General features: G+C 70.1%; 34 protein-coding genes. 15 read left to right on the top strand and 19 right to left on the bottom strand.

The window, feature by feature from the left end:
* Both KBI44_12420 and KBI44_12415 read left to right on the top strand, forming a co-directional pair.
* Positions 1–187, top strand: a 187-nt coding sequence (locus tag KBI44_12420) for a DUF190 domain-containing protein (GenBank protein MBP9145282.1), incomplete at its 5' end; no start/stop codon positions are given.
* The gene (locus KBI44_12415; GenBank protein MBP9145281.1) at positions 187–660 is read left to right on the top strand and encodes a hypothetical protein; all 474 of its coding nucleotides are present in this window, start codon (positions 187–189) and stop codon (positions 658–660) included. The genes KBI44_12420 and KBI44_12415, both read left to right, overlap by 1 nt.
* Positions 661–837: 177 nt before the next feature.
* On the opposite strand, the gene KBI44_12410 is transcribed toward KBI44_12415, so the two are convergent.
* Together KBI44_12410 and KBI44_12405 are read right to left on the bottom strand one after the other, a co-directional pair.
* Positions 838–1,854: a DUF362 domain-containing protein gene (locus tag KBI44_12410; protein MBP9145280.1), complete on the bottom strand. Its 1,017-nt coding sequence runs from the start codon at positions 1,852–1,854 to the stop codon at positions 838–840.
* A complete protein-coding gene (locus KBI44_12405; protein MBP9145279.1) occupies positions 1,851–2,798 on the bottom strand; it encodes a hypothetical protein in 948 nt (315 codons plus the stop codon). Before KBI44_12405 ends, KBI44_12410 begins: the two co-directional genes overlap by 4 nt.
* A gap of 63 nt (positions 2,799–2,861) precedes the next feature.
* Here KBI44_12405 and KBI44_12400 point away from each other — a divergent pair, with 63 nt between their 5' ends.
* The 3 genes from KBI44_12400 to ychF are packed head-to-tail and all read left to right on the top strand — an operon-like array spanning position 2,862 to position 6,688.
* Positions 2,862–4,256 (top strand): hypothetical protein, encoded by a 1,395-nt coding sequence (locus tag KBI44_12400; protein MBP9145278.1) that lies wholly within the window; start codon positions 2,862–2,864, stop codon positions 4,254–4,256.
* The gene (locus KBI44_12395) at positions 4,253–5,596 is read left to right on the top strand and encodes a hypothetical protein (GenBank protein MBP9145277.1); all 1,344 of its coding nucleotides are present in this window, start codon (positions 4,253–4,255) and stop codon (positions 5,594–5,596) included. The genes KBI44_12400 and KBI44_12395 overlap by 4 nt, the downstream gene beginning before the upstream one ends.
* Positions 5,597–5,620: 24 nt before the next feature.
* Positions 5,621–6,688: a redox-regulated ATPase YchF gene (gene ychF / locus KBI44_12390; GenBank protein MBP9145276.1), complete on the top strand. Its 1,068-nt coding sequence runs from the start codon at positions 5,621–5,623 to the stop codon at positions 6,686–6,688.
* Positions 6,689–6,694: 6 nt separating this feature from the next.
* Here the strand turns inward: ychF and KBI44_12385 are convergent, their stop codons facing one another.
* On the bottom strand, positions 6,695–7,756 hold the full coding sequence (locus tag KBI44_12385; GenBank protein ID MBP9145275.1) for a tetratricopeptide repeat protein: 1,062 nt from the start codon (positions 7,754–7,756) through the stop codon (positions 6,695–6,697).
* A gap of 44 nt (positions 7,757–7,800) precedes the next feature.
* The gene (locus tag KBI44_12380; GenBank protein MBP9145274.1) at positions 7,801–8,502 is read right to left on the bottom strand and encodes a hypothetical protein; all 702 of its coding nucleotides are present in this window, start codon (positions 8,500–8,502) and stop codon (positions 7,801–7,803) included.
* Between the two features lie 33 nt (positions 8,503–8,535).
* Between KBI44_12380 and selA the strand changes: the two genes are divergently transcribed.
* On the top strand, positions 8,536–9,942 hold the full coding sequence (selA, locus tag KBI44_12375; GenBank protein MBP9145273.1) for an L-seryl-tRNA(Sec) selenium transferase: 1,407 nt from the start codon (positions 8,536–8,538) through the stop codon (positions 9,940–9,942).
* An 8-nt stretch (positions 9,943–9,950) separates the two neighbouring features.
* Positions 9,951–11,318, top strand: coding sequence for a sigma-54-dependent Fis family transcriptional regulator (locus tag KBI44_12370; GenBank protein ID MBP9145272.1), 1,368 nt, complete (start codon positions 9,951–9,953; stop codon positions 11,316–11,318).
* A gap of 69 nt (positions 11,319–11,387) precedes the next feature.
* Here KBI44_12370 and KBI44_12365 read toward each other — a convergent pair whose 3' ends face one another.
* From KBI44_12365 to KBI44_12315, 11 genes are all read right to left on the bottom strand, one after another.
* On the bottom strand, positions 11,388–12,218 hold the full coding sequence (locus KBI44_12365) for an FxLYD domain-containing protein (protein MBP9145271.1): 831 nt from the start codon (positions 12,216–12,218) through the stop codon (positions 11,388–11,390).
* The gene (locus KBI44_12360; protein MBP9145270.1) at positions 12,218–16,600 is read right to left on the bottom strand and encodes a hypothetical protein; all 4,383 of its coding nucleotides are present in this window, start codon (positions 16,598–16,600) and stop codon (positions 12,218–12,220) included. Before KBI44_12360 ends, KBI44_12365 begins: the two co-directional genes overlap by 1 nt.
* Before the next feature lie 18 nt (positions 16,601–16,618).
* On the bottom strand, positions 16,619–17,233 hold the full coding sequence (locus KBI44_12355; protein ID MBP9145269.1) for a hypothetical protein: 615 nt from the start codon (positions 17,231–17,233) through the stop codon (positions 16,619–16,621).
* Positions 17,234–17,283: 50 nt separating this feature from the next.
* On the bottom strand, positions 17,284–18,585 hold the full coding sequence (locus KBI44_12350) for a prepilin-type N-terminal cleavage/methylation domain-containing protein (GenBank protein MBP9145268.1): 1,302 nt from the start codon (positions 18,583–18,585) through the stop codon (positions 17,284–17,286).
* 12 nt (positions 18,586–18,597) lie between these two features.
* Positions 18,598–19,176: a hypothetical protein gene (locus tag KBI44_12345; protein MBP9145267.1), complete on the bottom strand. Its 579-nt coding sequence runs from the start codon at positions 19,174–19,176 to the stop codon at positions 18,598–18,600.
* Positions 19,177–19,324: 148 nt separating this feature from the next.
* The gene (locus KBI44_12340) at positions 19,325–21,223 is read right to left on the bottom strand and encodes a hypothetical protein (GenBank protein MBP9145266.1); all 1,899 of its coding nucleotides are present in this window, start codon (positions 21,221–21,223) and stop codon (positions 19,325–19,327) included.
* Entirely contained in the window at positions 21,220–21,993 is a 774-nt protein-coding gene (locus KBI44_12335) for a prepilin peptidase (GenBank protein MBP9145265.1), read from the bottom strand. Before KBI44_12335 ends, KBI44_12340 begins: the two co-directional genes overlap by 4 nt.
* Positions 21,945–24,455, bottom strand: coding sequence for a hypothetical protein (locus tag KBI44_12330; GenBank protein MBP9145264.1), 2,511 nt, complete (start codon positions 24,453–24,455; stop codon positions 21,945–21,947). Before KBI44_12330 ends, KBI44_12335 begins: the two co-directional genes overlap by 49 nt.
* Positions 24,452–25,933, bottom strand: a complete 1,482-nt coding sequence (locus tag KBI44_12325) for a M20/M25/M40 family metallo-hydrolase (GenBank protein ID MBP9145263.1) — start codon at positions 25,931–25,933, stop codon at positions 24,452–24,454. Before KBI44_12325 ends, KBI44_12330 begins: the two co-directional genes overlap by 4 nt.
* Before the next feature lie 123 nt (positions 25,934–26,056).
* Complete coding sequence (locus tag KBI44_12320; protein MBP9145262.1) at positions 26,057–26,617, bottom strand: prepilin-type N-terminal cleavage/methylation domain-containing protein; 561 nt, start codon at positions 26,615–26,617, stop codon at positions 26,057–26,059.
* A gap of 180 nt (positions 26,618–26,797) precedes the next feature.
* Positions 26,798–28,258: a M20/M25/M40 family metallo-hydrolase gene (locus tag KBI44_12315; GenBank protein MBP9145261.1), complete on the bottom strand. Its 1,461-nt coding sequence runs from the start codon at positions 28,256–28,258 to the stop codon at positions 26,798–26,800.
* Between the two features lie 123 nt (positions 28,259–28,381).
* On the opposite strand from KBI44_12315, the gene KBI44_12310 reads away from it, so the two are divergent.
* Genes KBI44_12310 through KBI44_12300 form a run of 3 tightly spaced genes read left to right on the top strand, consistent with a single transcriptional unit; the run spans position 28,382 to position 32,957 of the window.
* Positions 28,382–30,142: a hypothetical protein gene (locus tag KBI44_12310; GenBank protein ID MBP9145260.1), complete on the top strand. Its 1,761-nt coding sequence runs from the start codon at positions 28,382–28,384 to the stop codon at positions 30,140–30,142.
* Positions 30,139–31,254: a DegT/DnrJ/EryC1/StrS family aminotransferase gene (locus KBI44_12305; GenBank protein ID MBP9145259.1), complete on the top strand. Its 1,116-nt coding sequence runs from the start codon at positions 30,139–30,141 to the stop codon at positions 31,252–31,254. The genes KBI44_12310 and KBI44_12305 overlap by 4 nt, the downstream gene beginning before the upstream one ends.
* Positions 31,254–32,957 carry a tetratricopeptide repeat protein gene (locus tag KBI44_12300; GenBank protein MBP9145258.1) on the top strand — a complete coding sequence of 568 codons (1,704 nt, stop codon included), beginning with the start codon at positions 31,254–31,256 and terminating at the stop codon, positions 32,955–32,957. Before KBI44_12305 ends, KBI44_12300 begins: the two co-directional genes overlap by 1 nt.
* A gap of 35 nt (positions 32,958–32,992) precedes the next feature.
* On the opposite strand, the gene KBI44_12295 is transcribed toward KBI44_12300, so the two are convergent.
* Both KBI44_12295 and KBI44_12290 read right to left on the bottom strand, forming a co-directional pair.
* The gene (locus KBI44_12295; GenBank protein MBP9145257.1) at positions 32,993–35,002 is read right to left on the bottom strand and encodes a sulfatase-like hydrolase/transferase; all 2,010 of its coding nucleotides are present in this window, start codon (positions 35,000–35,002) and stop codon (positions 32,993–32,995) included.
* A gap of 42 nt (positions 35,003–35,044) precedes the next feature.
* Positions 35,045–38,239 carry an inositol phosphorylceramide synthase gene (locus KBI44_12290; protein MBP9145256.1) on the bottom strand — a complete coding sequence of 1,065 codons (3,195 nt, stop codon included), beginning with the start codon at positions 38,237–38,239 and terminating at the stop codon, positions 35,045–35,047.
* 257 nt (positions 38,240–38,496) lie between these two features.
* Here KBI44_12290 and KBI44_12285 point away from each other — a divergent pair, with 257 nt between their 5' ends.
* From KBI44_12285 to KBI44_12275, 3 genes are read left to right on the top strand one after another with little or no spacing between them, the layout of a single operon-like run.
* Positions 38,497–39,966: a hypothetical protein gene (locus tag KBI44_12285; GenBank protein ID MBP9145255.1), complete on the top strand. Its 1,470-nt coding sequence runs from the start codon at positions 38,497–38,499 to the stop codon at positions 39,964–39,966.
* Positions 39,967–39,981: 15 nt separating this feature from the next.
* A complete protein-coding gene (locus KBI44_12280) occupies positions 39,982–40,773 on the top strand; it encodes an FkbM family methyltransferase (GenBank protein ID MBP9145254.1) in 792 nt (263 codons plus the stop codon).
* 40 nt (positions 40,774–40,813) lie between these two features.
* Positions 40,814–41,272 (top strand): VOC family protein, encoded by a 459-nt coding sequence (locus KBI44_12275; GenBank protein MBP9145253.1) that lies wholly within the window; start codon positions 40,814–40,816, stop codon positions 41,270–41,272.
* 48 nt (positions 41,273–41,320) lie between these two features.
* Here the strand turns inward: KBI44_12275 and KBI44_12270 are convergent, their stop codons facing one another.
* Entirely contained in the window at positions 41,321–42,238 is a 918-nt protein-coding gene (locus KBI44_12270; protein ID MBP9145252.1) for a class I SAM-dependent methyltransferase, read from the bottom strand.
* A 121-nt stretch (positions 42,239–42,359) separates the two neighbouring features.
* Between KBI44_12270 and KBI44_12265 the strand changes: the two genes are divergently transcribed.
* On the top strand, positions 42,360–42,590 hold the full coding sequence (locus KBI44_12265) for an acyl carrier protein (protein MBP9145251.1): 231 nt from the start codon (positions 42,360–42,362) through the stop codon (positions 42,588–42,590).
* 35 nt (positions 42,591–42,625) lie between these two features.
* Positions 42,626–44,485 (top strand): HAD-IIIC family phosphatase, encoded by a 1,860-nt coding sequence (locus KBI44_12260; GenBank protein ID MBP9145250.1) that lies wholly within the window; start codon positions 42,626–42,628, stop codon positions 44,483–44,485.
* Positions 44,486–44,628: 143 nt separating this feature from the next.
* Here KBI44_12260 and KBI44_12255 read toward each other — a convergent pair.
* On the bottom strand, positions 44,629–45,405 hold a 777-nt coding region (locus tag KBI44_12255), incomplete at its 5' end, for a phosphatase PAP2 family protein (protein MBP9145249.1).

Raw genomic sequence — 45,405 nt, 5'->3', positions numbered from 1 at the left:
TCACCGCGCCTCGATCCTGCGCCTTTCGGAGGACCTGCCGATCGTGGTCGAGATCGTGGATCGAAGGGAACGCATCGAACCGTTTCTCACCGAGCTCGACCCGATGATCGAGGACGGGATGGTGACGCTCGAAGAGGTGAAGGTGCTGGTGTACCGGTCGCGGCGGGAAGCGGAGTCGGCCGGCTGATGGCGGCGCGATGGGTCCGTCGGGTGGCTCGTGCAGCCGTCCTTTCGTCGGCTCTCCTGCTGGGTGCAGCCTGCTCTCCCGCTCCACCGCCCGCAGCCGAGAGGTCGCAGGAGCTCGCGACCGTCGAGGTCACCGCCGCGCCGGACGCCGCCCTCTCGACGGCGGAGGATCGGATCGAACGGCGCGCCGATCCGAACGCCATGGCCGGCGCGTTGCCCGACGGCTTTCCGCCCGACATTCCGGTCTACCGGCCCTCGAGTCTGGTCGATTTCACCGCGCGTCCGGAGGGCGGCTACCGGGTCGCCTTCGCTTCGCCGGCGGAGGTGTCGACGGTCCGCTCGGCGATGACCCGGAAGCTCGGCGCCGCCGGCTGGCAGGCGGGCGCGCCCGGCGACTGGACGAAGGCCGGCCGCAAGCTCCGTTTCACCGTCGAACCGGCCGCCGCCGGTTCGCGTTTCCACCTCGAGTTCTGATCGCGAGAGACCGGTGACGGTCGCTGATGGATTCGGCACGCGATCGATGCGGTGCGCTTCGCTTACCGCATCCTACGGGCTGGAGACTCTCACCCGTTTCTGAAAGGTAGGATGCGTCGAGCGCAGCGCACCGCATCGATCGCGTTCCAGCCTCAGCCTTCGTTGCAGCCTTGATCCCTAATACCCGGCGCCGGACTCTTTGTCGAGCAGATCCTTGTGCGCCGGGATCCTGTCGACGAGCTCGAACGGCGTGCGCACGCTGGCGAGGGTCTCGCCGACCTGGTGGATGGCCTCTTCGGCGATCGGGCCCAGCCAGCCGCCGGCTGCGGCGAGATAGCGGATGCGCGCCGGGTCGAGCCCCATCACCCGCGCCGCGGTGGCATCGACCGCGGGGAGGTTCGTGCCGACGACGAGGACGCCCGCGGTCTTCGCGGTGCCCAAGATCGGGCCGTCCCCCTCCATGCCGACGATGCCGTCGACGATGGCGAACTGCGGCCGCACGGTGGCGTTGATGTCGAGGATCGACTCCTGAAGACCGGCGTAATGCAGGACGTTCTTCGGCCAGCCGTAGAAGCTGCCGGGCATCAGGCCGAAGAGGTTCTTCATCGCGAGCGTCGCGCCCGCCCAGTGGTGAGTCTTCAGCTTGGCGAGCGAGACGATCCAGTCGATCTCTGCGAGGACCACCGGCAGCGTCAGCCGCACCAGGCCGGACTTTCCGCCGGCGTTCGCGACGGCGAAGCCGCGCTGACGGTTGAGATCCACGAAGCGCAGCTTCTCGTCGACGAGCACCTGCGCGAGCCCAGACTCCTCGAGCACCAGGATCGTGTCGCGGCGGTGCCCCGGACCCTCCCCGACCAGAACCTCGGCGGCGCCGAAGGCGGCGAGCGCCCGGGCCGTGGCGCGCACCACCTCGGGATGAGTGTTGATATGCCCGGCGCCGGTCGCGGTCTCGACCAGATTCGGCTTGAGCAGGATGCGCTTCCCGGCGACCGCGGCCGGTGTGATGCCGGTCGCGACCAGCGCCTCGCGCAGGATCGGCTCGAGGTCCACCGCGTACGAAGCGGCGCGCGCGACGCAGACGCGCGGCCGCAGATCGCGCCGGCAGCCGGCGAGGGTGCCGGTGGCGAAGATCGCGGAGGCGGCGAGCAGCTCGCGCCGCGACGGCTGCCGCGAAACCAGCCAGTCGCGGCTCAAGCCGACTCCCGGAGGGCGTCGAGGAGGCCGCGCGGCGACGCCGCGGCGACCGCGAGCAGCGCGAGGTCGGCGCTGTCGTAGCTGCCGTAACGGCTCTCGCGCGCCAGGGTCTCGTGGATCGCGGCGGCCTGGCCGGGATCCGTCTTCGGGTCGGACCGAAGCCGCGCCTCACCGCGCGCCGCACCCCAGGCGTTCGACGCCAGGCAGGCCCAGCCCAGGGCGAGCGGCGTGCGCACCGTCGCAGCAACCGTTTCGAGATAGGCGAGGCTCTTGGCGACCGAAGCCGCCGGAGTGTGTGCGGCCAGGGCGGCGAGCACCAGGCCGGTCGACTCCGGCGCCGGCCGCAGATCGGAGCCGAAGACGCGGGCGTTGCCGTAGTTCCAGCCGCCGGAAGCGATCTGGCGATCGAGCAGGAGCGCGCGCCCTTCGCGGGCCCGGGGATGGTCGCCCTCGCCAACCGATTCGAGTGCCAGGAGAGCGAGCGCCGTCGGTTCGGCCCACGAAAAGGTGCGGTCGATCCAGGGCCAACCTGCGAGATCGGTGTCCATGGAGAGCGCGCTCTCGGGCGAGCGCGGGAAGTGGTCGCCCCGATGCTCGAGCAGGAAGGCGACCGCGCGCTCGCGCGCGCCCGCGAACTCAGGCCGGCCGTGCCAGCCGAGAATCGCCACCGAAGTCGGACTGTAGGCGCCGGGATGGAGCGCCGAGAGGCTCACCCGCCCGTCGGGGCCCTGCAGACGGGCGACGGCTTCGGCGGCCGCCTGTGCGCTCGCCGCGGCGTCGGTTCGGGCCAGCCGCAGGGCGAGGGCACGCCAGACCGTCGCCTCGACGGAGCTCTCGCTCTCGCCTGGCTGGGCGCTGGCGCTGCCGTCGGCGAGCGCCCGCAGCGCGAGCTTCTCGTGCAGGGTCGAGAGCAGGGACGCGGACGGTTCGGCGGCGGCAGGCATAGCGGATTCCGTGTGCATTCTAGGCGGGAAGGCCCCGCCGCGCTGTGGGACAATCGCCGCGGAATGACCTGGGCGAAGCTCGACACAGCGGCAGTGGCGCGGGCGCTCGCCGCCGTTGCCACGGAACCGGGCGATCTCGCCGAGGTCTATTTCGAACGTCGCATCGACGCCGAGTGGCCGCCGGCCGAGGCGAATTGCGGCCTGCGGATCCGGCGGGAGGAGGGTCTCGCGGTGCGCCTGGTGCGCGGTCCCCGCGCCTGGCTCGCGAGCCGCGACGAGATCAGCGGGGCCGGTCTCGCGAGCGCCCTGCGCCAGGTGGCGCGCGCCCAGCCCGCGGCGATGGTCGAGCCGGAGCTCGCAGCCGGAGACCCGCTTGCCATCCCCGCCGTCCCGATCGCCACGCTGCGCAACTTCGCAGCCGAGCTCGAGCGCGCCATCCGCAGGCATCACGTTGCCTTCCCCTTCCGCCTGACTACGCGCTGGCATCGCCGCGATCTGCAGGTGGTCGGGCCGCGCTGGGTTCCCGACGGCGAACGCGAGGTCTTCTACAGCCTCGATGTCGAGATGCCCTGGGGCCGCTACGGAGCCCTGGCGACAGCGCTCCAGGCGGGCGAGGCCGAACGCGTGGCGCGGGCGCTGGTGACCCGCTTCCGGGCGCGCGAGGCGCCGCCGCCAGCCCCTGGCCGCTACCCGCTGCTGCTCTCGCCGGGGGCGACCGCCGTGATGCTGCACGAGGCCGTCGGCCATGCTCTCGAAGCCGACCTCCTCGCCGCCGGCGCCGCCGGCGAAGGCTACCGGAGCGCGGCCGGAGCGGCGGAGCTCCGGCAGGCGCCGGCCGCCGGCCGTCCGCTGCTCGACGTCCTCGACGATCCGCGCCGCGCGCCGCGCGGTGTCGACCGGACGACCGACGACGAGGGGCAGGCGGTCGTGCGCCGCTGGCTGATCCGCGGTGGCCGGGTCGACCAGCCGATCGCGGACGCCCTGCACGCGACGCGCTCCGAGCAGCTGATGCCGGGCTCGGGTTTTCGCGGCAGCCGCCACCAGACGCCGCTGCCACGCACCCATCACCTCGAGCTGCTGCCAGGCGGGGCCGACGCCTCGGCGATGTTCGCCGCCGCCGAGGGCGGACTCTTCGTGCCCGAGCTCGACCAGGGGTCGCTCGACCCTGAGTCCGGCGAGGTCGTGCTGCATGCCCCCTGCGGTCGCATCATCCGCGACGGCGCGCAGGCCGAGAGCTGCGGTCCGTTCCGCATCCGCAGCCGCGTGCCAGAGCTGCTCGCGGCGGTCGTCGCCGTCGGCGACGACGCGCAGGCCGCCGGAGCCGGCTGGTGCGCCAAGGGCGGGCAGCGCCGCGCGGTCTGGGCCACGGCGCCGTCGCTGGTCCTCGCCGGGATGGAGATCGCCAGTGGGCTCGTGAGGAGCGCCGGACGCGGCGAGAGCCGGGAAGGCGGGCGATGAAGCCCAGCCCGGGCGCCGAAGCGCTGCTCGCCGACCTCGGGCGGCGGGGACTTGCCGAGGCCGAGATTTTCGAGAAGAGCGGCCGCAGCCGGCGTTTTGTGCGCGAGGCCGGCGGGGTCGACCCGGAAGGCTCTGTGCGCATGACCCAGGCGATGGCTACCGAGGCGGGCTGGGCGCTGCGCGCCGGCGACCGGCGACGATCACTGTTCTGCGCCGCCACCGGTAGCGCCGACCCCGGCCTCGAGCTCCCGGAGCCCAGCCCGCATCCGCTGCGCCTGCCCGACCCGACGATGGCGGCCGGCGGGACGGTTCTCGACGCCGGCGGTGGGCCATGGAGCGCGCCGGCCGAGTTCGACACGCCGCTCGCCACGGAGTCGGTCGCCGCTACGCTCCTCTCCTCGATCGAGCGCGAGCTGCGGCGGGAGCTTCCCGGGAGCCGGCTCCGGCAGGCCTGGCTCGAGGACGGCGCCGCGGAGTGGACGCTGCTCTCGACCAGCGGCCTGCGCGCCGAGTCGCGGGCCCGCGCCGCCTACCTGCGGCTCGAAGTCGAGGATCGCGGGCGTCGGTGTCTCTTCGAAGGTGCCGAGCGCGAGGCCCGGCGCTTCGAGCCGCGCGCCCTCGCGCTGCGGCTGGCGGATCGGCTGAGCGCCCTGGCCGACAACGGCGAGCGGTCGGCGACCGGAGTCGTCGCCCCCGGGCTGCCGCTCCTTCTTGCGGCGCCGCTCGCGGCGCGCCTCGTGCAAGCGCTCGCGCCGCTCTTTCTCGGACCGGCGGCGAGCGACCGCCTGCTGGCGCTCGGTGCCTTTTCCGCGGCGCTCAGCCTGGTGGACGACGGGCGGCTCGCCGAGGGCGTCCTGGTCTCGCCGGTCGACGGCGAAGGACTGCCCAGCGGACGGGTCCGTCTCGTCGAGCAGGGCCGCTTCGTGCAGCCGCTCCTTGCGTGGTGGGAGGCCGGCCGCGCCGCCGTTCCCGGTTGCGCACGCCGGGCGAGCTGGCGCGACCTGCCGCGCCGCGCGCCGACCCACCTCTTCGTCGAGCCCGGCCCCACGCCGGTTGCCGATCTCGTCGAAGCGGGCGGTGCCGGCGCCTACCTGCTCGACGCCGAAGGCGCCGTGCGGATCGATCCGTCAAGCCTCGCCTTCGAGGTCGCGGTCTCGGGGCTCCACCTCGCGGCCGGCCGTGCGGTCTCTCCGCTCGGCCGCGTCCGCCTCTGCGGCGACGTCGCGGGCCTCCTCGCGGGGATCCGCGAGCTCGGGCGCGACCTCTCCTTCGTCCCCGGCGACGGAATGTTCGGCGCGCCGTCGATGCTGGTGAGCGGGCTCCGGGTGCTCGCGGGCTGAGGCGGGACTGGTATTCTGCCTGCCATGCAGCTCGGAATCCTCGGTCTCCAGAAAGTCGGCAAGACGACCCTCTTCAACACACTCACCGCCTCGCGCGAGGCGACGGGCAAGTTCCTCGCCTCGGACGCCACCCACATCGGCATCGCCAAGGTGCCCGACCCGCGGCTCGCGACGCTCCGTGACCTGTTCAATCCGAAGAAGTACACGCCAGCGACGGTCGAGTACGTCGACATCCCGGGCATCTCGAAGGGCGAGGGGGCGGAGAGCCTCGACCTCGCGAAGCTGAAGACGGTGGACGCGCTGATCCACGTCGTGCGCGCCTTCGAAGACCCGGAGATCGCGCACTCGGAAGGCAGCGTCGATCCACTGCGCGACGTGCACACGCTCGACCTCGAGCTCATCCTCTCGGACCATTCGCTGATCGAGCGCCGCCTCGACCGTCTCGAGAAGGCCGCCAAGCGCGGCGGCGCGCCCGAGGAGGAGCGCGAGAGGAAGCTCCTCAAGGAGATCGTCCTGCCGGCGCTCGAGGCGGAGCGCCCGGTGCGCACGCTCCGCCTCGACCCCGACGACGAGCGGCTGCTGCGCGGTTACCAGCTGCTCACGGCGAAGCCGATGCTGGTGGTGCTGAACGTCGGCGAGCCGCAAGTCGCGACGGCGGCGCCGAGCGATTTCGGCATCGACGTGGCGAAGCATCCGGCGATCGTCGTCTCGGCGCCGATCGAGGAGGAGATCTCGCGCCTCACCGCCGCCGAGCAGAAGGAGTTTCTCGGCGACCTCGGCCTCACCGAGCCGTCGCTCGACCGCGTCCTGCGCGCGAGCTTCGATCTCCTGGGAAGAATCGCCTTCTTCACCGTCGGCGAGGACGAGGTCCGCGCCTGGACGATCCGCCGCGGCACCCACGCCAAGGAGGCCGCCGGCACCATCCACTCCGACATCGAACGCGGCTTCATCCGCGCCGAAGTCGTCGCCTGCCAGGCCCTCCTCGAACACAAGACCCTCGCCCACTGCCGCGACAAAGGCCTGCTCCGCCTCGAAGGCAAGGAGTACATCGTCGCCGACGGCGACGTCATCAACTTCCGGTTCAACGTGTAGAAGTTCTCAGCTCCACTCGTCGATTTCGACCAGGCGGACTTCGATCATGCCGGTGCTGTCGCCGGTCGGCTGGAAGGTGGTGGGCGGCACGGGCGCGAGCGGCGCCGAGCCGCTGCCCGTCGGGCCGCGCAGGGTGGGGCGCAGGGGGGTCGGCTGGGCGTCGCGGGTGCGGCCGCGGTTGCCGGAGGTGATCTGGCCGCCGGTGGTGCGGCCGGCGGCGCCGGCTCGCGCCGGCACGCCGCCACCGACGATCTGGTTCGAGGCGCGGGACGGGTCGAGATCCTTGTTCGACAGCGTCCGCGACTCGGAGTCCGCGGTCGGATCGTCGTCCGGCGGCTCGACCTTCTCCGTCGGCAGGCCCTCGGCGACCGCCTCGCCGCTCGCGCCGGCGGTCTCGGGGCCGCGCACGAATCCGCCCGCAGCGCCGCTTGCGGCCTCGACGCCCGCCTCGCCCGCTTGGGTGCCGCCCGCGGGCCGATCGATCAGCACGCCGGCGATGCGCGCCGGCTCCTCGTACTCCTTCGCGGGCAGGAGCTCATCGCGATAGTGGTGGTAGGCGTAGAGCATCGCTGCCGTCGCGAGCTCGTTGTCGATCAGGTGCGGATTGACCCGCGGGTTGCCCAGGTCCGGATCGAGCGCGAGCGCCTTGGCGTAGGCCTTGCGCGCCGCGGATTCGCTACCCTGGGCGTGGAGGATCGTACCGATCTGGTACTGCGCCCAGGCGTGGCGCGGATCGAGCTCGAGGGTGCGCTCGAACTCCTTCAGCGCCTGCTTGCGCTCGCCCTGCTGTTGCAGGAGGAGGCCCAGGTTGAAGTGCGCCGAGGCGTTCGTCTCGTCGAGCTCGAGAGCCCGGCGGTAGGCCTGCTCGGCGCCCTCCATGTCGTCGGCCAGGACGAGGAGGTTCCCGAGGTCGTTCTCGGCCGAAGAGTCCGTCGGCCGCTCGGCGACGAGCGCGCGCTGCACCTCGATGGCGCGACCGAGGTTCCTGGGCGCCGCAGCGTACGAGAGAGCGGCGAAGAGCGCGGCGCCGGCGAGCATGGCGGCGACGGAACGGATGAGCTTGCGCAAGGGCGAGTCCTTTCAGGAAACGGTTGGCTCGGGCGTCGATTCGACTACTTGCTGACCGGCTTCGCCTTCAGCTTGAGCTTGCCATCCTCGGTGGCGATGCGGAACTGCACCGCCTCGCAGCCGGTCTTGAGCCGGATCGACTCGATCTGTTGCGAGAGATAGCCGCGGAAGGCGGCGAGCTCCATCGCCGGGGGGCCGCTCGTGCCCGAGGCCCCGTCGGGGCGGCGGGTCAGGGTCTGGTAGAGCGCATCGACCGCCGCCGGCTCGAGACGGTCGCTGACCACCACGCCGGCCGCCGCGTCGAGGCGGCGCTCGGCCGGCGGAACGCTCACGCGCTGCGGGCGAACGCCGCGGCCCTCCTCGCGATCGCGGAGCCGACGGTTGAAGAGCTCGGAGTAACTGTTGAAGCGGGCTTCCATCGAGGCCAGGCGGAACTGGTCGGCGGAGGTCCGGAGATTCGCGCTCCGCAGCTCACGCAGCTCACGGACCAGACGCAACCGGCGCTCTTCCGGAGGCACCATCGTCGCCCCGGCGAGGAAGCGCTCGAACTCGATCTTGTACTTCTCGATGCTGTCGGCGACCAGGTCGAGCTGCAGAGTCGCCGACGGACTGCCCGCTGCCGGCGCCGCCCCCGTCCGGTCGCCGCGCACGCCACGGCCCGCGGAGCTTCCGAAGGGAGCGGCGGGCCCGGAGGACCCCGAGGGTCCGGGGCGGGCGGGGCTGGCGGTGGGCTTTCTGGGATTCACGGGCCGGATCTCCTAGAATCGGCGGAACGACCGATGTCTTCCGTGGATTCCGATCGCCGCCGGCAGCTTCCTGCGGTCGATCGCGTGCTGGCGGATCCACGAGTCAAGTCGCTCCAGACATTATACGGAACGGACTCGCTCGCCACCCAAGTGCGGGAAGCGCTCGCGGAGCTCCGGCAGGCGCTCGCGGCCGGCCGCCTCGGCGAGGCGGAGCTCGACGAGCGCCTGGAGAGGCTCCCGGAGGACCTCCGGCAACGTCTCGAGGGCCGGTTCGGGATGCCACTGCGACGGGTGTTGAACGCCACCGGGATCTTCCTGCACACCAACCTCGGTCGCGCCCCCCTGCCCGCCGAGGTCGCGGCGCAACTCGTCGGGCTGCAGACCGCCGCCTGCGACCTCGAGCTCGATCTTGCGACCGGCCGCCGGGGCGAGCGCTCCGGCCGGCTCGAGGGGCTGCTCACCGCGCTCACCGGGGCCGAGGCGGCGCGGGTCACCAACAACAGTGCCGCGGCCCTGCTGCTCGCGCTGTCGGCGGTGGCGCAGGGGCGCGAGGTCGTCGTCTCGCGCGGCGAGCTGGTCGAGATCGGCGGTTCGTTCCGCATTCCGGAGATCCTTCAGGCGTCGGGAGCGAAGATCGTCGAGGTCGGGACGACGAACCGGACCCGCCTCGCCGACTACGAACGCGCCATCGGTCCGGCGACCGCGCTGCTGCTCAAGGTGCACGCCAGCAACTTCCGCATCGCCGGATTCGTCGCCGCGGTCGAGGCGCCGGCGCTCGCCGCGCTGGCGCGCGCCCGCGGCATCGCGCTGCTCGTCGACGAAGGGGCGGGCCTGCTGCGGCCGCCGGCGCCCGCGGCAGGTTCGGCCGAGGCCGCCGCCCTCGCAGGGCATCCGAGCCTGGCCGAGCTCCTCGCGGCCGGCGCCGACCTCGTCGTCGGCAGCGGCGACAAGCTCCTGGGCGGGCCCCAGGCAGGGCTCCTCCTGGGCCGGCGCGACCTGGTCGAAACCTGCGCCCGGCATCCGATCTACCGCGCGGTGCGTCCGGGCCGCCTCGTGACCGCGGCTCTCGACGGGGTCCTGCGCCTCCACCTGGCTCGCCGGCCGCTGCCGATCGACCGGCTCTGGGAGTCTCCGGAGAACCTCGAACGCCGCCTGCGGCCGCTCGCCGCCCGTCTCGGCGCCGAGATCCTCCAGGCCCCGGCTTTCGTCGGTGGCGGGGCGGCACCCGAGATCCCGATTTCCGGCCCGGCTCTCGCCCTGCCGGGAGCCGTCTCGACGCCGGAGCTCGCCGCGCGCCTCCGGCGGGGCAGCGGCGAGGCGCCGCCGGTGCTCGGTGCCCTGCGCGAGGGCCGCTTCTGGCTCGATCTGCGGACGCTCGACCCGGCCGACGACGAAACCCTGGCGAGCGCCGTCGAGCGCGCGCTGGCGGCGGGAGGCTAGCAGCCGTCATGGCGCTCCGGCTGCTGGTCGTCGAAGACCGCGAATCGTTGCGCCGGATGCTGGTGCGGGCACTCGGCGGCGAAGGTTACGCCGTCGCCGCGGCCGGCGACCTCACGGAGGCGCGGACCCATCTGGCCTCGGCCGAGCCGATCGACCTCGTCCTCACCGACCTGATGCTGCCCGACGGCAGCGGTCTGGATGTGCTGGCCCTGGCACGCGAGCGCACGCCGCCGCCGCCGGTTCTGGTGCTCACCGGTTTCGGATCGGTGGCGGCCGCCGTCGCCGCGATGAAGCTCGGCGCCGCCGACTTCCTCGAGAAGCCGGTCGACATCGATCGCCTCTTCGCGCTCGTCGCGGGCCTCGTCGAAGAGCCGGCGGCGCCGCCGATCTTCGCCCCCCCCGGTGCGCCGCCAATCGTCGGCTCGCATCCGCTGCTGCGTGCCGCGATCCGCGCCCTCGAACGGGTCGCGCCGACCGAGAGCACGGTGCTGCTGACCGGCGAGAGCGGCACCGGCAAGGAGCTCTTCGCGCGCGCCTTGCACGCCCTGTCGCCGCGGCGTGAGGGGCCGTTCGTGGCGGTCAACTGCGCGGCAATCCCCGAAACGCTGGTCGAAGCCGAACTCTTCGGACACGAAAAGGGCGCTTTCACCGGCGCCGACCGCCGCCGCGCGGGGCGGTTCGAGCTCGCGAGCCGCGGGACGCTGCTGCTCGACGAGGTCGGCGAGTTGCCGCTCGGCGTGCAGGCGAAGGTCCTCCGGGTCCTCGACGACGGACGCTTCGAGCGCGTCGGCGGCAGCACGACCCTGACCGCCGACGTCCGGCTGGTCGCGGCGACGAACCGCAAGCTCGGCGAGATGGTCGCGGCCGGGGAGTTCCGGCCCGACCTTCTCTACCGTCTGGAGATCTTCCCGATCGAGCTACCGGCGCTGCGCGAACGGGCGAGCGACATTGCAGCGATCGCCCGCCACCTCGCCGGTGAGCTCTCCGCGCGTCTCAAACTCGCACCCTTCGAGCTCGCGCCGGATGCCCTGGCGCTCCTCGCCGCCGAGCCCTGGCCCGGCAACGTCCGGCAGCTCGCGAACGTCCTCGAACGCGCCGCCATCCTCGCCCCGGGAGAACGCCTGTCGGCGGAGAAGATCGCGCGGCTCCTGGGTCGGAAGGGCGGCGGAGCGGGCGCGACGGGGGGGAGCGTTGCGGCGCCGGGCGAGGCCGGCGAGGGTTCTCCCGAGGACGAACGCGAGCGCCTGCGACGGGCGCTGCGCGAGTCCGGGGGGGACAAGCGGATCGCCGCCACGGCCCTCGGGATGAGCTACCGCACCCTGCTGCGGCGGGTGGAGGAGTACGACCTCAAGGGCTACCCGCGCTATCGCGAGTGAGGGCGAGCGGAGGGAAAAGAAAAGGGCCGGCGATCGCCGGCCCTTCGCGGTTGCTGCGGCAGGAAGACCTTACTCGGACGGCGGCTCTTCGGTCTCGAAGTCGGTGGCGGATTCGTCGCCGGTCGGCATCTCGGCGGGATCTTCGTACTCCGCCGGCTCCGTCTCGTCGACGCCGGCATTCTCGACCCGCGGCTTGTATCCCCGCCCCTGGGCATCGAACTTCACCGAGGCGAAGTCGGGGACGCCCGGGAAGGCGACCCGGAAGTTGGCGGTCTTGCCGGGCTGGATCTGCGGCGAGTTGACCTCGCCGTTGTTCGTCGCGAGGAGACCCCCGTCGGCGTCGTAGATCGCCACCATCAGGGTCGGCGTCGTGACGATATTCGGGCTGCCGTTCTTCATCGTACCGAAGATCTCGAGGCCGTCGCCGGTGGCGTTCTCGGTCTTCTCCCACGAGATCACCTCGAGCGGCGACGTCGCCGCCTCCTGGGCCGAGTCGACGTCGCCCTCCTTGCCAGGTATACCGGCGGCCCTGGCAGCTTCGTCGTCCGCGAGCGCCGCCGCGCTGACCGGTGGAATGTCCTTTTCGGTCAGGCGCAGGACCGGCTCCTTCTTCTCCTTCACGACCGGCACCGGAGCCACCGGCGCCTCCCTGGCCTGGGTGGTCACGAGGGCGCTCTGGTCGAGATCGACCTCGTCGGTGCGGATCATCGACAGCGTGCCGTTCGGCACGGTGAAGAGGACCCGCCGGCCGTCCACCTTCCAGGCGCCCTTGGTCTCGATGCGGGCGCCGTCTCGGGTTACCAGCCAGTCGGCCTGCAACGGGCCAGCCGTCGAGAGAACGGCCAGTCCGAAAGCGAGGTTCGTCGCCGTCAACAGCGCGGTGCGAAGAGTCTTCGGCATCAGAACTCCTTCCAACTCGTCGGGTCGATGCACAGCGGCACCGGGGCGATGAAGACCAGGCCGGTGTCCGAGCGGATCGTCTTGATGTTCTGAGTGTAATTCGCATACCGGCATCGTGTCGACTGCAGCGACTTGAGCTCGTCCCGGATGAGGCCCAGGGACTCGGTGATGTAGTCGGCGTGGTCGTCCGAACCGCCGCCGGCCTCGGGATTCTTGGTGGCGCTCTGCTCGACGAAGGGCGGCGTGGTGAACTGCTGAACCTCGGTGTAGCGCTGCCGGTCGGAGAGGTCACCGCTGGTCGGAATGCTGTAGCCGAGTGCCGTTACCGTCCCGACGATGAAGATGTGGCTTCTGCCGGCCCGGCTGCAGGTGCCGTCGTCGTTCGCCACTTCGGTCGGCTGGAACGAGGTGAAGATGCTGATGCCGGCGAGCGAGAACGTCTCCGTGATGACCTTCTCGTCCGCCGCGAGGGTGAGAATCCAGCCCGGAAGACTCCCGCTGCCGTTACCGTCGTACAGGAGGTTGACCGCGGTCGCTGCATCGTTGGGATCGTCCGGCGCGATCGTCTCGTACTTCGATTCGGTCAGGGGCTGGGTGCAACCGCTGCAGGTGATGTTGAGCACGCCGTCGTGGTCGGTGTCGACGAACGCGCCGGTGGAGTTCGAGGTGTCGTTGTCGAGCAGCATGTAGAAGCGGCCGGTCTGGCCGTCGAACTGCCACAGATTCCACCGGTTGCCGGTGCCGACTGCGAGCGCCACGCGATTGCGATGGGCGACGTAGATGGCTGCAATCTCCTGGTAGATCGGCCGTCCGCCGGTCGAGAAGATCTGGAACGGATCGTAGCGCTTGACCTCCGTCAACGGCCCGCGCAGGCGCTCGGCGGTGAAGTTGTAGTTGACTCCTGCGCTGCGCGTCTGGAAGACCTGACTCGCGAGGTGCATCGGCGATCCCGCCGAGGTCTCGAGCTGCACCTTGTAGATGAAGCCTGCGGTGGTGCCGAAATAGAGGCGGTCGATGTAGGAGTCGCCGTTGACGTCGACAGCCGCGATGTCGGCCGGGATCGAGCCGATCACCCGCTTCTTGTAGATCGTCTTGCCGGTCTCGATGTCGACCATGTAGATGAAGTTGCCGCGCGGGTAGAACGGATCGTCGCCGAGTCCGCCGCCGAAGATGGCGACGAAGCGGTCCTCGGTCTCGTTGGCTCCGCAGGCGCCGGTGCAGACGCGGATCCTGCCGGTCGTCGCCTTGCTCCAGGAGTCGCCGAGATCACGCTCGTTGTTCAGATCCTCGTCGAGCTCGAGGTCGATCCAGATGCCGGCGCTCACCTGAACGCTCTGCTTGTCCTGGAACTCCCAGAGCACCGACGGATAGGGCACGTTGCCGCAGTCGGCGCCGCCGTCGAAGCAGGAAGGCGTGTAGCCGGCGGTGGGCTGGGGCACGTTCTCGTCGTCGAGCGTGTCGGGCTGCGTGACGTCGAGGGCGTAGTATCCCGGTCCGCCTTCGCGATAGCCGCCGATGAGCACGGTCCGCCATTCGCGGTCGGCGCAGGTCGTCGAGCCGTTCTCGGCGGCCTGCGGGTCGATGAAGAAGTCATCGACGCGGGGGCTGCCGTCGATCCCCCAGGGTCCCTTGTTGCGATCCTGCTCTTCCACCAGGGTTCGAACCGGCTCGAGCATCGCCCGCGGAATGAACGAGAAGATCTCGCGCCCGGTGCCGTTGTCGTAGGCGCCGTCGAGGACGTGCTCTGTCGCCGATTCGACGGCGTCGTCTTCGTCGTAGTCCACGATGCCGTCGCTGAACTCGTCGGTCTCGGCGGTGCCATCGCCGTCGAGGTCCTTCGCCGGCAGGAGGCACTCGGCACTGCCGGACGGCGGATCGCGGAAGATCCCGGCATCGAAGGCGTGCAACTGGCCGTCGTTCGATGCCGTGAGCAGCAGAGTGCGGCGGCAGACGTTGCGGTCGGCGAACCACTTGTACGAGGTCGGGGGCGAGCGGTTCGGATCCGTAGCCACGCCGCAGAGCGCCTTGTTCTGGTAGGGATCGCTCGTGTAGTAGGTGAAGTTCGAAGGCTTGTTGATCACCAGTGGATCGGCGTGGAAGATGTCACCGAGCAGGTAGGTGACCGGCGTGGTGACAGTGCCGACCTCGACCGACCCTTCCTTCTCGAGCAGCACCTGGGTGATGACGGTATTCGCGCGTTCGTCCGCCGCCGTCTCCGAGGCGGAGTTGCCGACGACGTAACCGATCTCGAAGCCGTCCCAAAGGTCGTACTTCTCGGCGGCCGTCGTGGGGTAGGTGAACAGCTTGCGGTTGCCCGGCGCGGAGTACTGCGTGTAAACGACGCGGCGTTCGTCGGCGCCCGTTCCGAGCTGGAGCTCGCCGGCGTCGAACGGCGGGACGGCGTCGACATCGTCCGGATGCGGCGCCTGGAGCAGGAGTCCCTGGGGGGCGTACGTCCCGGCACCACCCTGGTGGCCCTCCTGCACATCGCCGGCATCCCAGAGGAAGCAGCTCGCCTTGGTGTCGGAGTCGCAGAGGATCGAGCGATCGGGACGCCCCAGATCGTCGAGCGGCAGCGGCTTGAGGAAGGAGTCCATACGGCCGGCCCAGAAGCCGGCATCGCCCAGTGGCGTGAAGCTCGACAGGAAGATCTTGTCGGTGGCGTTGGCCTGCACCTGCGGCACGGCTGCGGAGGCGAAGGCGGAGGCCTCCTCGCGGATCTGACTCAAAATGCCCTTCAGGGCCTCCACGAGCTGCTCCTTGTTTTGCGGCAGGATCGGCGCGGTGGTTCCGCCATCGGCCGCCATGCAGTTGAGGGTATTCGTTCCGGTCGGCACGCCGAAGGCGACGACATAGGTCGAGACGCCGTCGCCATTGCCGTCTTCTGTGTCATCGAGGATGTCGGCATAGGCACAGGGAGCGCCGCCGCAGGTCTCGTCTCCGTCCGTCAGGAGGAGAATGAACTTCCGTCGACAGCCCCACGAAGGGTCGTTGGCCGCCGCGAAGTCGTCCCATCCGGTGGAGGTGTTGCAGGCGCTGTTGCTGACGTCGCAGCCCTTGAACCAGTTGCGGAAGCTCCTCAGCGAGTTCCCCAGGGGCGTCGAGCCGCTCGGAATCAGCGGCTTGTAGGAGAGGTCCTTGACGCGAAGGAACGCCTCTGCGCCGTCCCGAAGATCTTTCAGATAGGTGGCGTTTCCGAAGGCTTCCGGGTCGGTCGCCGGATCGCCGCCGTTCAGCCGCGGCGCCAGGCGATTCAGGAGCTGGTCCTTGTTGCTCAGCGTCCACGACAGCGGCACGAAGTCGCCGTACTCGAAGCGCCAGTCGTTCGCCGTACCCGTGGGGTTGTAGTAGGCGGCCGGATTGCTCGGCGGGCCGGTGAGCTGCTTCAAGTTCCCTCCGAGGTAATCGTCGGAGCCGGTGTCCGAATTGGGGTCGAGGCCGGTGCAAGTGTTGCCCGAAGTCGAAAACGTCGCGTTGAAATAGCCGTTGCCAGAGGATCCGACGACCGGGGTTCGCCGGACGTTGAAGTCCCACATGATGAAGTCGCCGACCAGGGAGTACCGGATGTCCAGTTGGCCCTGCAGGGTGCGCTCGCTGGCGGCGTTGCAGCCGTTCGAAGGATCGTTCGTCGGGGTGCCGGTGCAGCGGTCCACGCGCACGTGCACCAGGATCTCGCTGTCGTAGGCCTGGGTCGCGCCGCTGTAGGTGACGTAGTAGACCTGATTGGCGTTGCGAATGTAGAAGCTCACCGGAGTGGTCGCGGCCGAGGGATTGACCCCGAACTTCGGCAGCCGCCGGACCTTGGTCATCTCCCAGATGTCTGTGGTATCTGCGGCGCGATCGCTGGTCGCGAAGCAACCCATCTCATTGTCGTCGCCATCGCCGCGGTCGCACGCAATCGCCGGTCCGAAGACCTCGTCCGTGCCGTGCAGGGGGTATCCCGCCCCGGACTCGAGAGTGATCTGAGGCTCCCCGGTGATGACCTTATAGAGCCAGTGCTTGTTGGTCACTCCGAGATCGTCGGAGTTGTAGGTGGCGAAGCCGAGGTCGATGTCGTCGACCTCCTTCAACACCTCGTAGAGCGCTTCCTTGGACTGGCGGAACTTCGACGCCGGGTCGTCGCCGTCGCGAGGCACCGCACAGTCGCCGGTCGGGCAGAGATAGGTGCAGTCGCCGTCCGCGACATCCGCCGCGGTGCACCTCGGCGCCCAGTTCATCGAGCCCGAGGTGTCGAGGATGACGAAGAGGTAGGGCTTGGTCGTCGACTCGCGAAGGATGTCGCGATCGTCGGCGGACAGCGGCATGCCGGTCACCGTCAAGGTCGCAGCGAGCGTTCCCGCGAGGGCGAGCGAGAATCGGAGCTTCGAGGTTCGGATCTTCATGGTCGGTTCTCCGGAACGCTAGATCTTGAGGTAGAGACCCTCGCAGGGGTCGACTTCGGTCGTCGTATCGACATCGATCGTCAGGTCGTCGGGGGTCTGGAGCGGCGCGTCACCGCCGAACTGGAAACCGGCGAAGCTGCGCTGCCAGGGTTCCAGGGCGATGACCGCGCCCACCGACTTCTTCGCCCCGAGGGTGGCGTCGCCGCGGCGCAGGGCGTTGACGGTGACGCCGTACTGCACGGCGGCGTACTCGGTGTCCTGATTCATCGCGCAGAGGTTGCAGACGCCGGTGGCGATCTGGATGTACGGCGAGGAACAGATGTCATCGCCGATCACCGTGTCCTGCCCCAGAACGTCCTCGGTGCGCTGCCCGAGCCGCATCCGGTGGCTCGCCGAGTCGCGGCTCACCAGTTCGTGGGCCGCGGCGAGCTCGACACCCGAACCGGCGGCGAAGAGCTGGCGGGTCGCCTGCTTCTCGCTGCCGCCGATCAGCACCTCGGTCTGGGTGACCACCGCGAGCGAGAGCCCGAGGATGGTGAGCACCACCAACACGAGGAGGGTGGCGAGATAGGCGCTGCCGGCTTCAGAGCGGCGGTCGGCGCGGGCGTCGGGAGAAGCGGATGTTCTATTCATAAGGGGCCTCGATCGTCTCGGTGGCTCGAATGGATCAGTGGCTCACTGGCTCAAATGTTGCGCAGGTCGACCACGGTCCGCAGGAGCCGATGTCGGAACTGGCGGTTCTCCGGGGTCTTGAAGTAGCTCGCCGGATCAACGTCGTAGTTGTTGTTCTCGATGAAGTCCTCGCCGGCCACGGGATCGAAGTCCGGGGCGGCATACTTCGCATCGCGCCGCGCCGTTCGGCCGAGGGTGGAGATGCGGACGTAGTAGAGCCGCACCGGGCGCGCCGCGATCGCGGCGTTCACCCGGTACTGCGTCGCAGCCGGGTTGTCCGAGCTCGAGTTGCCGAGCCAGTCGTCGGTAGAGCGGGCATCGTCGTCGACACCCTCGTAGAAGACGTCGTCGACGCCCAGGGAATCGACGTCGTCGTCGAACGAGCCGACGCCGCTGCCGGCGGAGTCGTAATCAGTGTCGAAGCCGAGCGCGACCTGGAGGTCGAAGATCTCGTCGGCCAAGTCGAGCGAGAGATTGGCGTCGTCCTCGTCATGGGGGAGCTCCGTGCCCGGGATCATCCGCGCCCGGGCGAGCTTCGGGCTGAGCTGGATATCGCCGTTCGCGTCGGCGATATTCGTCGGCCGCACGTAGTAGCGGTACTCCTCGAGCGCGCAGGCGAAGCCGGGAACGAATCCCGCCGGGAGGGCGACGACGAGCGGATTGGGCGGCGAGAGCGTCGACGCGAAGGTGATGGTCAAGACCACGCTCGTCGCGTTTCCTGCGACGCTCGCGACCTCGGCGACCACGTACTGGCCGCGGCTCACCGAGCTTTGGAGCAGCATCGGGCTCGAGAAACCCGGCTCGAGGAGCTGCGCGAGATCCTGCGAACGGCCGTTGGGGAGATCCCGGTTGATGGTGAGGGTCGTGGCGGTGAAGTCGGTCGGATCGGTCGGGTCCATCTGGAACAGGAGACCCGAGAGGCAGCCGCGTACGGTGAGGATGTCGGTGCCGGGCTGGGCCACCGGTTCGTCGATGCCGAGCGCGACCTGATCGTCACCGCCTTCGAGGACGTTATCGCGCACCTCGACCGCGAGTCCGCGCAGCCAGGGCACGGAGATGTCGTCGTTGTCGACGCGAAATTCGGCAGGCAGCCCGCCACGCCCGGCCATGCGGGTAGTGCGCACCATGTCGTATTGCGCGACGCGGAGCGACTGTTGCATGTCGGTGATCTGCAGCTGGACCCGCGCCATTCGGTTGTGGACGTCGAAAATGGTGAGCGCGGCGACGAGAATCTCGACCGCGATCAGCATGCCGATCAGGAGCTCGATGAGGGAGAAACCGGCCTGCCGGGAGTTCTGCGGATTCGAGGGCATTCGGGGCTCTCCTCAGTACGCCTGGATGACGCGCAGCTGGTAAGGAATGGCCCCGGCGTCGGAGGCGTCCTGCATCGTGACGTCGACGACTTTGAAATGAATCAGCCGTGGTTCGACGTCACCGTCGAGCGGGTTGTCAAAGGTCTGGTTGTCGACGAAGTCGTCGAAACTGAACTGGCGCACGGTGCGTTGACGATTCATGATCTGGAGATCGTCGGTGCCGAGGTCGGCCGGCAGTTCCCAGAGGTTCGAGATCGCCTGGTCGGGTCCGCCGGTGGGCGAAGCGATCTTCTTGAGCGCGAGCGTCTCGTTCACCACGACGGAGGTACTGCCGCCGGCCACGAACAGGGCGCCACTGTTGAACGGCAGGGCCTCCGCCGACTCCAGCGAGTCGGTCGCGCCGTTCGACTGCCGCGTCGAGTCGTTGCCCTTGACGTTGTTGTTCATGGCGCGCGAGAAGAGCGGCAGGATGCCGAGGGTGACGACGAGCAACAGCAGCGCCGCGATCAGCCCCTCGATGACCGAGAAGCCGGCCTCGCTCGAGCGGGGAGGGGGGCACGGGGCTGTCGAGCCGTTCCGGACAGGTTGCATGAAGTTCTCCTTCGGAGGTCAGGGAGAAGTAGAGCAACTCCGATACCAACTGCGGGGGCGCCTGCGGAGCGTGCTAAGGCTCGTGTTTCCAACAGTTCTGCCTGGCACTCCGGCAGGGGGGGCGGAACGCGGGGAGAGGTCTGCTACCTTAGGTAGCCGAATTGCCAAGCGGCAACCGGATCTCGGCGCGCACCCCGTGCGGCTCGCGCGGCAGCAGCGCGAGGCTGCCGCCGTGCATGACAACGATGCGGCGCGCCAGCGCGAGGCCGAGTCCGGCCCCGCCCGCCCGCCCCGAGGCGAACGGCTCGAACAGGCGGTCGCGAATCTCGGCAGAGATTCCGCCGCCGCTGTCGTCGATGGTGATCACGGCCGCGGCGCCGTCGCGGCGGAGCGCAACGACGATCGGAGCCCTGCCGGCAGCCGGGACGCCGGCTTGCGCGTCGTCCGCATGGGCAAGCGTCGCCTGGGCGGCGTTGAGCAGGAGATTGCGCAAGGCACGCTGCAGCAGATGCGGATCGCCGGCAATCGCCGGCACGGAAGGGTCCGCCGGCGCGAGCTCGACCGCGACGCCGGCGAGCGCCGGATCGCTCGCCGCCCGCGCCAGCAGGGCGGCGAGCCCGACCGGTTCGAGGACGCCCGAGCCGGGCCGCGCGAAGGTCAGGAAATCGTCCACGATGCGGGCGAGCTCGGCCGCCTCGCGGCGCGCCTCGGCGATCTCCTCGGCGGCCTGCGGCGGCAGGGTCCGCCGGGCCGCGAGGCCGAGGTAGCCCTGCACGGTCGCGAGACTGTTGCGCAGCTCGTGCGCGACACCTGCGGAGAGCTCGCCGAGTTGGGCGAGACCGGCCGCGAAGCGCTCCTCCGCTTCGCGGCGCGAGAGGTCGGTGACGTCCGCGAAGAGCACCAGGAAGCCGGCGCCAGCGACGGTCCGGTCGCTCCGGACGGCAGCGTCCGTCGCGCTCGAAGCGCTCGCCCCGGGCGCCGGTGTGCCTTCGCGGCGCAGGGCCTGCAGGGTCAGTCCGAGCTCCACCCTGTGCCCGGCCCGTTCGATCGCGACCGAGGCGCGCGGAATCGAGCGCCGCTCGGCGATCGCCGAGGAGAGGACGGCGGCGAGCCCGGCGTGCGCGGCGAGCGCGGCTTCGGCGCGGGCCGCGGTCGACGGCCCGCCCGCCGCGGGGGCGGCGCCGAGCAGCTCGAGCGCGGCAGGATTGGCGGCGAGCAGGCGGCCGTCGCGATCGAACATCAGGAGGCCGCTCTCGAGCTGCGGCCCGAGCGTGCGCTCGACGGCGGAAAGGTCGTCACTGGTGGCCCCCTGCCCGCTCTCGGTGCGCAGCGCGGCGAGGGCGCGATCGAAGGTCGCGAGCAGGAACTCGACATCGTCGCCGCGGCCGGTGGCGGGCTCGCGAGTCGCCGCCGGAGCTCCGGCGGGCGAGATCGCACGGGCCTTCTCGAGCAGCTCCTCGTAAGGGCGCACCAGGGCGCGCAGGAAGAGGATGGCGAGGAGCGCCACGGCCGCCGAGAGGCCGAAGACCACCGGCGTGAGAACGCGGAGGCTGCGCTGCTGGGCGAAGAGGGCGGGCTCGGGAACCTCGAGGCGCAGAAGGAGGCGCTGCCCACCGCGCTCGAACGGCACGAAGGCGCGCATGCGTTCCGCCGCCGGGCCGCCGGCGCGATCCTCTCCGGCGCGCTGCCCGAAGCCCTCGACGTGGGGCGTCGCGAGACCGGCGGAGCGCGGCGCGGGCGAGGCGGCGATCTCGGCGCCGGCGGATCCGGCCGTGGAACGCACTCCCCCACGCACGTCGGAGATCGCCACCCCGGCGCCCGGCGGCAGCCACCGCGCCAGGACGCCGATCTCGTCGCTCTTCGACAGCCGGACCGCCTCCGAGAGTCCGATCGCCAGCCGGAGCGCTGCCTGCTCGCGCTCGGCCGCGAAGCGGGCGATGGCAGCGCGGTACGACATCAGGGTGACCGACGCCAGCATCGCGAGCAGGAGGAGCGACGCCGGCAGCAGGATCGGCGCGTCCCGCCGCAGGCCACGACCGCGGGTCATAGCAGGGCGAGGTAGGCCCGCGTCAGCGGCTCGCCGGCGAAGAGCGCGATGGCACCGCCGAGCGCCAGGAAGAGACCGAACGGGAGCTTGCCCTGGAGCTCGATCGAGCCGCGGGCGAGGAGCGTGATGCCGACGACCGAGCCTGCGAACGAGGCGAAGACGAGGGTCACGACGACGCCGTGCACGCCGAGGAAGGCGCCGATCATGGCGAGCATCTTGACGTCGCCCAATCCCATCCCCTCGACCCCGCGCAGGAGCTCCCAGAGACCCGCCATGACGAGCAGGATGCCGGCGCCGACGAGGGCGCCCTGGAGGGCTCCGGCGAGAGATCCCCAGACGAGGAGCGGCTGCGCGGCCAGGGCGAGCCCGATGCCGGGGAGGGTGATCCGATCGGGCAGCAGGAAGTGCTCGACGTCGATCGCCGCGAGCGCCAGAAGCGCCGCAGAGAAGAGCGCGCCCGCGGCGGCGGTCGGCGTGACGCCGAAGCGCAGCACCGCACCGGCGAAGAGCGCCGCGGTCAGGAGCTCGATCAGCGGATAGCGCACGGAGATCCGCGCGCCGCAGTCCCGGCAGCGCCCGCGCAGCAGGAGCCAGCTCAGCACGGGCAGGTTGTCGCGCACCCGGATCGCCGCGCCGCACTGCGGACAGCGCGACCGCGGCACCACCGTCGACTGCTGATGCGGCAACCGGTGAACGACGACGTTCAGATAACTGCCGACGATCAGGCCGACGAGGGCGGCGTAGACGACGAAGAACTCGATCGGCGGCACGGTGGCGCGATTGTATGGCAGCGCCGTCGCGAGCGCGCCGCGAACCAGAACGCCACGAGGATCGTCGTGGCGGTGATCGCCGCGCCGAGGCTCACCCAGGGATCGCGGAAGCGCATCCGAACCTCGCCCTCGCCGGCCGGCACCAGCACCGCCATGTAACCGGCCGCGGTTTCGTAGACCGGCAGCTTCTGCTCTCCCGACGCCGCATCCCAGCGGGTGTCGTAGGTGGCGGCGACCACCAGCAGTGCCGCATGGCGCGCCGCATAGGTCAGCCGGAGCTCGCTGCCGCGATCCACGACCTTCACCATGCGGGCGTCGTCGAGCCGGCCGGAGGGCAGGACGGGCAGCGGCGGCAGCGGCGAGTCGGCGATCAGGAACTCGCGGGCGTTCAACGGCAGATGGGCGCGCGCCGCCGCGCGCTCGGCGATCGCGGCGTCCGGAAAGACCAGGCCGCCTGCGACGAAGCGGTACGGCGGCAGCGCGAACGGGTTGGCGCGCAGGCGCACGGGGGAGATCGACGGCGCGAGGGTCGGCCCGAGCCGCTTCGCCTCCTCGAGGAGCTCCTCGGCGGACTTGCGCTCGACGATGTGCGAGACGCTCCAGGCGCCGAGCAGATGGAGCTCGAGCTCGGGGAACCGCCGCACCTGTTCGTAGAAGCGCACCGCCCGCGCCGCCGACCGGGTCAGCGAGAGATCGTAGTCCTTGTCCAGCGCGTAGGAGTAGCCGAGGAGATTCGCGGCCCGCGAGTCGAGGCGTTCGAGCGGGGCACGCGCCCAGCGCAGGCGGGGATTTCCGGCGGTGACGACGAGCTCGGTCTTGTCGCGCCGGTAGGGCTCGTCCGAGAACAGGCGCAGAGCCCTGGGCGGCAGCTCGCGCGCCAGGCGCGGCGGAGCGAAGAGCGCGGCCGCGGGCAGGGTGCGCACCAGGGCGTGGCCGTACGTCCAGAGCTCGAGCGCGACCAGCGCGATGGCGGCGCCCTCGAGCCGTCGCCGGGGGGCCCGGGTGAAGCGGGCGGCGGCGAAGAGCGCCAGGGTCGCGAGCGCGAAGCCGATGGCGAGGAGGCTCTCCCGGCGGTAGAAGCCGAGCGCCCGTTGCAGGGTCTCGTCGACCAGCGGCAGGCCGGCGTGCGACCGCGCGAACCAGGCGATGAGCTGCGGCGCAAAGAAGGCGAGCAGAGCGAGCCCCAGGGCGGCGAGGACGAGGAGCGCCGCGAGCGCCGCGGGGAGCTCGGCGGCGAGGGCCCGGCCGCGGCGCTCCGGGTTCGCGGGGTCGCGCTCGTCGCGTTGGTCGAGCAGGCGTTGCCAGCCGAGGGCGCCCGCGAAGACCGCCGCCGTCAGCGCGAGGAGCAGGAACTTCTCGGGGAAGCGCAGCTTGTCGACACCGGGCAGGTAGCTCCAGGCCCACTGGTAGAGCGGGTTGTGCCGACCCAGGGCGAGGAAGATCCCGGCCAGCGTCATCAGCGCCCAGGTGGCCCGTTCCGGCGTGTCGCGGCGCAGCCAGGCGGCGAGGCTGAGCAGCAGCAGCGGCAGTCCGACCCCGATCCAGACCAGGTAGGGGTAGTCGCGATCGTGGATTCCCCAGCCGAAGAAGAGCGCCAGCTCGGGACGCGTGGCATCGCCGAAGAACCTCGGGAAGAAGAGCTCGGCGATGCGTTGCCAGGGAAGCGACCAGGAGGTCGCCTGCCGCCAGTCGAGTCCGGCGGCGCGCGGCGAGTCGGCGAGTCGCGCCAGCATCGGGACCAGCTGGATGGCGGCGAGGGCGATCGAGAAAGCGAACGCGCCGGCGATCTGCGGCAGCCGGAGAAGACGCGCGCGAGGCCTGCCGAGAACGAAGGCCGCGACGGTGACGAGCGTCATGGCGACGAGCAGCGGATCGCCGAGGATGAGAATCGCCGTCAGCGCGAAGGAGAGCCCGTACCAGGCGCGCCGCGTCCGCTGCCCGGGCGCCGGGTCGAGCACCGCGAGCGCGAACTCCATCACCCACGGCAGAAAGCTCATCGCGAGAGCGATGGTCAGGGTGTGGAGGAGCGCGAGGAAGGTCGGCCCGCAGGCGTAGGCGACGGCGGCGAGCACCGCCGCGCTCGCTCCGGCACCGAGCCGGCGCGCCAGCCGGAACGCCCCCCAGGCGGCGAGCCCGGCATGCAGCAGCACGAGGAGGTTGAGCGCCATGGCGGGCGGGAAGACCAGAGCGAGCCAGGAGAGCGGATAGAGAGCGCCGTAGTTCGGGTTCGACAGCAGCGGCTGGCCGCCGTGCGCGAACGGGTCCCACTGCGGCAGGCCGACGCTCGCGAGGTGCGCGAAGGCGGTCCGCATCGGCAGGTGGTACTCGACCATGTCGCGCGTCGCGAGGACGGCCTGCGGGTCGGCGAGCGGTGCGTAGAAGAGAGCGAGGAGGGCACCGAGCAGGAGCGGGACACGCAGCGCCCGCCCGCGGCCGCTCCCGAGCGGCGCCGCCGGCGTCATGGGAGCGCGGGGTCGGCGGCCGGCGGCGCGGAGGCCAGCGCGCGCAGCACGCGGGTCATGGTCTCGACGCCGCGGTCGAGGACGGTGAGCGGAATGCGCTCGTCCGGTGCATGGATGCTGCGCAGGAGCAGGCCGTCGAGCGCAAACGGCTGCAGACCGTAAGCCGCAATCCCGCGGGCGCGAAAGAAACGCGAGTCGGTGAACGCCGGGATGAAGGCCGGCACGACGGGAACCGGCGCAGGCTGGGCGCTGGGCGCCGGCGCAGCGAGCGCCGCGGCGAGGGTGCGGTAGTCGGCACTGGTCGAAGAGGAGGGAGGGGTGGCCTTCGAGCCGAGGCGAACGTTCACTGTGAACCCGGGACCGAGGATCCGCTCGACCTCGCCGACGAACGCCTTCTCGTCGGTGTCCGGCAGGAGCCGGACGTCGATGCCGGCGCGCGCTTCGCCGGCGACGACGTTGATCCGTTCGGAGCCGGCGAGGGTGGTGACTTGCAGGGTGTCGGTCAACAGGCTCTCGAAGCCGGGCAGGGAGAGGGGCTGCGCCGCGCCGGCTCCCGCCGGATCCGCATCTGCCGTCTCTCCCGGACCCCCGGCCGCGCGCAGCGCCCCGAGGGCGCGTACTTCGGCGAGCGCACCCCGCGCCTGCGGGTCGAAACGGGCGAGCGCGGTGATGAAGTCGGCGGCCGCCGCGGTGACCCGCCGCGGTCGCGGCGCCGCCACCAGGCGGGCGAGCCCGGCGACGAGGCGGTGCGTGGCGCTCTCGGGGTTCGCGGCCGAGGCGTGGCCGGGGCGGCCGGTCGCCGCGACCTCGAGCCAGAGCGGCCGTTTCTGGTCGACCTCGATGCCCCAGAAGAGCGCCCGGCCCGCGACCGCCTTGTTGACGCCGCCTTCGTTCAACACCACGGCGGCGTCCGCGAAGAGCTCGGGATGCGACTCGATCAGCCAGCCGGTGCCTTCGCCGCCGCCCGCCTCCTCGTCGGCGACGGCGAGAAAGACGACCGCACGGCGGCGCGGCTGCGGCGAGCGCGCGAGCTCGAGGAACGCCATCAGGTGGGCGACGCCGAGCCCTTTGGCGTCGATCGCGCCGCGCCCCCAGAGCTCGCCCGCATGCACTTCGCCGCCGTGCGCCGGGTGTCGCCACCCGGGTCCCGCCGGCACCGTGTCGATGTGGTGCAGGAGGAGGAGCGCGCCCGCGCGGGTTCCTGCGGTGGTCGCTTCGAGACGCGCGTGCAGACTCACCCGGCCGCGCGGCGAGACCAGCAGCTGTGACTCGATGCCGGCTTCGGCGAGCGTCCGGGCGAGGAGCTCGGCTCCGGCGCGCTCGTTGCCGGGAGGATTCGTCGTGTCGACGGCGAGATAGGCGGCGAGGAGGGACGCGGCCGGAGAGCGGACCGCGCGATCGCTCGCCGCCGGAGCGGCGCCGACACCTGTGGCGGCAAGCAGCAGGAAGGCCAGCCAGGAGCTCGGTACCGGGCGCAAAGTGAAGGCAGTCTATAGAAGCCGGCAGCAGCTGGACGAGAGGAGCCCGAGGGGAGTCGCCCCAAAAGACGAACGCCGCGGAGGACCGCGGCGTTCGGGGAATTCAGTTGTGAAATGCGAAGGTCAGCTGCCGCCGCCGGTGTCGGCGCCGCCGGGCCAGCGAACGAAGAAGCCGTCGGCCCAGATGATGTCCTCGTCGTACTTGGTCGGGGTGAACGGTCCAATGGTGATGCTAGCGGCCAGGGGAGTGGCCGCATTCGTGGCGCCGTCCCGTCCGCGGCTGCCGATCGCGATGACCTGCGAGCCGAGCGGATTCTGGGTATAGCCGTAGGCGTAGCTGTTCTTCCAGCCGTCCCTCTTCGGCAGCTCGTTCAGGTAGAAGAAGGTCGTCGACGGATGGAGGGTCTGGAAGAGTTCCGAATGCGTGATGGTGAGGTAATCAGTACCGGACCAGGTCGTGACACCCTGGCCGGCCGCGGCGCCGGAGACGACGTCCGTGACCCACGAGAGCCAGGCCGTGCCGACGTTGCGCATGTCGGCCATGGTGCGCTTCTGCTTCGCCTTCTGCAGGGCGTCGATCAAGTTCGGGATCAGGATGGCGGCGATGATACCGATGATGGCCACCACGATCAGAAGCTCGATCAGTGTGAAGCCCCGCTGGCGATTCCGGAGTTTCTGAATCATGTTCTCTCCTCGTGCCTTGGGAACTGCTGCCAACGGTGAATTCCGAAGGCTGTCCGTCAAGAGGAGATTGCAGGGCCGGTGCCAAAGAGGACGCCCTCGCAAGTGATTGGAAACAGGTGCTTTCTATCCGACCCTCCCGCAATGTCGACAAAAACTGTCACCCATTCGCGGCAAAGAGTGTTACTCGGCCAGCTCTTTCACCACCTGCCGGTAGATCGCCACCCCCTGGACGAACCCCGGCATCGGCATGCGCTCGTTGGCGCGCGCGATCCCCATGGTATCGGTGACGGCGATCAGGAAGGGCGAAAAGCCGTAACTCGGGATTCCAGCGTCGCGGTAGAAGCGCGAATCGGTCGCCGCCCAGGGGAGGAAGTAGGGCCCGGCGACGGTTCCGGGGTAGTGCTCCTCGATGACCCGCTGCAGGACCCGGAAGTCGGCCGAGTCGACCGGCGAGGGCGCCCGCGCTCCGAGATCCTCGCCGATATGGTAGGTCGTGCCCAGGGTCAGTGACTCCGGCAGGAGATCGGCGAGGACACTTGCGCGGTCGGCCTCCGGCAGGAGATGGACGAAGAGCCGCATCCGGTAGCCGCCGGCCGGATCGGGCTCGACCGGAAACGGCACGAGCTCGTTGCGGAAGAGCGCTTTCATGAACGGCGTCAGGCGGTCGAAGGCGCGCGGGTCGCGCAGGGTCGCCGCCGCATCCGCGAGCCAGGCCTGGAACGAGCCGAGGCCGCGCGTCGGCCCGTAGTGCGAGAGGAAGAGCTGGACCGGCTCCGAGACCGGGGTCACGGGGTCGGAGGCATCGCGCTCCAGGATGGCCGCGCGCAGGGCGCCGAGCTTCGAGGCGTCGGCGCTGCAAAAAACGATCTCGGTGAAGCGCTTCTGCGCGAACTCGATCCCCCAGTACTTGATCTCGTCGCCCGAGGTCGCCTCGACGACGCCGCCCTCGGTGAGCACGACCCCCATCCGGGCGACGAGCTCGGGATGGGCGCGCAGGATCCAGCGCGTGCCGGTCTCGCTGCCGACCTCCTCTCCGGAGGTGGCGAGAAAGAGGACCGACCGCTTCGGCTTCCTGCCGGTCGCCGCGGCCCGGCGGGCGACATCGATCGTCGCGAGCAGCTGGGCGATCGTCAGGCTCTTCATGTCGTAGATGCCGCGGCCGTACATCCAGGGGCCGTCGATGACGCCGCCGAACGGCGGGTACTTCCAGCCTTCGGAAGCCCGCGCCGGTTCGACGTCGATATGGCCGGCGAGCACGATCGCCCGCGGATCCTCGCCCTCGACGAACGCCCAGACGTTGGCGCGACCGCCGGCCAGCCGTTCGACGTGCGGGGCGAGGCCGGCGGCGGCGAGCTGGCCGGCGAGGAACTCGGCGCCCGGGAGCTCGTTGGCGTCCGGCTCGCTGGTGTCGATGGCGATGTACTCGCGCAGGAGTTGCACCTCGGGGAGCTTCAGGAAGTCGACGCCGCTCCACTGCCGCTGAAGCTCGTCGATCCGGCGCATCTCCGCCGGCACCGGCGGATGGGCGAGGAGCAGCAGGCCTTTGACCGCGAGACCGGTCGCGAGGAGCGCGAGGTAGAGCGCCGCGCGAGCGCTGTTGCGAACCAGGCGCTCGGAGGGGGTCGGCGCGGCCTTTTGCATCGGAAAATCGACTCTAGCATCCGAGCTCCGGGGAGCTTCGGGGGATCTGCTGGAGACCTCGGCGGTATCGCGGGGGACCCTATGGGCTGCCGACGAAGAAGGCTCGGCTATCATGGCGCGGTCTTGAGTCGCTCTGCCGGCGTCCTGCCCGTTGCTGCGTTCGGTCGCTTCCGGCCGGGCCGCGGGAGAGTCGCCTTTCTCCTGCTTCTCGCCCTCCTCCCGCCGCTCGCCTTTCTCGCTGCCGAGGCCTGGCTCTTCGATGGCGACTGGCAGTTCCCGCTCGACGACAGCTGGATCCACCTCGTCTTCGCGCGCAGCCTCGCGCACGGCGAAGGGCTGGCCTTCAACCCGCAAGAGCTCGTCGCCGGCACGACCGCGCCGCTCTGGACGGCGCTCCTCGGGCTCCTCGCAGCGCTTCCCGGTTCGCTCCTTCTGTGGACCAAGCTCGCCGGTGTCGCGGCTCATACGGCCTCCGTGCTCCTGGTCTATTCGGTCGGCCGGCGGCTGGGTTTTTCGCCGGCGCTCGCCACAGTAGCCGCCGGGTTGGTGGCGGCGACCGACTGGCTCGTCTGGTCGTCGATCTCGGGCATGGAGGTGAACCTTTTCGTCCTGCTCATGCTCGCCGGTATGAACCGGCACCTGCTCGAGCGCGCCGAGCCGGCCCAGCCGCCCGATCCATCGGAGAAGGCACTGCCGCCGCTCTCGTTTCTGCTCTTCGGCCTGGCGGCGCTTGCCCGCCCCGAGGGGCTGCTGCTGCCCCTCCTCGCCGCCGCCGACCGCCTGCTGCGACCGCTGCCGATGGCAGTCGCGTCGACCGCATCGCAGGCAGAGGCCGCATCGGCCCCGTCGCGGGACTCCGCGGGCGAGCCCGGCCTGCGCCTCGCGCTGCCGTCGCGGGCCGACTGGACGGGGGTTCTCCAGGGGCTGCTCCTGACGCTGCTGGTCGTCGTCCCGGTCGGCCTCGCCTTCCACCAGATGTCGGGTTCGCTGCTGCCCACCACCTTCGCCGCCAAGAGCTCGGGCGGGCCGGGGCTCCTCCCCGATCGCCGCCTGCTGCAAGCGATCTTCGGGATCCTCTTCACGTCGCAGCCCTGGATGACGCTGCTCGCGCTCGGTGGCGTCGTCGAGTCGGTGCGCCGGTTCGGCGGTCCGCGGGACCGTGGCCTGCTGCTCGCGCTCTGGACGCTCGCTCTGCCGCTCGCCTCGGCGATGCTCTCGTCGGGAAGGGAGGTCGCGGTCGGGAACTTCGGGCGCTACTTCTTCCCGCTGCTGCCCTGCGTGGTGCTGCTCGGCCTCCTGGCGCTCTCGCAACTGCCGCTCGCCCGTTGGCGCTCGGTCGGGTTCGGGGGGCGACGCCTGCCCGCCGGCGCCCTGCTGCTTCTGCTGCTCGTCGCCCCGGCGCTCTTCTCGCTCGCCTCCGGATTCGGCCGCTACCTCACCTCGTGCGCCAACGTGCGCGACAGCAACGTCGCCCTGGCGCGCTGGCTCGGACCCCGGCTCTCCCCCGACGCGCTGCTCGCAGTCAACGACGTCGGCGCCTTCCGGTACCTCCTGCCGAACCGGATCCTCGACCTCGTGGGGCTGATGACCCCCGAGGTCACGACGCGGCGCAAGGCGGCGGCCGCCCACGGAGTCGGCTTCGGCGAGGTCCTGGTCGACCTCCTCGAGGAGCGCCGGCCGGACTTCGTCATCGTCTTCCCGGACTGGTTTCCCTATCCCGCCGCGCACCCGGAGCGCTTCCATCTGCTGCGCTCGGTCGGGATTCGCGACAACATCACCATGGGCGGTGAGATGATTGCCCTGTACGACACGCCGTGGACCCGCCAACCGCTCGCTGCGGTTCCGGACGATGCGGCCTTCCCCCTTCCTGCGGAGTCCCCGTGACCACGATCCCGATTCTCGACCTGACCCGCGCCCGCAAGCGCATCGATAGCGAGCTGCGCGAACGCTGGAACAAGATCCTCGACGGCAATTCCTACATCCAGGGCCCGGAAGTCAAGGAGCTCGAGTGCGCCTTCACCGGCTTCCTCGGCGCCGCCGCCGTGGTCGGCGTCGGCAACGGCACCGACGCCCTGGTCATCGCCTTGCGCGCCCTGCGGCTCGCTCCCGGAGCCGAGGTGCTGGTGCCGGCGTTCAGCTTCTTCGCCACCGCCGAGGCGGTGGTGCTCGCCGGTGGCGTGCCGGTCTTCTGCGACATCGACGCCGCGACCTACAATCTCGATCCGGCGGAGCTCGAGCGCCGCGCCACGGCGAAGACCGCCGGTGTCATCGGCGTCCATCTCTACGGCCGGCCGTTCGACACCGCGAGCGTCGGCGAGATCTGCCGGCGCCGCGGCTGGTTCCTGATCGAAGATGCGGCGCAGGCGCACGGCGCCCGGCGCCGCGGCCGGCGCGTCGGCACTCTGGGCGACCTCGCGGCCTGGAGCTTCTATCCGACCAAGAACCTCGGCTGCTTCGGCGACGGTGGCGCGATCTCGGGGATGGACGAAGAGCTCATGAAGCGCGTCTACCGGCTGGCGAATCACGGCCAGAGCGAACGCTACACGCATGTCGAGATCGGCACGAACAGCCGTCTCGACAGCCTGCAGGCGGCGGTGCTCAACTGCCGGCTGCCGCTCCTCGACGGCGACAACGCCCACCGCCGGAAGCTCGCGGCGCTCTACAAGGAGGCGCTCGCCGGCGTCGGTGACCTGCGCTTCCCGCCGGACGACCCGGAAGACGAGGTCGTCTACCACCAGATGACGGTCGCCACCGCGCATCGCGACGCCCTGCAGGAGTACCTCAAGGTCCACGGCGTGGCCTCGGCGGTGCACTATCCGTCGGCGCTCCACAGACAGAAGGCCATGGCAGAACTGCTGCCGGTGCCGCCGGCGCTGCCGCGCGCCGAGCGGGCCGGGGGCGAGGTGCTCTGCCTGCCGATGTACCCGGAGCTCGAGGAGAGCGAGGTCCTGCGCGCCTGCGAAGAGATCCGCGGCTTCTTCGCCAGCCGGAGCTGATGCTCTCCCGGAGGAGCCTGTTCGCGCTGCTCGCCGCGACGGCGCTCCTCCGGCTCGCCCATCTCTTCGCCGTCCGCGACGCTCCGTTCGTCGGCCAACTGGCGCTCGACAGCCAGGAGTACGACCGCTGGGCGCGGGCGATCGCCGCCGGCGACTGGCTGGGGAGCGCGCCGTTCTTCCAGGCGCCGCTCTACCCCTACCTGGTCGCCGTCGTCTATCGCCTCGTCCCCCTGGCGGCCGCGGCGCCGCTTTCGGTCTACCTGCTGCAGATCGCGGTGGCCGTCCTCGGCTGCTGGGCGCTGATCCGTGCCGCCGAGGCACTCGCCGGCCCCCGCGCCGCGGGAGCCACCGGACTTCTCTTCGCTCTCTACACGCCGTTCTGGTTCTACGACGTGCAGCTCTTGAAAGAGAGCTTCGCCGTCTCCGCGGTCTGTCTACTTCTCTTTCTGTTGCTGAAGGCTCGCGCGAGCGAGCGACCGTCGGTGTGGTTTGCGGTCGGTCTCGTCGGTGCATTTCTCGCCTTGCTGCGGGAGAACATGTTGCTGGTCGCACCGTTTCTGCTGCTGCTCACGTGGCGCGAAAGGACCGGTAAAGGGTGGTTGTTCGCGTTGCGGCGGTGTGGTCTGTTGTTGCTCGGGCTGACGCTGCCGCTGCTGGTTGTCGCTTCGCGGAACGCGGCGCTCGGTGGCGGCTTTCTGCCGACGACGTCGCAGGGTGGGGTCAACTTCTGGATCGGCAACAACCCATCGGCCGACGGGACCTATCGCCCGCTGGTGCCGGGCAAGCAGGTTCCTTCCTACGAGCGGGAGGGGGCGCGGATTCTCGCTGAGCAGGCGGTCGGTCGGCCACTGGCGGCGGATGAGGTTTCCGGCTACTGGTTGCGTCGCGCTCTGTCGTGGGCGAGCGCCGAGCCGATCGCGTTCGTTCGCCTGCAGTTCACCAAGCTCGGGCTCTACTGGAGCGGCTACGAGTGGCCCGACGCGGTCGACTACTACTGGATGAAGACGATCTCCTGGCCGCTGCGTCTGCCGGGGCTCGAGTGGAGCGCCGCGGCGCTCCTTGCGCTCTGGGGGCTGCTGCTCGAGCGCCGGCGCCTCGCTCTCTGGTCGCCGGTGTTGCTCTTCGAGCTCGGCTGGATGCTCTCGGTGGTGGCGTTCTTCGTCTTCTCGCGCTACCGCCTGCCGGCGGTACCGGGGCTGCTGCTGCTCGCGGCGATACCGCTCGCTCGCGCCTCCGAGGCTTTCGCCCGTGGCGACAGGCGGCAGACCGGCGCGATGTTCGCCGGCGTCGCGATCCTCTGGCTGGCGCCGCACCTGCCCGGCTACCCGCCACGGACCGAGCTCGTCCACTTCAACCTCGGCCGCCTGGCCGAGGAGCGTGGCGACCTCGCGGATGCCGCCGCACACTACGAACGGACACTCGCCGCCGATCCGGCGAACTTCTCCGCGACGCTGAATCTGGGGAACCTCGCCGCCCGCGCCGGCGACTACGCGGCCGCCCGCTCCCGCTTCGAAGCCGCAGTGGCCCTCTCCCCCGACTCCGACGACGCCCACGCCAACCTCGGCGGGGCGCTGCTCGCGCTGGGAGAGCGCGCAGCCGCCGAGCGCGAGCTCGCGAGGGCCCTCGAGCTCAACCCCGAAAACCGCTTCGCGCGGCACAATCTGGAGGTCCTGAAGGCGCGGGCGCTGCAGACGGTTCCCTAGCCCGCCGGCCCCTGTCCGGGGGGGCGATCGCGACCTCACGGCAGCCTGGGCGGGTACCAGCCGCTCTCCCAACCGCGCTCGCGGTAGTAGGCGAGCTGCTCCTGGAGCAGGGCGTCGAGCTGGCGCTCGAGGTCGGCGAGCCTCGCGGGTTCGGCGGCGGCGAGGTTCTCGCGCTCCAGCGGGTCGGTCGCGAGGTCGAAGAGGGCGCGTTCGCGGCGGTCGCGGTTCAGGAGGAGCTTCCAGTCGTCGCGCAGGACGGCGTCCTCCTGGGTGATGCCCTGGATGGTGAAGAGGAGGGGGCGGCCCTGGGCGCTGTAATCGGGTGCGAGGATGTCGGCGCGTCCCTGGAAGTTGCCGTGCGGGGCGAAGCCGAGGTGCTCCGTCACCGCCGGTACCAGGTCGAGCACCGAGACCGGCTCGGTCATGACGCGCGGCGGGGCCCCCGGCAACCGCAGGAAGGCCGCGGTGCGGATCTGCTCCTCGAGGAGCATCGTGCCGTGGGTCGGCACGCCGTGCTCGTAGAACGCCTCGCCGTGGTCGGAGACCACGAGGAGGACCGTGCGCTCCCAGGCGCCCACCTCCCGGAGGCGGTCCACGACCTCGCCGACCGCGGTGTCCACGACGTGCAGGGCGTTGTAGAAGCGGTTCTCCATCACCGGGATCTTGTCGGCGGGGTAGAAAAGGAAGGTGGTCGGGAAGTCGATCGCTTCCGGCTCGTAGAGCGGCGTCGTCCCGGGCGGAAGGACATAGGGATAGTGCGTCGCCTGGAAATTGAGGTAGGCGAGGAACGGGCCCGTCTTCGCCTCCTGCAGCCAGTCGCCGAAGGCCGCGACGGGGGTCGGCTCGAAGACCTTCGACTCGGTGCCCTCGCCGCGCCGAGGGGCATTCGGCCAGTCAGGAGAGTGGCGGAAGAGCTCGAGTCCCGGGGTGCGCAGGAAAGCCTGCATGTTCCCCCAGCTCTCGTTCTGGCAGGAGAAGAGGGCGGTGCGGTAGCCCGCCGGGCGCAGCAGATCCCAGATCAGGGTGCGGGGATAGGCAAGGTCGATGAAGTAGTCGTGGCGCTCGAACTTGCGCGGATGGAGAGCTGCGAGGATCGAGGTCTGGGCGTAGTCGGAATGCGTCGCGGTGGCGTAGGTGCGCGCGAAGACGATCGACTCGGCGGCGAGAGCGTTCATGCGCGGCGTCGCCTCGGGCCGGGCGAGCGGTCCGAACAGCCGGCTCCAGGGCACCGACTCGAGCATCACGATGACGACGTTGTCGCGTTGGAAGCCGGCGGCAGGCGCGAAGGGCCGGGGGTCGGCGATGCGCGCGCTGCGCTGCGGATCGGGCGTGAAAGCGAGCGGCGGAGCGTTGCCGGTCAGCCGGGCGAGCGCCGTGACTCCGGACCACTGCCGGGCAAGCCAGCTGGTCTCCGGCGCGAGCGTCCCGGCGACGGTGCGCGCGTAGGGGTAGCGCCAGCAGAGCAGAGCCAGGGCGAAGATCGCGATACCGGCGAGCAGCAGGAGCGACGGGATCGAGGCCGGCGCGGTGGCTGCAGCCGCGCTCCGGCGTCGCGCGCGGCGCAGCGCGGAGAACCCGGCGAACAGGGCGAGCGCGAAGACGACCGGGGCGAGGAGGGTCGCGAACAGCATGAGTCGCTCCCGCGCGCTCGCTTCGTCGGCCAACTGGCGCAGGCTCCCGATGATGAACCAGAGGTCTTCGAAGCGCAGGTGCGCGCGGGCGATGGCGAACTTCCAGAGCGAGAGGGCGAGCCAGGCGTAGAAAGCGCCGAGCCCGAGCGCCACCAGAAAGTCGATGCCCAGCGGCCAGCGACGCAGGCCCGGGAGACGGGAGAGCAGGGTCGCGGCGAGGGCGCTCAGAGCGCCGTGGGCGAGACCCAGGAAGAGAGCGAGGAGGGCGAGGACGACGAAAGCGCTGGGCGTCGGCGGCGCCGGCACCAGCCGGAAGCCGCAGGCCCAGAAGAGCAGTGCGGCGTAGAGTAGTCCGGCGCCGAAGACGACCGGCAACGGCGGGCTGTCGGGAGTTGCCTCTCTTGCCGTCCGCATCGCGGCGAAGTGTACCTGCTTGCCCGCCGGACGACGGCGTCGTTACGGGTTCTCGGGCGCTGCGAGCGGCGCGGCGGAGGCGGGTGCGCCGGACGAGGTGGGCAGCGCCGCTCCGGCGGGCAACATGCGACGCGCGATCGACGCCCGCAGCGCTGCTGGGGTCTTCTCCGCGAGGCTGCCCAGTAGTCGGTAGTTCCGGCTCCCGAGCTCGAGGGATCCACTGCGGTCGCTGCTCACCTCCGGTCCCTCCGCCGCCAGCCATAGTGCGGTCAGCTCGGGGCTCAGCAGGGGCGGACCCAGGGAAGCCGGACTCTCCCGCGCACCGCTTCGGGCCTCCGGCAGAGCCAGGACCAGGAGGTTGCCGTCGGCGATCCAGAGACTCACCGATCGGAACTCCGCCGCGATCGCTGCCACGATCGATGGCAGCTCGCGCGGACCCATGGCGTCGAGGTCGATCGCCTGGACGAAGGCCCCATTCCCGTCGAGTCGCGCCCGGACGAGGGCGTAGAACTCTCGGGTGAGCTCCCCCCTGGAGAGACCCAGCCAATAGTCGTGAACGCGGGAGATCACCAGATCGGCCGGCCTGGCGGAGCGCAGCCGGACCCGGGCATTCGTCGGAATCGAAGCTGCGACGTCCGCGGTCTTCCCGCCCAAGCCATGGGGCGGGTTCGCGAGATCGAGCGCCTCGGCCGAAGGTTCGACCACTTCGACATCTGCCACGCCGGCGTCGGCGAGGGCCCGGGCGAGCGCGGGGCTCGCCCCGAGGACGAGCGCCCGGCGGACGGAGCTCGTCGCGCTCTTTGCCAGCTCCACGGCCGGCGCCGCGGCAGGATCCGCGTTCTGGGCCAGGACGCGGCCGTTGCCGACTACCGACCAGCGTTCGGGGTCCGCTCCGGAAGGCGCTTCGAACCTGGCGACGAAACCGGCCACGGCATCCTCGACGATCGGACCGGTGCTCGCCTGCGAAAAGAGACGGCGGCCGATGTCCATCGAGGTTCCTGCGGCGTACGGCAACGTCTGCCAGGCCACGAAAGCGATTCCGAGGAGCGGCATCGCCAGGGCAGCCGCGACAGCATGCATCCTCCGGATGGGTCCGCGAAGGAAAGTGGCAGTGCCGACCGCGGCTCCGAAGAGCGCCAACCAGGCGAGGGAGGCGCGCGTGCCCAGCTGCTCGAAAAGGACCGAGACGAACAGCGCGCTCCCGAGCGCGATGCTCGCTGGAACGAGAGCGGCGGATCGGCCGGAGCTCTTCGCCGCGTCGCTTCCGGAAAGCGCCCGGAGCGCGCTCACGAGAAAGAGCGCCGGCAGGAAGGCCAGGAGACCGACCGCCACTTCCCGGGCTCGATCGACGGCGACCAGCGACTGGGTCCTCGATGCGGCCCGGGCCAGGAGCAATGGTGCTTGATCCCAGAGGAAGCAGGTCGCGGAGAGCGCGACCGCGCCGAGTACCAGCAAGCCGGCGGCGGCGCGCTCGGGCGCCGGCCTACCGGCGACCCCGCTGGCCCGACTGGCTCCAACCACCCGGCGAGCCAGCGGTCCCGCGATCCAGGCCGCCAGCGCGACGGCAGTCAGCACGGTGCCGAACGCAAGGAATGAGTCGCCCAGCGCGGCGCCGTAGAGATACGTCCAGGCGGGGATCAACGCGCCGGTAATCGCGCCTGCGGTGCCGAGCAGGACGAGACACGGCCCATCCGCTCTCCCACTTTGCACCCCAGGCTCCAGGGCGGCAACGGGTATATCCCGGCGCAGCACCAGGAAAGCGCCCAGCGCCGCGAGTAGCGCCGCGACCAGCAGCGAGTCGCCGTAGCCCAGCCGCGGAAAGAGTTCGGACCGAAAGAAGAGGGCGCCTGCCGACGCGCCGAGAGCCGACCAGCGCGCGACGATCTCGATGTCGCGCCGCAGTCCCAGCTCCCGTACGAAGCTCCGCGCCTCACCGAGCACGACGCCGAAGGCGACGCCGAGCAGAATCGTCCAGGCAATCGACCGCACGGAGCCGTCGGCGACGGCGAGCGTCGGAACCGGTGAGCCGAGGAGAGCGATTCCTCCGGCTATCCCAAGGCAGGCGAGCGCGCCGATGCGCGACGAGCTCACGCTCGGCGACCGCGGGCGCAGGCGCGAAGCCCAGCTCAGCCCCAGAGCCACTCCGAACGCCGCACCCGCCAAGCAGACTCCGCTGACCAGCAGTGGACGTGAGACCCAGAGCTCCGACCAGCGCTCCTGCACGAGGAGGGCGACGAGACTCGCTCCGGAGACGAGACCGATGGTCGCGGCCGCTCTGCCTAGTGCGCCGCGGGCCGGCGAGGATTTCGCCGTGGCACTCCGACGCGCGCTTCCGAAGCGCAGTCGCAGACGACCGTAGTCGGACCGGGAGGCGCGTTGAACGGCGTAGAAGACGATTCCGACCCAGACGAAGGCGGCGAGGAGGTCGACGCCGTAGTGGATTCGGAGAGCGACGGTCGAGAGCGTGACGGCACTCGCGAGGACTGCCGACAAGAAGACCACCCAACGCGGCAGCCACTTCCAGATCAAGACCGTCAGGAGCCAGGGAATGGCTGTGTGCAGACTCGGGAAGCAGTCCCAGTTGAACCGCAGGGCGTCGAAGAACAGGGTCTCCAGCCGGGAGTGGCCGGGGATCGGATGCTGGAAGCGGTCGCCGATCAGATAGAGCGGACCGGCGACGGGGACGAAGATGTAGAGGACGTACCCGCCGAGCAGTCCGAAGACGAGCCCGAGGCGGAGTCTGCGAAAGAGGTCGTCGCGGTGGGCGAGGTAGGCGGCGGACAGCAGCGCGACCGGCCAAAGGTAGTAGATCCAGATGTAGCAGAAGGTCATCAACTCCTGGAACCAGGTCGCCGTCCACGAGTCCATCCACAAGGGCAGCGCCTTGCCGAAGAGGGCCTCGTCGATGCGCAGCATCAGCGCGTCCTTCGGTTCGATGCCGAGCCATTGCGTGATCCTGTTGGCGTGCATGTGCTTCAGGCTCTCGTAGACCGCCAGTATGGCGACCACCGGCCACCAGCTGCCCACCAGATGGCGGAGGCCGGGCGACGCACGTCGAAACAGGAGCAGGGCGCCGACGATCGGCAGGGCCAGCACCGTCATGTAGGTCAGCCGGCCCTGTCCGAACGGCTCGAAGACCGGCGCACCGGTGATCCAGCCCAGCGTCACGAGCAGGACGAGCGCGCCGACGATCAGCGCCTTGTCGATCTCGATCGTGCGCGAGGGACGGGATGACATGGGGACCGGGGGATTCTAGTCCACGCACTTCGCGCTCGACTCCGGTCGAGCGTCAGTGGCGGCGGGTGCTCGAGGGGGCTCGTGCGGCGGACGGCCCGACGCGTCGCCGCCGGAGACGCCGTGATAGCGTCGAAGCCAGATCGCCCACAGGCAACCGACGGCCCTATTCCGATGATCACGAGCGAGTGCAGCCCGATGTCGCGCGGCCGCGCGGGCGAGCCCGCTCCGGCGAGTCGTTGGCCTCCACTCGAACCTCGATGAGCCGATTTCGACTCGTCCCCGCGATCGACGAGAACCCGGTCGTGATCCGGCTCGCCCAGGCCGCCTGGGGACGCGTCGTCCTGGTCGCGCTCTTCCTGTTCCTTCTGCGCGTGAGCCTCCGCGGGACGCAGTTCGTCGACACGGCGATCGTGCTCGTCCTGGTCACGCTCTTCGCGGCGCATCGCCGCAAGATTCTGCTGTTCGGGGCGCTCTACTGGGCTGGAGTGCATGTCGACGTTCCCTGGCAGGTCCTCGCCACGCTGCGGCCGCAGCTGGACGAAGGCGTCGGGCTCGGCGACTTCGGGGTCTTCCGGCTGCGCATCCTCGCGGCGGTTCTGCTCCTCGGCGCCCTCGTTCACTGGCTCTTCCGGAGCCGACCCGCGATCTGGCCTGCCCGCCAGCCGGTGTGGGCGCTGCTCGCGTTCCATGGGGCGCTCCTGGCGCTCCTGCTCCACTCGCCGTCGCACGGACTCATCTGGGTCTCCGGCTGGGCGTTCGCGCTCGCGTTCGGCACCTACCTCTGGTTCTTCGCCTACACGTTGCTCGACCTTCGGCGCAACAGTCAGCGCGGCTTCGTCGAGCAGCTCGGTCTGTTTCACCCGTTCTGGGGGTCGACGAACACGCCGTTTCCGAAAGGCGCCGCTTACGTCGACCTGATCGAGGCGAAGGATCCGGAGGCGCTGGCGATCAGCCAGCTGAAGGGGCTGAAGCTCCTCTGGTGGTCGCTTCTGCTGACGGTCGCGGCAGCCCTTCTGCGCGCGCTCTTTTTCGGCAGCCCGCTGCCGGGAGGAGCGACGCTGCCGCTGTCGCTGCCGATACCTCCGCTCGGTATCGCATTTCGCGCCAGCGTGGCCGGTCAGCCGTTCCCGTGGCTGGTCAACTGGGGCGCGATGTTCCTCGAGTTGGCCCTCGCCGGACTCAAGCTCTCGATCTGGGGCCATCAGTTCATCGCGGTCGCGCGGATTTCCGGTTTCCAGGCCCGGCGCAACACCTACAAGCCGTTCCTCGCGACGAGCGTCTCGGAGTTTTTCAATCGCTACTATTACTACTTCAAGGAGCTTCTGGTCGACTGCTTCTTCTATCCGGTCTTCTACGCGCTCCCGCGGCGCCGTCCGAAGACCGCCCTCTTCGTCGCGACGCTCGCGGCGGCCGGTTTCGGCAACTTCGTCTACCATCTGTTCCGCGATGTGCATGTGCTGGCCGAGCGCGGTTTACTGCGAACCCTGGTCGACTCCCAGGGGCACGCGCTCTACTGCCTCCTCCTGGCGTCGGCGATCTTCGTCTCTCAGGTCCGGCGTATGGGCCGGGCCAAGGCGCCCAAGAGCCGGCTGGCGGAGTGGCGGGCGATCCTCGGGGTCTGGATCGTCTTCGCCCTGCTCACCACGCTTTACGTGGACATGCGCAACACGCGCCTCGTCGACCACTTGCGATTCCTCGCGGATGCACTCCCCCGCGTCGTGGGCTGAGGCCTGCTGAGATCGATGGATACGATCCGCCTGCCGGACGGCACGCAGTTCCACTGTCTCAACCGGAACGAGGCGCTGCTGCTCTACGCCGATCTGTTCGAGGAGCGCAGCTACTTCCAGTGCGGAATCTCCCTGGACCCCGGCGACACGGTGGTCGATGTCGGCGCAAATGTCGGGCTCTTCGCACTTCAGGCGAGTCGCGAGGCCGAGGGCGTGCGGGTCGTGTCGCTCGAGCCCCTGCCTCCGATCTTCTCGGTCCTCGAAGCGAACTTCGCGTTGCATCACATTCCAGGCGTCGCGCTGCCCTGCGGCGTCGGGCGCGAAGATGCCACCGTCGAGTTCACTTTCTATCCGGCCAACAGCGCTCTCTCCGGCCGGTTCGCCGAGCCGGGTCAGGATCGCGCCCTGGTCGTCCAACTCCTGCGCAACCGGTTTTCGAAGCTGACCGATGCGGCGCTCGAAACGCTGGCAGCGCGCGGTCTGGTCGGCGAGCCGTTCGCCTGTCGCGTCCGTCCGCTCTCCGACATCCTTCGCGAGGTCGGGGTCGAACGGGTCGGCCTGCTGAAGGTCGACGTGGAGCGAGCCGAGCTGGACGTGCTCGAATCACTCCGGGGCGACGATTGGCACCAGATAGACCAGGTGGTCGTCGAGGTCCACGACGTCGAGCACCGGTTGCGCCACATCACCGAGCTCCTTCGCGAAAAGGGCTTCGAAGTCGCCCATCGGCAGGGGGCGACATTCGAAGGCACCGACCTGTATGACCTGTTTGCCAGCCGCCGTCGGAGAGCGGGCGAGGCCGGGCGATGATACCGAGTGGATCCGTGCAGTTGCGCTCTCGAGAGACACCGTGCCGCTAGGGCTTCCTCTTCCGCTGGCCGCGAGCGCCCACCATGTCGGCTGCGCTGTCGCCGATCTCGATGCCGCCTGCGCCTCCTACGCGAGCGCGCTCGGGCTGGCGCGCCGAACGCGGGCGGTACGGGTCGAGTCCCAGCAGGTCGAGGTCTGCTTCATCGAGCTCCGGCCGGGGTTCTATCTCGAGCTGATCTCGCCGCTCGAAGGCAATGCGAAGCTCGCCCGCTATCTCCAGAACGGCTTCTACCATCTCTGTTTTCTCGTCGAGGACCTCGAGGCGAGTCGGGCGCAGATGAAGTCGAACCGCTTCGTGCCGCTGCCGGCCTTCGAGTCGGAAGCCTTCGGAGGGAACCTGTGCCAGTTCTTCCTCAGCCCCCAGGCGCACCTGGTCGAACTGTGTCAGATGGGAGAAGGGAGTTTCGAGGCTCTATTCATCGCCTCGCTTGCGCCCTAGCCAAGCTCCGCCAGGAGATCGCTGCCGGGGCAGTCCGGTGCCGGCGCCCTACCAGAGCTCCGTCTTCCTGCGTTGCAGCACGAGACCCATCGATCTCGGCAGGTAGCGGCGATTGGGCAGCACCCGGGAGGGCGCCGAAGAGAAAGTCTGGATGACGCGAAACCCGGCACTCTCGGCCATCGCGACCACTTCCGATTCCCGCTTGAACTCGTAGATGTGGTCGATCTGTGCGGCGGTCAGACCGCAACTGACGTAGGCGAGCCCGCCCGGCTTGAGACATCGGCAGAGATTCCCGAGGAGTGCGGCGGGATCTTCCAGGTGCTCGAGGAGGAACGAGGAGATGCCGGCGTCGAACTCCCTCTCCGGCAGCCACGTCGTGGCATCGGCCTGCGCGTAGCCGATCTCGTGTCCAGCCATCACCTGGCGGGTCATGCGCCGAGTGTGACTGAGAGAGGTCTCGCTGATGTCTACGCCCACCGCCGACCAGCCGGGCAGCTGACGAAGAGCCAGGCAGTGCCAGAGCCCGCTGCCGCACCCGAGGTCGACGATCGAGCCGCTCCCACCCTGCCGTGAGAGCGGCGCCAGAAAGGCGTCGCGATAGAAGGCGCAAAGCGCGAGGTGATGTTGCCAGACGAACATCGTCGTGTAGACACCCCAGTGGTAGCTCTCCATGAACTCAGGGCGGGCGTAGGTGGCGTCGTGGACCGCCTCGTAGCTGCTGTGGAGGAAGTGGCCGCTCCTCTCGTACTCAACCTGGCCTCGGTTGATGTCGAGCACGAGGGCGCAGTAGCCTTCGATCAGCCGATCTTCAAAGCCCTCACCGAGCGCGACTTCCGCCCAGTCGAGCATCGGCGCGGCGAATTCCACGAAGCAGGCAGGCTCGGCCTCGAAGGTGCGCCGCGCCTCCTTGGCGAACACCGGCGCGCGCTCTTCGAACATCCGCAAGAAATCGATCGGACTCGTCACGGAGCCTCCTGTTCGCCTCGTGGTCGGGACGGAGTATATTCCTCGAGACGAGGCGCGAGTCCCGAGCCGCCGGAAGCTCCAGCGGGCCGCAGGCCGCCGCCGCAAACCGTTGGGAGGCAACATGCCGCGCTTGGAGAAGGCGATTGCAGGGGTACTTGCCGTCGATCCGGAGCAGCTCACCGACGCCGACGGACCCGGCAGCATCGAGACCTGGGACAGCCTGAATCACGTGATGCTCGCCGGAGTTCTCGAGGAGGAGTTCGGCGTCACGATGTCGGCGGACGACCTCATGTCCGCGAGCACGGTGGGTGATTTTCGCCGCATCCTGCGCGCCAAGGGTTGCGACGTCTGAGGCGTTCCCGAACGGAGCGCGCCACCGCGGGCGACATGGAAACGGATTCTCTCAGCAGCGCTCGCCGGGCCCTCGAGGCGGGAGAGTCCGGCGCCGCCTTCGACACCGTCCGACGGCTTCTGGCCGAGGCGACATGGACTGCAGTCCTCGTCAAGTCCGCAGGCGACCTGCTTGCTCACCTGTCGGCCGACACCGCCGGCGCGGCGATCGCGGTCGAACGGGTGGCTGTGATCGGCGGCTGCACGACCGGACTCCTCTTGCCCGCGCTTCGGTGCGCCCTGGCGGAGGAGGGCCGGCTCGCCGTCGTCTACGAGGGCCCGTTTGGTGCCTACCGGCAGGAGATCCTGGATCCGACATCGGGCCTTCATCGGTTCGGTCCGCAGACCGTGCTTCTCGTGCGCTCCTGGCGGGAGCTCATGCCCAGGATGCCGCTCCCCACCGCGACCAGCGCGCAGGTCCAGTCCGTCGTCGACGCGGAGGTGGCCGAGCTCGAAGGTCTCTGGTCGACGCTCATCGAGCGCCACCGCTGCCGAATTCTTCAGCACGCCTTCGAACTCCCGGATCTCTCTTACATCGGAGCCGCCGAGAACGCCCATGCGGCGTCCGGTCCCGGATTCGTGGCCTCGCTCGACCGGCGCCTCCGGGAGAGCTCGGGTGGCCGCGTAGCCTGGGTGGAAACCGGTGCCGCGGCGCAGCGCGCCGGCTCCGAGAGGTGGTGCCCGGCGGATCTCTATCATCTGGCGAAACTGCCGCTTCATCCCTCCCAACTCGGCTCCTACGCCCGTCTTGTGCAGGGCGCCTTTCGGGTCGCAGCGAACCGCACGCGAAAGGTGCTCGTCACCGACTTGGATAACACGCTCTGGGGCGGCGTCATCGGTGACGACGGGTTGTCCGGGGTCGCCCTGGGCCCGGGTTCGCCGGCCGGTGAAGGCTTCGAGTCGTTCGCGCGCTATCTCCTCGGCCTGAAGCAGCGCGGCGTTATCCTTGCAGTCTGCAGCAAGAACGACCCGGCAATCGCTGCGCAGCCGTTTCGTGAGCACCCGCATATGCCGCTGCGCGAGGCGGACTTCGCTGTCTTTCATTGCTCCTGGGACGACAAGGCCTCCGGGCTGCGAAGGATCTCGGCCGAGCTCAATCTCGGCCTCGACTCTTTCGTCCTGGTGGACGACAACCCCGCCGAGTGCGCGCTCGTGCGCCGTGAGCTACCGGAAGTCGCGACCGTTCATTTGCAGGGCTCGGCCTCCCTTTTTCCCTACCAGGTGGAAGCGCGCCATCTGTTCGACCGTGACACTTTCACGGCGGAGGACATCGCGCGTGCCGAAATGTACAGATCGAGGTCGGACGCCGAGCGTCTGCGATCCTCATCCACGGATCTCGAGAGCTTCCTCGCGGACCTGCGCATGGAGGGCCATCTCTCCCTCGCGCAGCCCGTGGATCTCGAGCGCCTGGCGCAGCTCGAGGCCAAGACGAACCAGTTCAACACGACCACCGCCCGGTTCCAGCGCGCCGATCTCGAGCGATTCCTTGCCTCTCCGACACACGCACTCTTCGCCTTCCGTCTCCGGGACAGGTTTGTCGATCACGGCCTCGTGTCGTGCGTCATCGCCGAGTATGCCGGCGATCGGCTCGTGCTCCTGAACTGGACGATGAGCTGCCGGGTCTTTTCGCGCGGTGCCGAGGAGTTCATACGCAACCGCCTGCTCGAGCACTGCCAGGAGCGAAATCTGTCAGGGATCTCCGCTGCCTTCCACCCTACGCAGAAGAACGAGGTCATCGCCGACCTGTTCCCGAGGCTCGGATTCCTGCGCGAAGGAGAGTCGCGCTGGCAGCTTGCCGGCGCAGCGCCACCGCTCCCCAGTCGCATCGAAGATTCCGGCGGCCCCGGGGGCGAATGATACGAGCCGGTCGATCCTCGCGCGCCTGGAGATCGGACCCTGACGGACCCTTGCTGCGAGCGCGAGTACCTTCTCCCCACGCCGGGCAAGGGCCGGCATCTCGACTCTCTGGTGCAGCGGAAGCGGGGGACCGGACGGAGCCTTCAGCCGATCCCGGCGGCGCCGGGAGTGGCGGGGGGCGCGGGGGCGGCCGGTGCAGCGGGCGACGGCAGGAGTCGTCCGGCCGCCCACCAGCCGAGCGCGGCGAGCGCCAGGCCGGGGTAGATGTCGAGCGCGTAGTGCCAGCCGAAGTAGACGGCGCTCGCGGCGATGGCGAGGTTCCACGGCACGAGCAGGACGAGGAGCGGCCGCCAGACGCGCCAGGCGACGATGAGGCCGAGCGCGGTGGTCGCGAGGTGGAGACTCGGGAAAGCGGCGAGCCCGAAGAACGGTGCGGCGGGCGCCTGCGGGTTCTGCACGGTATAGCGCAGCGCTTTGAGCATCGACTGCTGCAGCTCGAAGGCGTGCGAACCGGAGAGCGCGGCGTAGCGCCCGCTCTCGACGAGGGCCGGGCCGAGGCTCGGGAACGCCAGATAGACGAAGACCCCCACGATGTAGCACAGCGCCAGGGCGGCGAGCGCCCGGCGAACCAGCGCGGCGCCGGAGCGCGCCATGGCGACGGCGAGGGGCAGGGCGAGCGCCGCCCAGGCATAGAAATAGACGCTCTGGAGCAGGTCGGTGCGCGGCGGCGAGTGGAGACTCGTGACCCAGGCGACGAAATCGCCGCCGCCCATGTGCAGCAGGTCGTCGAGATTCCAGAAGATGCGGTCGAAGAGCTGGGGATGGAAGAGCAGCAGGCGGCACTTGAGGTTGGTGTAGGCGACGAGGGCGACGAGGAGCGTCGCGAGGGCGCGCAGATAGATGGCGAGGTCGCGGCGGAA

The organism is Thermoanaerobaculia bacterium, from assembly GCA_018057705.1.
Lineage (GTDB): Bacteria > Acidobacteriota > Thermoanaerobaculia > Multivoradales > JAGPDF01 > JAGPDF01.
The sequence above is the reverse complement of the archived record's forward strand: the minus strand, read 5'-3'. Positions and strand labels throughout refer to the sequence as shown.

Excerpts from the sequence above, each read along its gene's own strand:
- KBI44_12295 (MBP9145257.1), bottom strand. The coding sequence starts at position 35,002 with ATGCGGACGGCAAGAGAGGCAACTCCCGACAGCCCGCCGTTGCCGGTC.
- KBI44_12265 (MBP9145251.1), top strand. The coding sequence starts at position 42,360 with ATGCCGCGCTTGGAGAAGGCGATTGCAGGGGTACTTGCCGTCGATCCG.
- KBI44_12360 (MBP9145270.1), bottom strand. The coding sequence starts at position 16,600 with ATGAAGATCCGAACCTCGAAGCTCCGATTCTCGCTCGCCCTCGCGGGA.
- selA (MBP9145273.1), top strand. The coding sequence starts at position 8,536 with ATGTCTTCCGTGGATTCCGATCGCCGCCGGCAGCTTCCTGCGGTCGAT.
- KBI44_12365 (MBP9145271.1), bottom strand. The coding sequence starts at position 12,218 with ATGCCGAAGACTCTTCGCACCGCGCTGTTGACGGCGACGAACCTCGCT.
- KBI44_12340 (MBP9145266.1), bottom strand. The coding sequence starts at position 21,223 with ATGACCCGCGGTCGTGGCCTGCGGCGGGACGCGCCGATCCTGCTGCCG.
- KBI44_12400 (MBP9145278.1), top strand. The coding sequence starts at position 2,862 with ATGACCTGGGCGAAGCTCGACACAGCGGCAGTGGCGCGGGCGCTCGCC.
- KBI44_12355 (MBP9145269.1), bottom strand. The coding sequence starts at position 17,233 with ATGAATAGAACATCCGCTTCTCCCGACGCCCGCGCCGACCGCCGCTCT.
- KBI44_12285 (MBP9145255.1), top strand. The coding sequence starts at position 38,497 with ATGAGCCGATTTCGACTCGTCCCCGCGATCGACGAGAACCCGGTCGTG.
- KBI44_12415 (MBP9145281.1), top strand. The coding sequence starts at position 187 with ATGGCGGCGCGATGGGTCCGTCGGGTGGCTCGTGCAGCCGTCCTTTCG.
- KBI44_12290 (MBP9145256.1), bottom strand. The coding sequence starts at position 38,239 with ATGTCATCCCGTCCCTCGCGCACGATCGAGATCGACAAGGCGCTGATC.
- KBI44_12395 (MBP9145277.1), top strand. The coding sequence starts at position 4,253 with ATGAAGCCCAGCCCGGGCGCCGAAGCGCTGCTCGCCGACCTCGGGCGG.
- KBI44_12315 (MBP9145261.1), bottom strand. The coding sequence starts at position 28,258 with ATGCAAAAGGCCGCGCCGACCCCCTCCGAGCGCCTGGTTCGCAACAGC.
- KBI44_12320 (MBP9145262.1), bottom strand. The coding sequence starts at position 26,617 with ATGATTCAGAAACTCCGGAATCGCCAGCGGGGCTTCACACTGATCGAG.
- KBI44_12260 (MBP9145250.1), top strand. The coding sequence starts at position 42,626 with ATGGAAACGGATTCTCTCAGCAGCGCTCGCCGGGCCCTCGAGGCGGGA.
- KBI44_12405 (MBP9145279.1), bottom strand. The coding sequence starts at position 2,798 with ATGCCTGCCGCCGCCGAACCGTCCGCGTCCCTGCTCTCGACCCTGCAC.
- KBI44_12330 (MBP9145264.1), bottom strand. The coding sequence starts at position 24,455 with ATGACGCCGGCGGCGCCGCTCGGGAGCGGCCGCGGGCGGGCGCTGCGT.
- KBI44_12350 (MBP9145268.1), bottom strand. The coding sequence starts at position 18,585 with ATGCCCTCGAATCCGCAGAACTCCCGGCAGGCCGGTTTCTCCCTCATC.
- KBI44_12370 (MBP9145272.1), top strand. The coding sequence starts at position 9,951 with ATGGCGCTCCGGCTGCTGGTCGTCGAAGACCGCGAATCGTTGCGCCGG.
- KBI44_12345 (MBP9145267.1), bottom strand. The coding sequence starts at position 19,176 with ATGCAACCTGTCCGGAACGGCTCGACAGCCCCGTGCCCCCCTCCCCGC.
- KBI44_12300 (MBP9145258.1), top strand. The coding sequence starts at position 31,254 with ATGCTCTCCCGGAGGAGCCTGTTCGCGCTGCTCGCCGCGACGGCGCTC.
- KBI44_12280 (MBP9145254.1), top strand. The coding sequence starts at position 39,982 with ATGGATACGATCCGCCTGCCGGACGGCACGCAGTTCCACTGTCTCAAC.
- ychF (MBP9145276.1), top strand. The coding sequence starts at position 5,621 with ATGCAGCTCGGAATCCTCGGTCTCCAGAAAGTCGGCAAGACGACCCTC.